The organism is Dactylosporangium sp. NPDC005572 (assembly GCF_040605515.1).
Taxonomy (GTDB): Bacteria; Actinomycetota; Actinomycetes; order Mycobacteriales; family Micromonosporaceae; genus Dactylosporangium.
In genome coordinates, this window is sequence record NZ_JBEXCY010000007.1 from 38,023 (window position 1) to 94,167 (window position 56,145).

The 56,145-nt window shown below is 72.3% G+C and carries 56 protein-coding genes (1 of these 56 only partly in view); 27 read left to right on the plus strand and 29 right to left on the minus strand.

Annotation, left to right across the window (positions count from 1 at the left end):
- Together metE and ABZS66_RS05600 are read left to right on the plus strand one after the other, a co-directional pair.
- A partial coding sequence (metE, locus tag ABZS66_RS05595; protein WP_354755459.1) for a 5-methyltetrahydropteroyltriglutamate--homocysteine S-methyltransferase occupies positions 1 to 1,172 on the plus strand: 1,172 nt, incomplete at its 5' end.
- Between the two features lie 4 nt (positions 1,173 to 1,176).
- Positions 1,177 to 1,656, plus strand: coding sequence for a cupin domain-containing protein (locus tag ABZS66_RS05600; RefSeq protein WP_354755461.1), 480 nt, complete (start codon positions 1,177 to 1,179; stop codon positions 1,654 to 1,656).
- Positions 1,657 to 1,671: 15 nt separating this feature from the next.
- Here the strand turns inward: ABZS66_RS05600 and ABZS66_RS05605 are convergent, their stop codons facing one another.
- From ABZS66_RS05605 to asnB, 4 genes are all read right to left on the minus strand, one after another.
- Positions 1,672 to 2,403 carry a hypothetical protein gene (locus ABZS66_RS05605; protein ID WP_354755463.1) on the minus strand — a complete coding sequence of 244 codons (732 nt, stop codon included), beginning with the start codon at positions 2,401 to 2,403 and terminating at the stop codon, positions 1,672 to 1,674.
- A gap of 82 nt (positions 2,404 to 2,485) precedes the next feature.
- Positions 2,486 to 3,403 (minus strand): carbohydrate kinase, encoded by a 918-nt coding sequence (locus tag ABZS66_RS05610; RefSeq protein WP_354755465.1) that lies wholly within the window; start codon positions 3,401 to 3,403, stop codon positions 2,486 to 2,488.
- Between the two features lie 10 nt (positions 3,404 to 3,413).
- Entirely contained in the window at positions 3,414 to 4,532 is a 1,119-nt protein-coding gene (locus ABZS66_RS05615; protein WP_354755467.1) for an AAA family ATPase, read from the minus strand.
- Between the two features lie 6 nt (positions 4,533 to 4,538).
- Entirely contained in the window at positions 4,539 to 6,482 is a 1,944-nt protein-coding gene (asnB, locus tag ABZS66_RS05620) for an asparagine synthase (glutamine-hydrolyzing) (protein ID WP_354755469.1), read from the minus strand.
- A 71-nt stretch (positions 6,483 to 6,553) separates the two neighbouring features.
- On the opposite strand from asnB, the gene ABZS66_RS05625 reads away from it, so the two are divergent.
- The 6 genes from ABZS66_RS05625 to ABZS66_RS05650 all read left to right on the plus strand — a co-directional run bounded on the left by ABZS66_RS05625 (position 6,554) and on the right by ABZS66_RS05650 (position 14,693).
- Positions 6,554 to 7,990 (plus strand): aminopeptidase P family protein, encoded by a 1,437-nt coding sequence (locus ABZS66_RS05625; protein WP_354755471.1) that lies wholly within the window; start codon positions 6,554 to 6,556, stop codon positions 7,988 to 7,990.
- A 60-nt stretch (positions 7,991 to 8,050) separates the two neighbouring features.
- The gene (locus ABZS66_RS05630) at positions 8,051 to 8,617 is read left to right on the plus strand and encodes a LemA family protein (RefSeq protein ID WP_354755473.1); all 567 of its coding nucleotides are present in this window, start codon (positions 8,051 to 8,053) and stop codon (positions 8,615 to 8,617) included.
- 1 nt (position 8,618) lies between these two features.
- On the plus strand, positions 8,619 to 10,481 hold the full coding sequence (locus tag ABZS66_RS05635) for a hypothetical protein (protein ID WP_354755475.1): 1,863 nt from the start codon (positions 8,619 to 8,621) through the stop codon (positions 10,479 to 10,481).
- Positions 10,482 to 10,575: 94 nt separating this feature from the next.
- Entirely contained in the window at positions 10,576 to 11,103 is a 528-nt protein-coding gene (locus ABZS66_RS05640; protein ID WP_354755477.1) for a YbhB/YbcL family Raf kinase inhibitor-like protein, read from the plus strand.
- A 115-nt stretch (positions 11,104 to 11,218) separates the two neighbouring features.
- On the plus strand, positions 11,219 to 11,611 hold the full coding sequence (locus tag ABZS66_RS05645; protein ID WP_354755479.1) for a hypothetical protein: 393 nt from the start codon (positions 11,219 to 11,221) through the stop codon (positions 11,609 to 11,611).
- A 19-nt stretch (positions 11,612 to 11,630) separates the two neighbouring features.
- The gene (locus ABZS66_RS05650; protein WP_354755481.1) at positions 11,631 to 14,693 is read left to right on the plus strand and encodes a BTAD domain-containing putative transcriptional regulator; all 3,063 of its coding nucleotides are present in this window, start codon (positions 11,631 to 11,633) and stop codon (positions 14,691 to 14,693) included.
- Here the strand turns inward: ABZS66_RS05650 and ABZS66_RS05655 are convergent.
- Complete coding sequence (locus ABZS66_RS05655) at positions 14,680 to 15,030, minus strand: VOC family protein (protein WP_354755483.1); 351 nt, start codon at positions 15,028 to 15,030, stop codon at positions 14,680 to 14,682. The genes ABZS66_RS05650 and ABZS66_RS05655 overlap by 14 nt on opposite strands.
- 141 nt (positions 15,031 to 15,171) lie before the next feature.
- Here ABZS66_RS05655 and acnA point away from each other — a divergent pair, with 141 nt between their 5' ends.
- On the plus strand, positions 15,172 to 17,946 hold the full coding sequence (gene acnA / locus ABZS66_RS05660; RefSeq protein WP_354755485.1) for an aconitate hydratase AcnA: 2,775 nt from the start codon (positions 15,172 to 15,174) through the stop codon (positions 17,944 to 17,946).
- A 54-nt stretch (positions 17,947 to 18,000) separates the two neighbouring features.
- Here acnA and ABZS66_RS05665 read toward each other — a convergent pair whose 3' ends face one another.
- A complete protein-coding gene (locus ABZS66_RS05665; RefSeq protein ID WP_354755487.1) occupies positions 18,001 to 18,432 on the minus strand; it encodes a hypothetical protein in 432 nt (143 codons plus the stop codon).
- An 84-nt stretch (positions 18,433 to 18,516) separates the two neighbouring features.
- The gene (locus ABZS66_RS05670) at positions 18,517 to 21,447 is read right to left on the minus strand and encodes an Hsp70 family protein (RefSeq protein ID WP_354755489.1); all 2,931 of its coding nucleotides are present in this window, start codon (positions 21,445 to 21,447) and stop codon (positions 18,517 to 18,519) included.
- 102 nt (positions 21,448 to 21,549) lie between these two features.
- Here ABZS66_RS05670 and ABZS66_RS05675 point away from each other — a divergent pair, with 102 nt between their 5' ends.
- A complete protein-coding gene (locus ABZS66_RS05675; protein WP_354755491.1) occupies positions 21,550 to 22,509 on the plus strand; it encodes a quinone oxidoreductase in 960 nt (319 codons plus the stop codon).
- A gap of 1 nt (position 22,510) precedes the next feature.
- On the opposite strand, the gene ABZS66_RS05680 is transcribed toward ABZS66_RS05675, so the two are convergent.
- Together ABZS66_RS05680 and ABZS66_RS05685 are read right to left on the minus strand one after the other, a co-directional pair.
- Positions 22,511 to 23,389: an RIO1 family regulatory kinase/ATPase gene (locus ABZS66_RS05680; protein WP_354755493.1), complete on the minus strand. Its 879-nt coding sequence runs from the start codon at positions 23,387 to 23,389 to the stop codon at positions 22,511 to 22,513.
- Between the two features lie 138 nt (positions 23,390 to 23,527).
- Complete coding sequence (locus ABZS66_RS05685) at positions 23,528 to 24,175, minus strand: HAD-IA family hydrolase (RefSeq protein ID WP_354755495.1); 648 nt, start codon at positions 24,173 to 24,175, stop codon at positions 23,528 to 23,530.
- Positions 24,176 to 24,319: 144 nt separating this feature from the next.
- On the opposite strand from ABZS66_RS05685, the gene ABZS66_RS05690 reads away from it, so the two are divergent.
- From ABZS66_RS05690 to ABZS66_RS05720, 7 genes are all read left to right on the plus strand, one after another.
- Positions 24,320 to 24,889: a helix-turn-helix domain-containing protein gene (locus tag ABZS66_RS05690; protein WP_354755497.1), complete on the plus strand. Its 570-nt coding sequence runs from the start codon at positions 24,320 to 24,322 to the stop codon at positions 24,887 to 24,889.
- A 72-nt stretch (positions 24,890 to 24,961) separates the two neighbouring features.
- On the plus strand, positions 24,962 to 25,900 hold the full coding sequence (locus ABZS66_RS05695) for a TIGR04222 domain-containing membrane protein (RefSeq protein WP_354755499.1): 939 nt from the start codon (positions 24,962 to 24,964) through the stop codon (positions 25,898 to 25,900).
- The gene (locus tag ABZS66_RS05700; protein ID WP_354755501.1) at positions 25,897 to 26,718 is read left to right on the plus strand and encodes a DUF692 domain-containing protein; all 822 of its coding nucleotides are present in this window, start codon (positions 25,897 to 25,899) and stop codon (positions 26,716 to 26,718) included. The genes ABZS66_RS05695 and ABZS66_RS05700 overlap by 4 nt, the downstream gene beginning before the upstream one ends.
- A 70-nt stretch (positions 26,719 to 26,788) precedes the next feature.
- Positions 26,789 to 27,199, plus strand: coding sequence for a hypothetical protein (locus ABZS66_RS05705; protein WP_354755503.1), 411 nt, complete (start codon positions 26,789 to 26,791; stop codon positions 27,197 to 27,199).
- Positions 27,180 to 27,935: an SDR family oxidoreductase gene (locus tag ABZS66_RS05710; RefSeq protein ID WP_354755504.1), complete on the plus strand. Its 756-nt coding sequence runs from the start codon at positions 27,180 to 27,182 to the stop codon at positions 27,933 to 27,935. The genes ABZS66_RS05705 and ABZS66_RS05710 overlap by 20 nt, the downstream gene beginning before the upstream one ends.
- Before the next feature lie 87 nt (positions 27,936 to 28,022).
- A complete protein-coding gene (locus ABZS66_RS05715; RefSeq protein ID WP_354755506.1) occupies positions 28,023 to 28,187 on the plus strand; it encodes a hypothetical protein in 165 nt (54 codons plus the stop codon).
- Between the two features lie 47 nt (positions 28,188 to 28,234).
- Entirely contained in the window at positions 28,235 to 28,993 is a 759-nt protein-coding gene (locus ABZS66_RS05720; protein ID WP_354755507.1) for a caspase family protein, read from the plus strand.
- Positions 28,994 to 29,931: 938 nt separating this feature from the next.
- Here ABZS66_RS05720 and ABZS66_RS05725 read toward each other — a convergent pair.
- The 3 genes from ABZS66_RS05725 to ABZS66_RS05735 form a co-directional block, all read right to left on the minus strand.
- Positions 29,932 to 31,884 (minus strand): ABC transporter ATP-binding protein, encoded by a 1,953-nt coding sequence (locus tag ABZS66_RS05725; protein ID WP_354755508.1) that lies wholly within the window; start codon positions 31,882 to 31,884, stop codon positions 29,932 to 29,934.
- 106 nt (positions 31,885 to 31,990) lie between these two features.
- Positions 31,991 to 32,746, minus strand: a complete 756-nt coding sequence (locus ABZS66_RS05730) for an enoyl-CoA hydratase/isomerase family protein (RefSeq protein WP_354755510.1) — start codon at positions 32,744 to 32,746, stop codon at positions 31,991 to 31,993.
- The gene (locus tag ABZS66_RS05735; protein WP_033359767.1) at positions 32,743 to 32,967 is read right to left on the minus strand and encodes a helix-turn-helix domain-containing protein; all 225 of its coding nucleotides are present in this window, start codon (positions 32,965 to 32,967) and stop codon (positions 32,743 to 32,745) included. The genes ABZS66_RS05730 and ABZS66_RS05735 overlap by 4 nt, the downstream gene beginning before the upstream one ends.
- A gap of 714 nt (positions 32,968 to 33,681) precedes the next feature.
- Here ABZS66_RS05735 and ABZS66_RS05740 point away from each other — a divergent pair.
- A complete protein-coding gene (locus tag ABZS66_RS05740; protein WP_354755513.1) occupies positions 33,682 to 34,437 on the plus strand; it encodes a hypothetical protein in 756 nt (251 codons plus the stop codon).
- A 42-nt stretch (positions 34,438 to 34,479) separates the two neighbouring features.
- Here the strand turns inward: ABZS66_RS05740 and ABZS66_RS05745 are convergent, their stop codons facing one another.
- Positions 34,480 to 36,078, minus strand: a complete 1,599-nt coding sequence (locus ABZS66_RS05745; RefSeq protein ID WP_354755514.1) for an ABC-F family ATP-binding cassette domain-containing protein — start codon at positions 36,076 to 36,078, stop codon at positions 34,480 to 34,482.
- A gap of 186 nt (positions 36,079 to 36,264) precedes the next feature.
- Here ABZS66_RS05745 and ABZS66_RS05750 point away from each other — a divergent pair, with 186 nt between their 5' ends.
- A complete protein-coding gene (locus tag ABZS66_RS05750; protein WP_354755516.1) occupies positions 36,265 to 37,194 on the plus strand; it encodes a neutral zinc metallopeptidase in 930 nt (309 codons plus the stop codon).
- Positions 37,191 to 37,850 (plus strand): DNA alkylation repair protein, encoded by a 660-nt coding sequence (locus ABZS66_RS05755; protein ID WP_354755517.1) that lies wholly within the window; start codon positions 37,191 to 37,193, stop codon positions 37,848 to 37,850. The genes ABZS66_RS05750 and ABZS66_RS05755 overlap by 4 nt, the downstream gene beginning before the upstream one ends.
- Here the strand turns inward: ABZS66_RS05755 and ABZS66_RS05760 are convergent.
- Entirely contained in the window at positions 37,837 to 38,565 is a 729-nt protein-coding gene (locus ABZS66_RS05760) for an SDR family oxidoreductase (RefSeq protein ID WP_354755519.1), read from the minus strand. The two genes, ABZS66_RS05755 and ABZS66_RS05760, sit on opposite strands and share 14 nt — an antisense overlap.
- A gap of 238 nt (positions 38,566 to 38,803) precedes the next feature.
- Here ABZS66_RS05760 and ABZS66_RS05765 point away from each other — a divergent pair, with 238 nt between their 5' ends.
- Complete coding sequence (locus ABZS66_RS05765) at positions 38,804 to 39,382, plus strand: LysE family transporter (RefSeq protein ID WP_354755655.1); 579 nt, start codon at positions 38,804 to 38,806, stop codon at positions 39,380 to 39,382.
- A 76-nt stretch (positions 39,383 to 39,458) separates the two neighbouring features.
- On the opposite strand, the gene ABZS66_RS05770 is transcribed toward ABZS66_RS05765, so the two are convergent.
- Genes ABZS66_RS05770 through ABZS66_RS05805 form a run of 8 tightly spaced genes read right to left on the minus strand, consistent with a single transcriptional unit; the run spans position 39,459 to position 45,805 of the window.
- Entirely contained in the window at positions 39,459 to 39,785 is a 327-nt protein-coding gene (locus ABZS66_RS05770; protein WP_238011286.1) for a metal-sulfur cluster assembly factor, read from the minus strand.
- Entirely contained in the window at positions 39,782 to 40,240 is a 459-nt protein-coding gene (gene sufU / locus ABZS66_RS05775; RefSeq protein ID WP_354755521.1) for a Fe-S cluster assembly sulfur transfer protein SufU, read from the minus strand. Before sufU ends, ABZS66_RS05770 begins: the two co-directional genes overlap by 4 nt.
- Entirely contained in the window at positions 40,240 to 41,487 is a 1,248-nt protein-coding gene (locus ABZS66_RS05780) for a cysteine desulfurase (RefSeq protein WP_354755523.1), read from the minus strand. The genes sufU and ABZS66_RS05780 overlap by 1 nt, the downstream gene beginning before the upstream one ends.
- Before the next feature lie 11 nt (positions 41,488 to 41,498).
- Positions 41,499 to 42,275, minus strand: coding sequence for a Fe-S cluster assembly ATPase SufC (gene sufC, locus ABZS66_RS05785; protein WP_354755525.1), 777 nt, complete (start codon positions 42,273 to 42,275; stop codon positions 41,499 to 41,501).
- Entirely contained in the window at positions 42,272 to 42,598 is a 327-nt protein-coding gene (locus ABZS66_RS05790) for a bifunctional 3-phenylpropionate/cinnamic acid dioxygenase ferredoxin subunit (RefSeq protein ID WP_354755527.1), read from the minus strand. The genes sufC and ABZS66_RS05790 overlap by 4 nt, the downstream gene beginning before the upstream one ends.
- On the minus strand, positions 42,595 to 43,737 hold the full coding sequence (sufD, locus tag ABZS66_RS05795) for a Fe-S cluster assembly protein SufD (RefSeq protein ID WP_354755529.1): 1,143 nt from the start codon (positions 43,735 to 43,737) through the stop codon (positions 42,595 to 42,597). The genes ABZS66_RS05790 and sufD overlap by 4 nt, the downstream gene beginning before the upstream one ends.
- Positions 43,734 to 45,140: a Fe-S cluster assembly protein SufB gene (gene sufB / locus ABZS66_RS05800; RefSeq protein WP_354755531.1), complete on the minus strand. Its 1,407-nt coding sequence runs from the start codon at positions 45,138 to 45,140 to the stop codon at positions 43,734 to 43,736. Before sufB ends, sufD begins: the two co-directional genes overlap by 4 nt.
- On the minus strand, positions 45,137 to 45,805 hold the full coding sequence (locus tag ABZS66_RS05805; RefSeq protein WP_354755657.1) for an ArsR family transcriptional regulator: 669 nt from the start codon (positions 45,803 to 45,805) through the stop codon (positions 45,137 to 45,139). Before ABZS66_RS05805 ends, sufB begins: the two co-directional genes overlap by 4 nt.
- Before the next feature lie 495 nt (positions 45,806 to 46,300).
- On the opposite strand from ABZS66_RS05805, the gene ABZS66_RS05810 reads away from it, so the two are divergent.
- Positions 46,301 to 47,269, plus strand: a complete 969-nt coding sequence (locus ABZS66_RS05810) for a COX15/CtaA family protein (protein WP_354755532.1) — start codon at positions 46,301 to 46,303, stop codon at positions 47,267 to 47,269.
- Here ABZS66_RS05810 and ABZS66_RS05815 read toward each other — a convergent pair.
- Both ABZS66_RS05815 and ABZS66_RS05820 read right to left on the minus strand, forming a co-directional pair.
- On the minus strand, positions 47,224 to 47,769 hold the full coding sequence (locus ABZS66_RS05815; RefSeq protein ID WP_354755534.1) for a GNAT family protein: 546 nt from the start codon (positions 47,767 to 47,769) through the stop codon (positions 47,224 to 47,226). The genes ABZS66_RS05810 and ABZS66_RS05815 overlap by 46 nt on opposite strands.
- Positions 47,720 to 48,433, minus strand: coding sequence for a DUF4184 family protein (locus ABZS66_RS05820; protein WP_354755536.1), 714 nt, complete (start codon positions 48,431 to 48,433; stop codon positions 47,720 to 47,722). The genes ABZS66_RS05815 and ABZS66_RS05820 overlap by 50 nt, the downstream gene beginning before the upstream one ends.
- 76 nt (positions 48,434 to 48,509) lie before the next feature.
- Between ABZS66_RS05820 and ABZS66_RS05825 the strand changes: the two genes are divergently transcribed.
- Positions 48,510 to 49,355, plus strand: a complete 846-nt coding sequence (locus ABZS66_RS05825) for a methyltransferase domain-containing protein (RefSeq protein ID WP_354755538.1) — start codon at positions 48,510 to 48,512, stop codon at positions 49,353 to 49,355.
- 70 nt (positions 49,356 to 49,425) lie between these two features.
- Entirely contained in the window at positions 49,426 to 49,740 is a 315-nt protein-coding gene (locus ABZS66_RS05830; protein WP_354755539.1) for a hypothetical protein, read from the plus strand.
- Here the strand turns inward: ABZS66_RS05830 and ABZS66_RS05835 are convergent.
- From ABZS66_RS05835 to ABZS66_RS05855, 5 genes are read right to left on the minus strand one after another with little or no spacing between them, the layout of a single operon-like run.
- Positions 49,724 to 50,860, minus strand: coding sequence for a 4-hydroxybenzoate 3-monooxygenase (locus ABZS66_RS05835; RefSeq protein ID WP_354755541.1), 1,137 nt, complete (start codon positions 50,858 to 50,860; stop codon positions 49,724 to 49,726). The genes ABZS66_RS05830 and ABZS66_RS05835 overlap by 17 nt on opposite strands.
- Positions 50,860 to 51,621, minus strand: a complete 762-nt coding sequence (locus ABZS66_RS05840; RefSeq protein WP_354755543.1) for an ABC transporter ATP-binding protein — start codon at positions 51,619 to 51,621, stop codon at positions 50,860 to 50,862. The genes ABZS66_RS05835 and ABZS66_RS05840 overlap by 1 nt, the downstream gene beginning before the upstream one ends.
- Positions 51,615 to 52,388, minus strand: coding sequence for an ABC transporter permease subunit (locus ABZS66_RS05845; RefSeq protein ID WP_354755545.1), 774 nt, complete (start codon positions 52,386 to 52,388; stop codon positions 51,615 to 51,617). The genes ABZS66_RS05840 and ABZS66_RS05845 overlap by 7 nt, the downstream gene beginning before the upstream one ends.
- Positions 52,385 to 53,143, minus strand: coding sequence for an ABC transporter permease (locus tag ABZS66_RS05850; protein WP_354755547.1), 759 nt, complete (start codon positions 53,141 to 53,143; stop codon positions 52,385 to 52,387). The genes ABZS66_RS05845 and ABZS66_RS05850 overlap by 4 nt, the downstream gene beginning before the upstream one ends.
- Positions 53,140 to 54,114: an ABC transporter substrate-binding protein gene (locus tag ABZS66_RS05855; RefSeq protein ID WP_354755549.1), complete on the minus strand. Its 975-nt coding sequence runs from the start codon at positions 54,112 to 54,114 to the stop codon at positions 53,140 to 53,142. The genes ABZS66_RS05850 and ABZS66_RS05855 overlap by 4 nt, the downstream gene beginning before the upstream one ends.
- A gap of 221 nt (positions 54,115 to 54,335) precedes the next feature.
- Between ABZS66_RS05855 and ABZS66_RS05860 the strand changes: the two genes are divergently transcribed.
- The 3 genes in view from ABZS66_RS05860 to pcaH are tightly spaced (each overlapping or abutting the next) and all read left to right on the plus strand, a layout consistent with a single transcriptional unit that may run on beyond the window.
- Positions 54,336 to 55,118, plus strand: coding sequence for a CoA-transferase (locus tag ABZS66_RS05860; RefSeq protein WP_354755551.1), 783 nt, complete (start codon positions 54,336 to 54,338; stop codon positions 55,116 to 55,118).
- Positions 55,115 to 55,864: a CoA-transferase gene (locus ABZS66_RS05865; RefSeq protein ID WP_354755553.1), complete on the plus strand. Its 750-nt coding sequence runs from the start codon at positions 55,115 to 55,117 to the stop codon at positions 55,862 to 55,864. The genes ABZS66_RS05860 and ABZS66_RS05865 overlap by 4 nt, the downstream gene beginning before the upstream one ends.
- Positions 55,861 to 56,145, plus strand: partial view of a protocatechuate 3,4-dioxygenase subunit beta gene (pcaH, locus tag ABZS66_RS05870; RefSeq protein WP_354755555.1) — the 5' end (the start) only. The gene runs 378 nt beyond the window's last position; 285 of the gene's 663 nt are visible here — the first part of the coding sequence; its start codon is at positions 55,861 to 55,863; its stop codon lies off the right edge, out of view. Before ABZS66_RS05865 ends, pcaH begins: the two co-directional genes overlap by 4 nt.

Below are 56,145 nucleotides of genomic sequence, written 5' to 3' on the forward strand. Positions count from 1 at the left end.
GGACGGCCGCGGAACGGCACGGCTCGGCGGAGGAGCGGGACGCCTCTGGGGAGCGGCGGACGGCCGCGGAACGGCACGGCTCGGCGGAGGAGCGGGACGCCTCTGGGGAGCGGCGGGCGGGCGCGGAGCGGCGGGGGTACGCGGAGCGGAGTGCGTACGAGGTCAGGGCGGCGGCGCAGCGGGACCTGGGGCTGCCCGTGTTGCCGGTGACGACGATCGGCTCGTTTCCGCAGACGGGGGCGTTGCGGGCGGCGCGGCGGGAAGTGGCGGCCGGGGTGCGCGGCGAGGCGGAGTACGAGGAGCTGGTGCGGGCGGAGATCCGGCGGGTCGTCGAGGTGCAGGAGCGGCTCGGGATCGACGTGCTCGTGCACGGGGAGCCGGAGCGCAACGACATGGTGCAGTACTTCGCCGAGCACCTCGACGGGTTCGCGGTGACCCGGAACGGGTGGGTGCAGTCGTACGGGTCGCGGTGCACGCGGCCGCCGATCCTGCACGGCGACGTGCGCAGGAGCGCGCCGATCACGGTGCGGTGGGCGCGGTATGCGCAGTCGCTGACCGGGAAGCCGGTCAAGGGGATGCTGACCGGGCCGGTGACGATCGTGGCCTGGAGCTTCGTGCGCGGCGACCTGCCCCTGCGGGACGTGACGATGCAGGTCGCCGACGCGGTGCGGGCCGAGGTGCAGGATCTGGAGGCGGCCGGCATCCGGGTGATCCAGGTCGACGAGCCTGCCCTGCGGGAGCTGCTGCCGCTGCGCCGAGAGGAGCAGGCGGGCTATCTGGAGTGGGCGGTGGCGGCGTACCGGCGGGCGACCGGGGGCGCCGGTGACGCGACGCAGATCCACACGCACCTCTGCTACAGCAACGCCGACGAGGTGCTGGCCGCGATCGACGGGCTCGACGCCGACGTCACGAGCATCGAGTCGGCGCGGTCGGGGACGGCGGTGCGGGGGTTCGGGCGCGGGCTCGGGCCGGGGGTGTACGACATCCACTCGCCGCGGGTTCCGGACGTCGCCGAGGTGACGGCGCGGCTGCGGAGCGCCCTGCGGCACGTGCCGGCCGAGCGGCTGTGGGTGAACCCGGACTGCGGGCTGAAGACGCGGACGTACGAGCAGGTGGAGGCGGCGCTGGCCAACGTCGTCGCGGCGGCGCGGAAGGTCCGGAGCGTATTGTAAAGATATGTCCTATCCGCCGCCCCGATACCTCGGGGAGTCCGGGGAACACAGCGCCACCTACCGACCGGCCGACGCACCGCCCGAGTGGACCTACGCCAACGGCAACACGGTCCATTACCTGGCGACGGGGGCCACGACCAACGGGCAGTTCGGGCTGTACCGATGGGAGATGGGGCCGCAGCCCAGCGGGCCGGATCCGCACTTCCATCGGTCGATCTCGGAGTCGTTCTACATCTTGCGTGGGACGGTCCGGATCTACGACGGCAAGCAGTGGATCGACACGGTGCCCGGCGACTTCGTGCACGTTCCGGAGGGTGGCGTGCACGCCTTCCGGAACGAGTCCGGCGAGCCGGCGTCGATGCTGCTGCACTTCGCGCCCGGAGCGCCGCGTGAGGCCTACTTCGAGGGGCTGCCCGAGCTGGGCAGGCTGACCGACGAGGAACGCGCGGCGTTCATGCTCGAGCACGACACGTTCTGGCTGTAGCGGGCCCGACGGGGGTCACGGGGTCGTCGGCTGCCCCGTGACCCGGGTGTACTCCTCCGGGGTGCCGATGGCCGGGCGGTTGGCGGGGTGTTCGACGTAGTGCTCGACCACCGTGCCCAGGAAGACGGGCTCGACCGCCAGGAGCTCCAGCGGGACCAGGAGCCAGCCGGGGTCGGGGTGGCCCGGGCGGCGGATGCTGAGGGCGAGCTTCGGCGAGCGCACGGTCAGCGGGAGCGGCGCGGCCGGGACCCGGACCAGCTCGTCCCACGCGACCTGGCGGCGGCCGCCGGCGCGGATGGTCAGGCCCGTCGGGCTGACGACGATGCGCGGGCCGCGCAGGAGCGGGATCGCCGCCGCGGCGATGATCAGGGCCGCGGCCGTGTTGATGCCGATGCGGGCGCCCAGCGGCAGGGACGGGTCGCTCTCCAGGAACAGGGTGCCCAGCAGGGCCCAGCCCATCGCCATCCGGCCCAGCCAGACCGGGGAGCCGGGGACCACGAACGCGTTCTCCCGGATGCGCAGGGCCAGCGGCTGGGTCAGCGGCCGGAAGGCGATGCCGAAGGCGATGAACGCCGAGGCCATCACGACGATCGGCGCCAGCAGCAGGATGACCGCCAGCCAGATCGGGGTGTTCTGCGGGGTGACGGCGAACTCGTAGGTCACCCGGAGGGCCACCAGGACCACGGCGACCGCCCCGGCCGTCAGCTTGCTGGTCAGCAAGCGGCGGTCGAGCTGGCCGGGGGTCACACCAGCCAGTCTACGAACGGGGCTCCACCTCGGCGAGCACGCGAGACGGCCCGGCGCACCGAAAACGGGGCCTAAACGGGACCTAGACGGCCAGGTCGACGAAGCGGGCACGGAGGTCCGACAGGGTCGGCATGGCCACGGCGCCGCCGCGGGACTCGCAGACCAGGCCGGCGACGTGGACGGCGACGCGGGTCAGGACGGCCCAGCTGCCCAGGTCGACGGGGAGGCCCTGGGTCAGGATGCCCCAGGACAGGCCCGCCATCGTGGCGTCGCCGGCGCCGGTGGCGTCGACCGGGGTGATGGGGGCGGGCGGGACACGGACGGTACCGGCGGTGGACGCGACGAGCGCGCCGGCGCTGCCGATCGTCACCACGACCGCGCCGGCGCCCAGGTCCAGGAGGCGGCCGGCCGCGGACTCCGGGGACTCGCCCCACAGGGCCAGCGCGTCGGCCGACGAGAGCTTGACGAGGTCGGCCGTGGCGGCGAACTCGGCGACGACGTCGGGGTTCAGGCCGACGATCGGGCGGACGTTCGGGTCGAAGACGCGGACCGGGCCGGGCACGGACCAGGCGCGGCGGGCGGCGGCCAGGACGGGCGGGGCGAGGAGGGCCATCGAGCCGCAGTAGAGGAGGCCGGCGCGGGCGACGAGCTCGGTGTCGACGTCGGCGGCGGCGTAGCGGGCGTGCGAGTCGCCGTAGAAACGGAACGACGGCTCGTGGCCGTCGAAGGTCGTCACCGCCAGGGTCGTGGCCACCCCGGGGACGGTCACCGTGCCCGAGGTGCCGACGCCGACCGCGGACAGGTGGGCCAGGAGCCGGGCGCCGAACGGGTCGTCGCCGAAGGAGCCCAGGAACTGGGCCGGTGCGCCCAGGCGGGCGATGCCGACGGCGACGTTGAACGGGGCGCCCCCTACGGCGGGGCGGTAGATCACCGAGTCTCCGGACGGCTCTTCGAGCAGATCGACCAACGCCTCACCGAGCACCACCGCGTAACCCGTCACCGGGCCAGTATCACGGTGTCGGTCGCTGCTTGGCCAGCCACAACTCGCGAGCGAGCTCGCCCGGGCTGAGGTTGGGCGGACCGGCCGAGCGGACGAAGGAGGTGGCCCCGTCCTGGCCCTTGACGGTGAACCAGCACTGCGACGGCTCCAGCACCTCGGCGCCCTCGCTGGACGGCGGGACGGCGCGGGCCGTGAACAGCAGCTGCGCGCGGGCCTGGTTCAGGTCGCGGTCGCGGAGCAGGCGCAGGGCCTCGGCGGCCAGGCCGGGGTGCAGGACGGCGTCGAGGTCGTCGACGAGGAGCACGCCACCGGCGTCGAGGGCCGGGAGGAGCTCGGCGAGCAGGTCGAGCCAGGCGATCGTGCCGTCCGACTCGACGTACGAGCCGAGCGGCTGCGGGCCGCACCGGCCGTCGTGGACGAGCCGGACCGTGGAGGCGCTGGTGTCGACGCCGATGATGCCCAGGTCGGCCCGGGTCAGCAGCAGCGTCAGCTGGTCGGACCAGCGGGAGGCCAGGTGGTCGAGGCCGCCGACCAGCCGGGCGCCGGCGGCGATGCGGACCGGGCGGATGCCGGCCAGCCAGCGGGCGACGGGCGCCAGGCCGGGGTCCTCGGCGTCGGCGCCGAGCGCGAGCAGCGTGGTCGTGGGGTCGAGTGCGGTACACAAGGTGTCCAGGCGGGCCTGGGGCAGGCTGCGCACGCCCGTGCGGTCGCGCTCGAACCACACCCGGCGGCGGAGCTGGTCGTGGGCGTGGAGCCACTCCGCCGCGATTTCGCCCGTTTTGTAGGCGCAGCCGTAGACGTAGCGGATGCCGTCCAGGATGAACTCGATCTCGAACCGGGTGGGCAGGATGCGGGCCGCCGGGTCGAGCTGGAACGGCTCGAAGCGCTGGGTGACCTCCCGGGCGTCGCTCCCGGCCGCGGCGAGTGAGCGCAGCGTGGCCAGGGCGCGCAGGACCGTGGACTTGCCGCTGGCGTTCGCGCCGAACACGCCCAGCAGCGGCGATACCCGGATGGCGGCGCCGTGCGCCAGGGACACGGAAAAGCCGGAGTAGCCGCCGTCGGACAGCAGGGTGATCTCCTGGATGTCGCGGACCGAGCGGTAGTTCTGGACGCGGAACTTGAGCAGCATTGCCGCTCACGGTAGGTGCAACTGCTCCCGCCGACGGGCGTCCTGATCATCCTCACCAGCGAAATAACCCGGCCGCATCGTCTGCGTGACGAACACCGCGTGCCACACGCAGAACACCAGCACGGTCCACAGCTTGCGGCTGTGGTCGGCCTCCTTCTTCCGGTGCGCGCGGAGCAGGCCGCGGACGACGTCGAGGTCCAGCAGGTCGCCGGCGCCGGAGGTGTCCAGCAGGCCGTGGGCCCAGTCGTACATCTCCCCCCGCAGCCACGGCCGGATCGGCACGGGGAAGCCGAGCTTCTTGCGGTTGACGATGGCGGCGGGGACCACGCCGGCCAGGGCGCGGCGCAGCGCGGCCTTCGTCTCGTGGGAGCGCGGCGGCACCTTGAGCTCGCTGGGCAGGGTGGCCGCGACCTCGAACACGGCCCGGTCGAGGAACGGGGTGCGCAGCTGCAGCCCGTGGGCCATCGTCATGCGGTCGGCCTTGACCAGGATGTCGCCGCGCAGCCACGTGTAGAGGTCGATGTACTGCATCGTCGTCACGTCGTCGAGGGCGCTCGCCTCCTTGAAGACCGGCCCGGTGACGTCGGTGTGCCGGATGTCCGGCTCGTAGTGGCGCAGCAGCGCCGCCTTCTCCTCGTCGGTGAAGATGCGCGCGTTGCCGTAGTACCGCTCCTCGATCGGCGTCGTGCCGCGCTCCAGGAAGCTCTTGCCCTTCATGCCCTGCGGGATGACCCGCGAGACGGCGCGCAGGCCGCGCTGCATGGACTCGGGCAGGTGGCTGACCGTGGCGAGGGAGAGCGGCTCGCGGTAGATCGGGTAGCCGCCGAACAGTTCGTCGGCGCCGTCGCCGCCGAGGACCACGGTGACGTCCCGGGCGGCCCGCTCGGCCAGGAAGTACAGCGGCACCAGCGCCGGGTCGGCGACCGGGTCGTCGAGGTGCCAGACGATGCGCGGCAGCGCCTGCATGAGGTCGGCGGGCGTGACCACGGTGGCGGTGAGCGGCACGCCCAGCGCGCGGGCGGACTGCTCGGCGACGGCGATCTCGGAGTACTGCTCGTCGTCGTAACCGACCGTGTACGTGCGCAGGCGCGGGTCGACCTCGGCAGCGAGCGCGACGATCGCGGTCGAGTCGATGCCGCTGGACAGGAAGGCGCCGACGGGGGCGTCGGCCTTCAGGCTCGCGTGGACGCTGTCGCGCAGGGCGGCGGTGATCCGCTGTACCAGAGCGTCCTCGTCACCGGCCGGAGCAGGGCGGAACTCCAGCTGGCTGTACCGCCGGTTGGCCAGCGGCCCGCCCGGCGTGTAGACGAACGACTCCCCAGCGCCGAGCCGCCGCAGGTCCCGGTGCATGGTTGCCGGCTCCGGCACGTACTGCATGGTCAGGTAGTGCTGCAGCTGCGCCGTGTCCACCAGCGAGCGGTCCGCGACGAACGGCAGCAGGGCCTTCTTCTCGCTGGCCAGGTACACGCCCTCGGGCCGGCTCAGCTGGTACAGCGGCTTGATGCCGTAGGCGTCGCGCGCCCCGAACGCCCGGCGCGCCGACGAGTCCCAGATCACGAACGCGAACATGCCGCGGAGCCGGTTGACCGCGCTCGGCCCCCAGTGGTGGTAGGCGGCGACGATCACCTCCGCCTCCGACTCGGTGACGAACCGCGCGTCGCGCTGCTCGATGAGCTCGGCCCGCAGTTCGGCGGCGTTGTACACGGCGCCGTCGAAGGCGATGAGGTACCGCCCGGCGCTCACGCCCAGCGGCGGGTAGGACAGCGGCTGGGCGCCGCCGGCGCCGCCGGTCACATCCAGGCGGTGCACGGCGAACACGACCTCGTCGGTCGCCACCACCCGCCGGTCGTCCGGGCCACGGTGGCGCAGCAGCCCCAGGGCGTCCTCGACCGCGTCCCGGTGCGCCGCCGCGTTCCCCCGCGCGCTGACGAACGTGAGCAGTCCCGCCATAGCCTGCATCCTCGCACGCGGTACGGTCGCAGGTGGAGCACGAATCAGCGGCGATGAGGGCAGGTAGCACGATGAACGACGCAGGTCAGCAGTCACACGACCCGGACTTTCCGGAGCGGTTCATCGAGTTCATGCGGACCGGCTGGCGCGACTCGGCGCTCGACGCCACCCCCCGGACCGAGGCCCCCAACCATGCGAAGCGGCGCGCCGACCTGTCGGCCGCGTTCCCCGGTGAGACGCTGGTCATCCCGACGGGCGTGGACAAGGTGCGCAGCAACGACACCCACCACCCGTTCCGGCCCGGATCCGACCACGTGTGGCTCACCGGTGAGCACGATCCGGATGCGGTACTGCTGATGCGCCCGACGGAGGGCGGACACGAGGCCACGCTCTACCTGCGGCCGCGGTCGCCGCGCGACACCGACGAGTTCTTCCGCGACCGCAACTACGGGGAGCTGTGGATCGGGCGCCGCCACACGCTCACGGAGAAGGCCGCCGAGCTCCAGGTGGGCACCGCGCACCTCGACGACCTGGCGGCGGCGCTGGACGACTGCGCGCCCGGCCGCACCCGCGTGCTGCGCGGCTACGACCCGTTCGTCGACGCGCAGGTCCGCCCGGGCGCGCCCGAACGCGACGACGAGCTGGCCCAGGCGCTCTCCGAGCTGCGCCTGGTGAAGGACGCCTGGGAGCTGGAGCAGCTCCAGGACGCGATCGACGCGACCGTGCGCGGCTTCGAGGACGTGGCCCGGGTCCTGCCGGCCGACCGGCCGGTGAGCGAGCGGCTCGCCGAGGGCGTGTTCGGCCTGCGGGCGCGGCACGACGGCAACGCGGTCGGGTACGGCTCGATCGTCGGCAACGGCGCGCACGCGGCGATCCTGCACTGGACGCGCAACGACGGGCGGACCGTCCCGGGCGAGCTGCTGCTGATGGACATGGGCGTCGAGAACCGCAACCTCTACACGGCCGACGTGACCCGCACGGTCCCGGTGTCGGGCACGTTCACGCCGCTGCAGCGCCAGGTGTACGACATCGTCCACCGCTCCCAGCAGGCCGGCATGGACCTGATCCGGCCGGGGGTCGCGTTCGACGACATCCACCAGACGTGCATGCGGGTGCTCGCGGAGGGCCTCAAGGACCTGGGCGTGCTCCCGGTCAGCGTCGACGAGGCGATGGACAAGTCGGCCATCCTGTACCGCCGGTGGAGCCTGCACGGCTTCGGTCACATGCTGGGCCTGGACGTGCACGACTGCGCCTCGGCCCGCAAGGAGCGCTACCGCGAGGGCACCGTCGAGGCGGGCCACGTGCTGACCGTCGAGCCCGGCCTCTACTTCCAGCCGGAGGACGAGCTGGTGCCGGCCGAGCTGCGCGGCATCGGCGTGCGGATCGAGGACGACGTCGTGGTGACCCCGACCGGCGCGCGCAACCTGTCGGACGGCCTGCCCCGCACGGCGGACGACGTCGAAACGTGGCTCGCCGCTCAGCGCGAGGCCGGGCCGCGTTTGCCTTAGGTACCGTCGGATCAAGGACAGTGACCGCGTGATCCAACTCCCACCGGTCACGATGCGGCCATGAGTGCTCTCATCGTGCTCGGCGTCGTCGTCGTGCTGGTCGTCGCGCTGCTGCTCTGGGCCGTGTCGGCCTACAACTCGCTGGTCAAGGCCCGCAACCAGGTCGAGGCGTCCTGGGCGCAGATCGACGTGCAGCTCAAGCGGCGCCACTCGCTGATCCCGAACCTCGTCGAGACCGTCAAGGGCTACGCCGCGCACGAGCGGTCCACGCTGGAGGCGGTCGTGACGGCCCGTAACGTCGCCGTGCAGGCCGCGCCGCAGGGCCCGGGCCGCCAGGCCGAGGCCGAGGGCATGCTGACCCAGGCGCTCGGGCGGCTGTTCGCGCTCGCCGAGGCGTACCCCGACCTCAAGGCCAACCAGGGCTTCCTGCAGCTGCAGGGCGAGCTCGGGGCGACCGAGGAGAAGATCGCGTACGCCCGGCAGTTCTACAACAGCGCCATCCAGACCTACAACCAGCGGGTCCAGACCCTGCCGACGAACCTCGTCGCGGGGATCGGCGGGTTCCGGACGAAGCCGTACTTCGAGGCGACCGGCGCCGAGCGCGCCGACGTCAACGTCCGGTTCTGACGTGTCGCCGGCCCTGCTGGTCGAGCTCGGGATCGTCGCCGCCGGGATCGGGCTGTGGTTCGTCGCGTTCTGGGGCGCGCTGCTGTTCACCAGGCCGCGGCCGATCGCGGCGGCGCCCCCGACGCAGGACTTCGGTGGCGCCGAGCCGCCCGCGGTGGTCAGCCTCGTCACGGGCCGCTGGGAGCTGACCGAGGACGCCGCCGAGTCGACGCTGATCGACCTGGCGGCCCGCCGGATCCTCGAGTTCCGCCAGCCGGGCAACGACCCGCTCCAGACCACGGTGCATGTGCGCGAGAGCCGGCCGAGCGGCCTCAACCGGTACGAAACCATGATCTTCGAACGCGTCCAGCGGCTCGCCGTCGGCGGCACCGTCCCGCTCACCGCGCTCACGTTCCGTGACCCCGCCGAGGCCAAGACCTGGGGGAAGCGGCTCAACGCGGCCATCGTCGCCGACGCGCGGTCGCGGGGCCTGTCGCGGCGGCGCTTCTCCCCCACCGTCGTGGCCGCGCTGACCATCGTCGCGGCCGTGCCGTCGATCGCCGCCGGCCTGACGGTCTACCTGCACTCCCAGCGCGACCCGACCTCCGACGAGGGCGCCTGGGTCGCGCCGATCTTCTTCGTGTGGTTCGCGCTCGGGTTCTTCGCCGCGAAGTCCCGCGGCGAGCGCGACACGCCGCTCGGGCGGGAGGTCGCGGCGCGCTGGCTCGGCCTCAAGCACTACCTGCGCGCGCACGAGAGCTTCGCCGACCTGCCGCCCGCGGCGGTCACGGTGTGGGACCGCTACCTGTCCTACGGTGACGCGGTCGGCGCCACCCGCGTGTGCAGCGCCGTCATCGACCTCGGCATGGGCAACCGGCACAAGGTGTGGTCGTCGTTCGGGGGGGCCTGGCGGCGGGTGCGGGTGCGTTATCCGCAGGTGTTCCCACGGTACGGCCAGAAGGCGCTGCGGCTGACCCTGAAGGCCGCCGGTGCGCTGGTGGTGGTGGCGCTCGTCGTCCGGTACGCGCACGTGGTCAAGGACATGTCGCTGCCGGGCCCCGTGACCCTGATCCTGCAGGTCCTCGTGGCGGTGCCGCTGGCGTACGCCGGCTACACGCTCATCGGCGTCGTCGTCGACCTGGCCACCCCCGTCACCGTGCGGGGCGAGGTGCTGTGGGTGGAGGTGTGGAAGTCGGGCTCGCGGAACGACGAGAGCGTGCCCTGGCTGCACTACGTGGCGGTCGACGAGGGCCGCGAGGACCGCACGGTCGCCTGGGCCTGCCCGTCGGAGCTGGCCGGCCGCACCCGCCCCGGCGACGTGGTCACGCTGACGGCCCGCCGCTGGACCCGCCGGGTGCTGACGCTGCACGTCGAGCAGCACGGCCAGGCCCGCGCGGCGGCCGCGGCCGCCGACGAGGACACCGAGAAGCTGATCCTGCGCGAGATGTCGTCCGGCCTCCAGGGCCTGGCCGTCGCGGCGGCGATGCACGAGCCGGAGGTGTACCCCGGGCGCCTGCTGACGATCGACGAGGTCTCCCGCGCCCTGGGCGGCCCCGCGGCGCTGCAGGACACGGGCCGCGCGATGGCGGTGGGCGCGATGGCGATCGCGGGGTATCAGACCGCCGCCGGGGGGACACTCGTCGTGACGACGGCGAGCGGCACGGCCGCGTCGGAGCTGGCGATCCGCGTCCACCGCGGCGGCCTGCCCGTCCCGGGCGTGGGGGACGAGGCGTACACGTCGGGCACCTGGGCCGTGGCCCGCCGCGGCCGGACGGTGGTCCGCCTGGAGCTGCGCACGCCGGGCCCGGTCAACCAGGCGGCCCTGACCTGGCTGCTGACCCAGGCGATGTCCCGCCTCCCCCAGCCCACGGCCCAACCCCTCTGACCCCACCGGCACGCGAAACGCAGTCCGACTTGTAGCGCACGATCGTTGGGTAAGAGGATTCCGGAGACAGCACAGCACATCGCGAGGAGAACGCATGTCTGACCGTCCGCGCCCGCCGTCACCCTACGACTTCCTGCCCGCGGTGCCGGCGTTCACGCTGACCAGCGAAGACCTGACCGCCGGGGGGACGCTGCCGGACGCCCAGGTGTACGAGCGGGGGAACACCTCGCCCCATCTCGCCTGGTCCGGCTTTCCGGCGGAGACCAAGAGCTTCGCGCTGACGTGCTACGACCCGGACGCCCCCACCGGCGGCGGGTTCTGGCACTGGCTCGTCGTCAACCTGCCGGTCGGCGTCACCGAGCTGCCCACCGGGGCGGGCACCGGCGACAAGGACGGGCTGCCCGACGAGGCCGTCCACCTCAGGAACGACTACGGCAGCCGCGACTTCGGGGGCGCCGCCCCGCCGAGGTCGGACGCCCCGCACCGGTACTTCTTCGCCGTACACGCGCTCGACGTCGAGTCGCTCGACCTGGACCCCGGCTCGAGCCCCAACGTGGTCGGCTTCAACGTGACCGCCCACACGATCGCCCGGGGCCTGCTGGTCTCGGAGTTCGGCTTCTAGCCACGCCGGCGCGCCGCCCACCCCGCGAAGGGTGGGCGGCGTACGCCCGACCGGATGAACTCCAGCAAACGGAGGGTCAAGCCGTTTGCAAGCGGCCCGACGGATGCTGTTCACCGTGAACGCACTGATGCTGATCCGGCGGGTGCCGGCGGGACGGGACGCCGTGACCCGGCGTGTCCTGGCGGAGTGGAAGAACTCGCCGTTGGACGAGCCGGCGCTGGAGTGGTGGGAGCTCGTGGACCCGGCCGGTGAGGACGATCAGCCGCCCGGGGCCCTGGCCGCGGTACACCCGGACGGCGACACCGTCCGCCTGGTCTTCTTCGCGACCCCGCCCGGACGCCGCGACCGCGCCGTTCAGTTGCTGATCGCCCTGGTGGATGCCCTGCGAGCGACCTCGGCCCGTACGCTCGTGGCGACGCCACCGGCATCCGGCCGGGACATTGCCGACATTCTGCACGAAGCGGGATTCCGGCCGCTGGCGAACGGCCTGGAGGCCGTGGACCTGTAGGTGAAGGAGTGGGCGCCGGATGGAGTTCGGCATCCTGGGCCCGCTGGAGGTCGTCACCGGCGACGGCGCCCCGGTCGACCTCGGTACCCCGAAGCAGCGCGCGGTCCTGGCCATGCTGGCCGCGCAGCCCGGCCGCACGGTCTCCGTCCAGCGCCTGGTCGAGGAGCTGTGGGCGGACGAGCCCCCCGAGCGCGCGACGGCGTCGTTGCAGGCCTACGTCTCCCGCCTGCGCCGCGCGCTCGAGCCGGGCCGCACGAGCCGCGACCGCTCGGCGGTCCTGGTGAGCCGGGCTCCGGGTTATTTCCTTTCGGTACCGAACGAGGCCGTCGACGCCGCCCGCTTCGCCGCCGCGGTGGCGGCCGCCCGCAGCGACGGCCCGTCGGAGGCGACCGTCCGGTCGCTGACGGCGGCCCTGCAGCTGTGGCGCGGCGACCCCCTGCCCGAGCTGGGCGACTCCCCGCTCGCCCGAGCCGAGCGCTCCCGCCTGCAGGAGCTGCGCTTCTCGGCGATCGAGGAGCGCAGCGCCGCCCTGCTGGCCCTCGACCGCCCGGCGGAGGTGGTCTTCGCCAGCGAGTCGGTCCTGGCCGAGGCCCCCTACCGGGAACGGGTCTGGGGCCAGCTCATGCTCGGGCTGCACCGCACGGGCCGCCGCGCCGAGGCCCTGGCCACGTACGGCCGCGCCCGCACGCGCCTGCTGGAGGAGCTGGGCATCGAGCCCGGCCCCGCGCTCCAGGACCTGGTCGAGGCCCTGCACCGCGGCCCGTCCCCGGCCGAGCCTCGTGTATCCGCCATTTCGGAAATGTCGGATGAAGGAAGCAGGGAGGACGCGGGTGGTGGAGTCAGCCACGAAGCCGGGCTGGTAGGGCGGGAGCGCGAACTGGCCACCGTCGAGCGACTGCTCGGCGAACCGGCCCGCGGCGCGCTCCTGCTCGTCTCCGGCAGCCCCGGTATCGGCAAGTCCGCGCTCCTCGACCACCTCGCCGAGCGGGCCGCCGGGCAGGGCGCAGCCGTCGGCGCCGGCACCGGAGTGGACGGGGTGCCACCGCCCGTCTTCCTGCCGTGGGCGCAGATCCTCCGCGGGCTCGCCGGCAACGACCGGCAGGGGCTCACCGAGGCGTTCGCCCCGCACGGGAACCTGCCCGCCGTCCTCGACCCCACCCTCGCCGAGCGGCTGCCGCTGCCCGCCCCCGAGCGGCTGGCCGATGCCGAGCTTGCGCGCTCCCGGCTGTACCGGGGGCTGGTCGACGGCCTCCGCCGGCTCGCCGAGCGGCGGCGCGTGGTCATCGTCGTCGACGACGCGCACTGGCTCGACGCGCCGTCGACCGTCCTGCTGACCATGATCGCCGAGCCGGGCAGCCGCGCGCTCGTCGCCGTCGGGTACCGGGAGGCCGAGCTGGCCGCCGGCGCGCCCTTCGCCAAGACGCTCGGCGAACTGGTCGCGCAGCCACATACGGTACAAATGCCGCTTGAAGGATTGAACAGGACCGAGGTCGCCGCGCTCGCGCGCCGGATCGCCGAGGACAGCGTGCCGGACGAGACGGTCGACGTGCTCGTCGACCGGACCGGCGGCAACCCGTTCTTCCTCGTCGAGCTGCTCCAGGTGCTGGCCGCCGAGCACGCGCTCGACCCGGAGGCGGCCCGCGACCGGGTGCCCGTGCGGGTGCAGGAGGTCGTGCGGCGGCGGCTGGCCCGGCTGCCCGAGCAGGCGAACGCGGTGCTCGCCGTCGCCTCCGTCCTCGGTCGCGACTTCGACGTCACGGCACTGCGGGAAATGACCGGCATCGACGAGCTCGACCTCTACGACACGCTGGACACCGCGCTGGTCAGCGGCATCCTGACCGAGGGCGATCCGGGACGGCTGCGGTTCTCGCACGACCTGGTGCGCGAGACGGCGTACCTCGACCAGGGCCCGCTACGCCGCGCCCGCCTGCACGCCCGCGCGGCGAAGGCCCTGGCCGGGCCGACCGAGCAGGCGGCCCACCTGCGCCTCGCGCTGCCCGTGGTCAGCCCCCTGGACGTGGCCCGGGCGATGGCGGCGGCGGCCGGCGAGGCGTACGACCGCACCGCGCACGACACCGCCCGCGCGCTGCTGCACGAGGCCGTCGACACGCTGGGGCGCGCCCCGGTCACCGAGGAGCGCGACGTGCTGGAGCTCGACCTGCGGGTCCGGCTGGCGTACCTGCACCAGACGATCGACGGCTACCTCGAGCCGCCGGTCGCCGAGCAGTTCGCCCGGATGGCCCCGCTGCTGCTCCGCACCCGGCCGACCGTCGCGATCCTGCCCGCACTGTGGGGGTACGCCTCCTTCCACACCGCCTCCGGCAACCACGACCGCGCCGTCGAGGTGGCGCGGTCCGCCGGCGGCGCCGAGCCGTGGGCCCGGATCGTCGCCGACGTGCACGAGGGCCACGCGGCCTGGACCGCGCTCGACCTGCCGGGCGCGCGCCGGCTGTTCGAGCGGGCCGTCGAGGCGCTGCCGGCGGAGGACCTCCCGCTGTTCCCGATCGTGCACTGGGACCCGGTCGCGGGCATCCGGGCGCCGCTGGCCCTCGTCTGCGCGATGCTCGGCGACCACGACGCCGCGCGGGCGCACCTGCGGGCGATCCGCCCCCGGCCGGAGCCGTTCCAGCGGATGTACGTCAGCCACTACGCGGCCATCGTGGCGGTGGAGCGGGCGGACCCCGCGGAGGCGGCCGCGCTGTCGCGGCAGAGCCTGGCGCTCGCCGAGCGCGGGGGCAACCCGGAGTACCGCGCGTTCTCCCAGATCCACCTGGGCTGGGCCGAGGCGGCGGCCGGCGCGCCGGACGGCGTGGCCCGCATCGAGGCGGGCCTGGCCGCGCTGGGCGACAACGCCTGGCGGCGCCCCCGCCTGTTCATGCTGCATGCCGACGCGCTGCTGGCGACCGGCGCCGCGGCCCGGGCGGCTTCGGCGGCCTCCCAGGTGCTGGAGCGGGGGCTGACCGGCGAGGGCCGCTACATGCTGCCCGACCTGCACCGCATCCGCGGCGACGTTCGCGAGGCGGAGCGGCTCGCCCGGGAGATCGGCTACGTCGCCGCGCTTCGCCGGGTCACCGAGGGGTGAGGAACTCGAGCCGGTTGCCGTGCGGGTCGAAGGTGTGGAATCGGCGGTACCCCGGAAGCTCGTCACTCCAGGTGAGCTCGTAACCGGCCGCGGTCAGGCGCGCGGCCAACCCGTCGAGGTCGGGCCAGAGCAGGCCCGGGTGCGCCTTGCGGGCCGGGGCGAACGGCTCCTCGACGCCGAGGTGCAGCTCTACGCCGTGCCCCCCGAACCAGCACCCGCCCCGCTGGGCGAGCACCGGCGGCTTCGCGATCTCGGCGAGCCCCAGCAGCTCGGCGTAGAACCGGCGGGAGACGTCTTCGGAGCCGGCCGGGCAGGCCAGCTGGACATGGTGCAGCATGCCCACAGCTTGGTACAGGACTTGCCTTCAAAACAAGACGGACGTACGGTTTTCTTGAAAATGACGGACCCGCGGCGTGCCAGCTACCGCCGCTGGGGAAGACTTGGCCGTGAGACACCCGCCTGACTTGAGGAGTACGCCGTGGCGAGCCTCGACACGTTCGGAGCAAAGAGCCAGCTGAGCGTCGGCGACGCCAGCTACGAAATTTTCAAGATCGGCAAGGTCGAGGGCGCCGATCGGCTGCCGTACAGCCTGAAGATCCTGCTGGAGAACCTGCTGCGCACCGAGGACGGCGCGAACATCACCGCCGACCACATCCGCGCGCTGGGCGCCTGGGACGCTTCCGCCGAGCCCAGCGTCGAGATCCAGTTCACCCCGGCCCGCGTGCTGATGCAGGACTTCACCGGCGTGCCGTGCGTGGTCGACCTGGCCACCATGCGCGAGGCCGTCGTCGAGCTTGGCGGCGACCCGACCCGGGTCAACCCGCTCGCCCCGGCCGAGCTGGTCATCGACCACTCGGTCATCGCCGACCTCTTCGGCCGGCCGGACGCCTTCGAGCGCAACGTCGAGCTGGAGTACGGCCGCAACAAGGAGCGCTACCAGTTCCTGCGCTGGGGCCAGACCGCGTTCAACGAGTTCAAGGTCGTCCCGCCGGGCACCGGCATCGTGCACCAGGTCAACATCGAGTACCTCGCCCCCGTGGTCATGCCGCGCAAGGGGCAGGCCTACCCGGACACCGTGGTCGGCACCGACTCGCACACCACGATGGTCAACGGCCTGGGCGTCGTGGGCTGGGGCGTCGGCGGCATCGAGGCGGAGGCCGCGATGCTCGGCCAGCCGGTGTCGATGCTCATCCCGCGCGTCGTCGGCTTCAAGCTCTCCGGTGAGCTGCCCGAGGGCACCACCGCGACCGACCTCGTGCTGGTCATCACCGAGATGCTGCGCAAGCACGGCGTGGTCGGCAAGTTCGTCGAGTTCTACGGCCCCGGCGTGAGCGCCGTGCCGCTCGCCAACCGGGCGACCATCGGCAACATGAGCCCGGAGTACGGCTCGACCGTCGCGATCTTCCCGGTCGACGCCGAGACGATCAAGTACCTCAAGCTCACGGGTCGCGACGAGGCGCAGGTCGCGCTGGTCGAGGCCTACGCCAAGGAGCAGGGCCTGTGGCACGACCCGGCCGCCGAGCCCGACTACTCGGAGCGGCTGGAGCTGGACCTGTCCACGATCGAGCCGTCGCTCGCCGGCCCGAAGCGCCCGCAGGACCGCGTGCCGCTGAAGTCGGCGAAGCCGCTGTTCCGCGCGGCGCTCGGCAGCTACGTCGCTTCCGATGACGGCGGCGTCGAGGGCCCGCAGGACGAGGCGAGCATCGAGTCGTTCCCGGCCAGCGACCCGCCCGCCAACGAGGTTTCGGCGAATGGCGACAAGCCGCACGAGCTGGTCTCGGCCGCGCGCGGCGCCAACGGGCGCCCGTCGAAGCCGGTCCGCGTCGAGGACTTCGAAATCGACCACGGCGCCGTCGTGATCGCCGCGATCACGTCGTGCACCAACACCTCCAACCCGCAGGTCATGATCGGCGCGGCCCTGCTGGCCCGCAACGCCGTCGAGAAGGGCCTGTCCCGCAAGCCGTGGGTGAAGTCCACGCTCGCCCCCGGCTCGAAGGTCGTCACCGACTACTACGACCGGGCCGGCCTCACGCCGTACCTCGACAAGCTCGGCTTCAACCTGGTCGGCTACGGCTGCACCACCTGCATCGGCAACTCCGGCCCGCTGCCGGAGGCGATCAGCGCCGCCGTCAACGAGCACGACCTCACCGTCGTCTCGGTGCTGTCCGGCAACCGCAACTTCGAGGGCCGCATCAACCCCGACGTGAAGATGAACTACCTGGCCTCGCCGCCGCTGGTGGTCGCCTACGCGCTCGCGGGCACGATGGACATCGACCTGACCAGCGACCCGCTCGGCACGGGCTCCGACGGCCAGCCGGTGTACCTGCGCGACATCTGGCCGAGCCCGAAGGAGATCGAGGACACCATCGCGACCGCGATCGGCAGCGACCTGTTCTCGACCCGCTACGCCGACGTCTTCGCCGGCGACGACCAGTGGCGCTCGCTGCCGACCCCGACCGGCGACACCTTCGAGTGGGCCGCGGACTCGACCTACGTCCGCAAGCCCCCGTACTTCGAGGGCATGGCCACCGCGCCGTCCCCGGTCAGCGACATCGCCGGCGCCCGCGTGCTGGCCAAGCTCGGCGACTCGGTCACGACCGACCACATCTCGCCGGCCGGCTCGATCAAAGCCGACTCCCCCGCCGGCAGGTACCTGGCGGAGCACGGCGTCGACCGCAAGGACTTCAACTCGTACGGCTCCCGCCGGGGCAACCATGAGGTGATGATCCGCGGCACCTTCGCCAACATCCGCCTGCGTAACCAGCTCGCCCCCGGCACCGAGGGCGGCGTCACGATCAACCACCTCAACGGGGACCAGACCACCATCTACGACGCGTCGGTCGCCTACGCCTCGGCCGGTGTACCGCTGGTGATCCTGGCCGGCAAGGAGTACGGCTCGGGCTCGTCCCGCGACTGGGCCGCCAAGGGCACCGCGCTGCTGGGCGTCCGCACCGTGATCGCCGAGTCGTACGAGCGCATCCACCGCTCGAACCTGATCGGCATGGGCGTGCTCCCGCTGCAGTTCCCGCAGGGCCAGACGGCCGACTCGCTGGGCCTGACCGGCACCGAGACCTTCACGGTCACGGGTGTCGAGCAGCTGAACGAGGGCACCACCCCGCGCACGGTCAAGGTCACGACCGACACGGGCCTCGAGTTCGACGCGGTGGTCCGCATCGACACCCCCGGCGAGGCGGACTACTACCGCCACGGCGGCATCCTGCAGTACGTGCTGCGCAAGATGATCGAGGCGTAGCGCTTCGTCGCGTTGCGGCGGGCCGTCCACTGTGGACGGCCCGCCGCTCCTTTTTCACAGGCGGTAGCAGTCCCAGCTGATGCCGGTCGTGTGGAAGATGCTGTTCGCCGTCACCCAGCCGTAGACACCGTCGGCCGCGACGTCCCACGGCACGCGGGTGTCCTCCAGCTTCTGCACCTGACGCAGGGCCTCCTTGGTGATCGGCCCGAACTGGCCGTCGTCGTCGACCTGGTACGGGAAGCCGATCGAGCGCAGGTAGTCGCCGTAGCAGTACTTCAGCGACATCTGCAGGATCCGGACGCCCCAGCCGGTGTGGCCGGTCTGCATCCAGCAGTGCTCGTTGCCGTTGTACGCCGGCACCTTGATCTGGCCGTCCTGCACGTAGTTGTTGCAGACGGGCACGGCCGCGCTGGCCGGCTCGGCGACCACGAACGTCGCCGCGAGCCCGACGACGATCGCGACCACCACACGCGCGAGTCTCCGCATGAACCGATCCTCCCCATGTTGACATGCGTGACCTTCAATATGTCAACCGTGGGTCGGCGCCGCTGTCCCGCCGGACATGTCGGACTACTTGGGGGCGGGCACCTCGAATCGCCAGATCTTCTTGGTCTTGTCCGGGTCGAACACCACCACGGCGGTGCCGCTGAGCGAGACGTTCTGGACGATGTTGTCGCCGTAGTCGGCCGTGCCGATCACCTTGCCGTCGCCGACGTTGGCCACAGCGACCCGCCAGACCGAGGTGACCCCGCCCCGGATCGTCACCATCGCCACGCGGCCGCCGGAGCCGGCGTAGGCCTGTTTGCTGGACAGGCCCTCGCCGATCGTGTGCTTCGCCTTGCCGGTCGCCGGGTCGACGACGGCCGGGTCGGCGACCGAGGTGAACGCTCCGCTGCCCAGCACGAGCTGCCCGTCGAGCACATACCACCGCGGCTCGTCGCCGGCGGTGGTGGACCACTTCTCCTTGCCGGAAGCGACCTCGACCCCGAACACCTGGTAGTCCAGGTTCTTCTCGCCGACCGCGCAGATCATCGTCTCGCCGCAGGGGCGGAAGTCCTCGATCTCGACGCCGGCCAGCGTCGCGTAGTCCCACGCCTTGCTGAAGTCCGACAGCCGGTAGCCCGTGATCGAGTTGGACTTGTCCGGCGTCTTGGTCACGACGATGCCGTTATACACCAGCCACGGCTGGCGCATCTCGACCTCGATCGACGCCGACCCCTTCGGCTGGCCGGTGGTGAGGTCGACCTTGGTGAGCTTGCCGGCCGGGTCCAGCTGCACGGCGACCGTCGGGTCGGCGGCCACCGACTCCTGGAACGGCATCAGGCCGTTGAAGTCCAGCTCGTACGACGGCACGGGCCCGACGGACGTCTTCCCCGGCCAGGTGAGGGCCGGCCGCACGGTGCGCATGCCGTTGATCGCCATGTCGTTGATGCCGGGCCGCGACCACTTCGACTTGCCGGTGCGCAGATCCACCCGGTGCAGCGCCGGCTTGCTGCCCCGGAACTCGCTGACCGACTCGGTGCCCTGGTAGAACAGGTCGAGCCGGTTGTCCCAGGCCTCGGTCCAGAGGATGTTGCCGCCGTTCTTCAGGTCGAGCACCGAGCGCGCGTCCTGGTCGCCGCGGCTCGCGTCGCCCTCGCCGTCGACGATGAGCAGGTCGCCGACGATCCGCAGGTGGACGTCGGTCGGCGTCATCGGCACCGCCTTCTCCCACTGCTGCCCGCCCGCTGTGGCGTACGCGATGAGGCGGGTGTTCTCCCGCGTCGTCACCGCCGCGTACACCGCGCCGTTGCCGGCCACCGCGGAGATCGTCCCGGCGTCCGGGAACGAGAGCGGCTCGCCCGCCTTGAGGCCCTCGACCTTCGGGTCCTTCAGGTCGCCGTTCTCGTCGGTCGGGTCGGTGCCGGGGAAGGTCACCGAGTCGAACTGGTCACCGATCCAGCCGAAGACCTTCGAGCCGCCCCACAGGCAGCCACCGACGAGCGACAGCACGATGACGAGCGTGACCCAGGGCCACGCCCGCCGCCGCGGCCGCACGATGACCGGCACCGGCGGCGGCGCCAGCTTGGGCCCGCCGAAGGTCGGCGGCACAGGAGCGGGCGGCGCACCGAAGGTCGGCGGCACGTTCACGCCCGGCCGGGGCGCGCCGGCGAACCCCGCCGGCGGGCCGCCGAACTGGCCCACGCCCGGCGATGATGGCGCGGCGGCCGGCGAGCCCGGTGCCGCCGCCGGCGGCCCGGACATCGGCGAGGCCTGTGCGGGCGCCTGCGCGGCGAACGTCTGCGACGACGAGGCCCCGAACGCCCCGGTCCCCGGTGCGCCGGGCATCGACGACACGGGGAAGGGCGTGCCGGGCTGGTAGCCGGGCGAGATCGGCGTCCCCGACACCGGCCCGGACACCGGCGGCGGGTTGTCGTACTGCTTGCCCGTCGCGGCCACCGCGAGCATGCCGCCGTAGGCGACCGGCAGCTCCGGCTGCTCCGGCACCACGGGCGCGACGCCGAAGCGGGCGTGCAGGCGGCTCGCGACGAGGGGGATGCGGCTGGAGCCGCCGACCAGGAACACGCCGGCGAGCTGGCGCACGTCGACGCCGGCCCGCTCCAGGACCCGGCGGGTCTCGTCGACCGCGCGGTCGATGAGCGGGCCGGCGACCCGCTCCAGCTCCTCGCGGGTGAGGTGCAGCGCCTCCTCGGTGCCGGGCACGTGGACCGGGGCCGAGGCCGCGCGCGACAGCATCTCCTTGGCCGCGCGCACCTCGTTCCACAGCGCGCGGCGGTCGCGGTGGGCGGCCGGCGAGTCCGGGTTGGAGAGGCGCTGCCACAGCTCCGGGTGGCGCAGGTTGATCAGCTGGCCGAGGTGGCCGACGAGGGCCGCGTCGATGTCGACGCCGCCGAGGTCGTCGAGGCCGCCGACGCCCAGGACGCGCAGGCCGTCGAACTCGCGCCGGACGACGGAGACGTCGAGCGTGCCGCCGCCGAAGTCGAACACGGCCAGGGACTGCAGCGGGGCGACCTGCTGGCCGAGGACGCGCAGGCAGTAGGTGGCGGCGGCGATCGGCTCGTCGACCAGCACGACCGGGCCCAGGTTGGCCGCGCGGGCCGCCTCCAGCAGCACGTTGCGCCGCTGGCCGCCCCAGTCGGCCGGGCAGGTGAGCACGGTCGAGCCGACCGGGTTGACCCCGGCCTGCAGCGACTCCTCGGCGGCCCGGCGCAGCAGCGAGGCCAGCATCTCCACGACCGTGACCTCGACCTGGCCGAGCAGCACCGAGCCCTCGTCGACCGACCGCTTCGGATAGGGCTCGAACCGCTCCGGGGCGAGCTGGCTCAGCCGCTCCGCGTCGCGCCCGACGGAGAGCCTGCCGTGCTCGTCGGCATAGATGCCGGACGCCATGACGGGCGAGCCGTCGAACAGCAGGGCACGCGGCGCCTCGTCACCGCGGCGCACCACGGCGACCGTGTGGCAGGTGCCAAGATCGATCGCGAGCCGATGGGTCGGCGCCACGCCGCTCACCTCCAAAGACCCCCGGATGCTACGTGAGCCCTCTGACAAAACCGATCGGCGGTTTGGGGTAGACAGGAAGACGACAGACGCGAGGGAGGCCGCATGCGCGCGGTGGTGTTCGAGGAGTACGGCGATCGATCCGTCCTGCACGTGCAGGACCGGCCGGCTCCGGTCCCCGGGCCCGGGCAGGCCCTGGTGCTGGTGGAGGCCAGCGGGGTCAACTTCATGGACGTCTACCAGCGCACCGGCACCTATCAGGTGCCCCTGCCGGCCGTCCTCGGCAGCGAGGGCGCGGGCACCGTGCTGAGCGTCGGCGACGACGTCCAGGGCCTCTCCCCCGGCGACCGGGTGGCCTGGACCGCCATCCCCGGCAGCCACGCCGAGCAGGCGCTGGTCCCGGCCGACCGGCTGGTGCCGGTCCCCGACGGCATCAGCACCGAGCAGGCGGCCGCCGCGATCCTGCAGGGGCTGACCGCGCAGTACCTGACACACGACTCGTTCCCGGTCCGGCCGGGGGACGCCGTCCTCGTGCACGCGGCCGCCGGTGGGATGGGTCAGCTGCTCACCAGGCTGGTCACGCACCTCGGCGGGCGGGTGGTCGCGACCGCCTCGACGCCCGCGAAGCGGGCGGTCGCCCAGGCCAACGGCGCCGTCGCGGCGGTGCCGTACAGCGACGCCGCCGACGCCGTGCGCGACGTCACCGACGGCGCGGGCGTCGACGCCGTCTACGACGGTGTGGGGAAAGACACATTCGATACCAGTCTCGCGGTATTGCGCCCCCGCGGTTCTCTGGTGCTCTTCGGCGCGTCGAGCGGCAAGGTCCCGCCATTCGATCCATTGCGATTGATGGCCGGGTCGTATTTCCTGACCCGGCCAACCCTCGCGCATTTCATCGCGGCCCGGCACGAATTGCTGGATCGCTCCGAAACGCTCTTCCGCTGGATCGCCGACGGTGTCCTTGACATCCCCATCACGGGGCGCTATCCGCTCGACGCCGTGACCGACGCATATGCCGCGCTGGAGAGCCGCGAGTCGACCGGAAAGCTCCTGCTGATTCCCTGAGTTATTGGCGCAGGCCCGCGTCGTGGATCAGCTCGGCGATCAACGGGTCCGGATCGATCTCCAGGCCCTTGCTCACGAACCACCGCGCGACGTTGTGCACGTCGCGGGCCAGGAAGTCCCGGCCGTTCGGGTTGATCACGACGTCGACGATCTGCGGCAGGTCGATGAGGACCAGCCGCTCGCCGTCGACCAGCAGGTTGTACGGCGACAGGTCACCGTGGGCCAGACCCGAGCGGGCCAGCACCCGCAGCGCGGCGACGAGCTGCGCCCACAGGTGCTCCAGGGCGTCCCGGCCGGCCCGGACCTGGGCCAGCCGCGGCGCGCCGGTCCCGTCCGGCTCGCCGATGAACTCCAGCATGAGCTCGGTGCCGAGCAGCTGCACCGGGTACGGCACGGCGACGCCCAGCTCCCAGAGCCCGGCCAGCGCGGCGAACTCGGCCTGGGCCCACTGGCCGGCGATCACCTCGCGGCCGAACGAGGTGCGGCCCTCCATGGCCCGGTTGAGCCGGGACTCCCGGACCCGGCGGCCCTCCAGGTAACCGGCGTCGCGATGGAAGAGCCGGTGCTCGGAGGCCCGATACCGCTTGGCGGCGAGCAGGACCCGCCGGTCGGTGTCCGGCACGGCCCGCTCCACGAGGTGGACGTCGGCTTCCTTGCCGGTCTTGAGCACGCCGAGGTCGGTGTCCTTGGCGGCGAGCTCGGTGACCACCCAGCCGGGGATCGGCGCCGGGCCGTGCTGGACGCCCGGGGCGTCCCAGCTGCTCCAGCCGGTGTCCTCCTCGGCGTCGGGGGCCGGGAGGTGCTGCGGGGTGGCCCGCTTTACGAAGGTTGCGTCGTCGTCATCGAAGCGACGGCGGCGTGAACGGGTGTGGTCGCGCAACGCGAGGTCTCCAAAGTCGCGAGAAGGAAGGAAGAAGGCATGCGGAAGCGCGCCGTGACGGCAGCCATGCGAATCAACCCCCTCTCGCTCAGAAGACAGGGAACACCCTGACGGAGCCCGGACAGGAGCGCAACTGATTTACCGCGACGCCATGACCTGCGCGATCGCCGCGATGACGCCCTCGGCCGTGCGGGTCGGCGCGTAGCGGGGCTCGCTCCAGCGCCGCCCGCGATGCAGCCACACGCTGCGGATTCCGGCCCCGGCCGCCCCACCGATGTCGGCCTCGGGGCTGTCGCCGATCATCCACGAGCCGCCGAGCCGCATCCGGGCCCGCTCCGCGGCGATCGCGAAGATGCGCGGGTTGGGCTTGCGCACGCCGGCCTCCTCCGAGATGACCCAGTCGGCGAGGTACCGATCGAGCCCGGTCTTGCGCAGTTTCTCCTCCTGCTGCCGGGTCTCCCCGTTGGTGATCACCACCGGCACCCAGCCGGAGTCCTCGGCGATGGCCAGCGCGCACGCCGTCAGCGGGTCGAACCGGACCCGGTTGATGATCGCGCCGCGGATCTCCTCGACCAGGTCGATCGCCGCGATGCGCAGCCCGTACCGATCGCGTACCGCCTCGGCGACGTCCCAGGCCGAGGTCATGCCGTCGGCGTCGACGTCGAGCAGCCAGTCGAGGTCGTACTCAGGAGCGCCGATGCGCCCCAGCAGGTCGGCCCCCCAAGCGCGGAACGCCCCAGCCCTGTCCAGCAGGGTGTCGTCCAAACTGAGCAACAACAGGGGCACGCGGGCAGGTTACGTGACCGGATTGATATCGAACAGATCCTCATGTTCACTCTCGGGCGTACAAACCCGTGCAAACCCGGCGCAACTCCACGCAACAAAATGGCGAGATGCCAAACCGTATGTACGGCTTGCATAATCAACCACGTGCCCAGGGTGAGCCAGGTCCAACTCGACGCACGCCGGAAGGAGATCCTCACCGGCGCGCGGACGTGTTTTGCCCGTCATGGCTACGAGGGCGCCACCGTCCGGCGGCTGGAAGAGGAGATCGGGCTGTCCCGCGGCGCGATCTTCCACCACTTCCGGGACAAGGACTCGCTCTTCCTGGCGGTTGCCGAGGACGATGCCGCGACCATGGTAGCGACCGTCGCCCAGCACGGCCTGGTGCAGGTGATGCGCGACCTGCTCGCCCGTACCGAGCCGGACGTCACCGGCTGGCTCGGCAGCCAGCTGGAGGTGTCGCGGCGGCTGCGCACCGATCCGGAGTTCGCCAAGCGCTGGGCGGCCCGCTCCGAGGCGGTGGCCGAGGCGACCCGGGAGCGCCTCCAGCGGCAGCTGGAGGCCGGTGTCCTGCGGGCCGACGTGCCGATCGGCATCCTGGCCCAGTTCCTGGAGCTCGCCTACGACGGCCTCGTGCTGCACCTGGCCACCGGCCGGCCCGTGCAGGACCTGGAGGCGGTCCTCAACCTGGTCGAGGCGGCCGTGCGCAGGCAGTGACGCAGCGCAAGCTTTCCTCAAGTGTCCATCGGACGACATGACCAACTTGGCAGCTGCGCCCACACTGTGCCCATGAGGACATCGATCGTGGCGGGTCCCGGGGACACCTGGGGCATCGCCGGCCCCCAGTTCCTGTGGCTGTACTTCGGACTCGCCGCACTCGCGATCATCGCCGTGCTCATCTGGCGGCGCAGTTACACGGGCGGCCCGTCGCTGCGCCAGGCGCGCGACCTGACGCCCACCCAGGCGGCGCTGATCAACGGTGACCGCCGCCTCGCCGTCTACAGCTCGCTCGCCGCACTGCGGGCCGCGGACTCGATCGAGAGCGACAACCGCGGGTACCTCCATCAGCGCAACCTGCCCCCGACCGGCGCCTCCGAGCTCGACCGCGCGATCTACGCGGCCGCCGGCCGGCAGGTGACCGCCCGCGCCGCGCAGAACGACAAGCTCGTCAACGACGTCCTGGCCCGCACCGAGGCGGAGCTCGGCCGGGACGGCTGGATCCTCACCGACGACACCCGCCACAAGGTCCGCACCGGCGCGCTCGTGGTGTGGCTCGTGGTCGCGCTCGGCATCGCCCGGATCTTCTCCGGCATCGCCAACGACCGGCCGGTCACCAACCTGATCCTGCTGATGATCCCGGTCGTCCTCGTGGCGTTCCTGCTGCTGCGCGTGCCCCGGGTCTCCGCGGCCGGCAAGCGGCTGCTCAGCCGGATGCGGGCCCAGGTGCACCACCTGCACCCGCGTGAGTCGCCGGCCTGGTCGACGTACGGCCCGGCGGGCGCCGCGCTCAGCGTCGGCCTCTTCGGCGTCGGCGCGTTCTGGCTGGCCGACCCGGCCTTCGCGCAGGAGGCCGAGCTCCAGCGCAACGTCGCCCAGTCCGGCGACGGGTACTACAGCAGCGGCGGCTCGGACGGCGGCGGCAGCTCGGACAGCGGCGGCAGCAGCTGCGGCGGGGGCTCCAGCTGTGGCGGCGGTGGCGGCTGCGGCGGCGGGGGCTGTGGGGGATGACCCCGCGGTACGGCGTCGCGATCGGCTGGCGCCCGGAGATCGCCGGCTACGTGGCCGGCCTGCCCGGGCTCCGGTTCACCGAGGTCGTGGCGGAGTCGCTCCACCTGCACGACCCCCTGCCCGACGGGCTGCGCACGCTCGTCGAGCGGGGGGTGGCGGTGATCCCGCACGGGGTCAAGCTCTCCCTCGGCGGCGCCGAGCCGGTCGACGACGCCCGGGCCGCCCACCTCGCCGAGTGCGCGGCCGCGCTCGGCGCCCCGATGGTCAGCGAGCACATCGCGTTCGTGCGGGCGGGCGGCCTGGAGGCCGGTCACCTGCTGCCCGTCCCCCGCACGCGCGAGGCGGTCGACGCGATCGTCGCCAACGTCCGGCGCACGCAGTCCGCCCTCGGCGGCGTGCCGCTGGCCCTGGAGCCGATCGCCGCGCTGTTCGACTGGCCCGACGCGGAGCTCACGGAGGCGGAGTTCCTCACCGAGATCCTCGACCGCACCGGCTGCGAGCTGCTCCTCGACATCGCCAACGTGTACGCCAACGCCCGCAACCGGGGCGAGGACCCGCTGGTGCTCCTCGACGCCCTCCCGCTCGAACGCATCGCCTACGTGCACGTCGCGGGCGGCATGGAGCACGAGGGGTACTACCACGACACCCACACCGACGCGCTCTCCGAGCCCGTCCTCGACCTGGTCAAGGAGCTGTGCGCGCGGACGGCGCCGCCGGCCCTGATGCTCGAGCGCGACGGCGACTACCCGCCGGCCGCCGACCTGACGCGCGAGCTCGACGCCATCGCGACGGCCGCGGGCTGGCCGGCGATCACATGAACGGTTCCGGAGCGCCGCTCATCATGGGCTCAGCTCGGAGATCGTGCGGCCGGAGCGAAGCGGAGGGCGCATGAGCGACCTGGCGGACCGGCAGCGGGCGCTGGTGGCGGCGCTCGTCGCCGGGGAGGACGTTCCCGACGGGTTTGATTCGGCAGCGGTACTGGCAACGACCGCGGCACTGCGCCGGAAGCGCGCGGGCGAGGTCGCCCGCGCGTGGCCGTTCCTGGCCGCGTCCCACGGCGCCGCCTGGCCGCGCGTGTTCGCCGCCTGGGCGGCCGGCCGCCCGCCGAACGGTTCCCTGCGCGACGGCTGGGACTTCGCCCGCTCGCTCGGTGCCGACCTGCCCGAGCTGGCCCGCCCCGAGCTGGCCGCACGGGAGGCCCGCCTCGTCTACGACGGCCGCTCCGCGCCGGTCCCCCGCGGCCGGGTCGGGTCCTGGCTGCGCCGCCTACGATCGGCCCATGGATCTCGGGCTGGCTGACCGCGTCTACGTCCTGACCGGGGCCTCCCGCGGCCTCGGCTTCGCCACCGCCCAGGCGCTCGTCGCCGACGGCGCCCGCGTGGTCGTCTCGGCCCGCACCCCTTCGGCGGTCGAGGCGGCCGTCGCCGCGCTGGGCCCGGCCCACGCGGCCGGCCTGCCCGCCGACCTCGGCGCCCCGGACACCGCCGAGCGCCTGGTCGAGCTGGCCCAGACCCGCTTCGGCCGGCTCGACGGCGCCCTGGTCTCGGTCGGCGGCCCGTCCTTCGGCGGCGTCCTGGAGATGCCCGAGTCGGCCTGGCTCGACTCCTTCCAGACGATCTTCCTCGGCACGCTGCGGCTGTGCCAGGTGGTCGCCGACGCGATCGGGAGCGTCCCCGAGGGCGAGGACGCCGCGCTGGCCCTGGTGCTGTCCAGCTCGGTCCGGGTACCACTGGATCGCCTCGCCATCTCGAACGGTCTTCGTCCCGGGCTGGCCGGCCTGGCCAAGGACCTGTCGAACGAGCTGGGCCCGCGGGGCATCCGCGTGCTCTCCCTGCTGCCGGGCAAGGTGCTCACCGACCGCAACCTGCTCGCCTCGGCCGGCGACCCGGCCGGCGCCGTGCAGTCCATTCCGCTGCGGCGGGGGGCCGACCCGGCCGAGTTCGGCCGCGTCGCCGCGTTCGTGCTGTCGCCGGCCGCGAGCTACCTCACCGGCATCGCGCTCCCGGTCGACGGAGGCGCGATCCGCGCAATCTGAGCGCGGGTGTATCAGGAGCGGGTTTCGCGCTCTCTGGTTGTTGGGCCCAGTCTGGGCTCGCCCTCTCCCGCGCCCGGAGTCACTGGCATGCCTTTCACCGACGAGTACCTGCTGGCGGCCCTGCGGCGGGTCGCGCTGCTCATCGACCCCGTCCCCTCCACCGGCGTCCCGGCCCTCGGCACCCAGCCGTCAACGTCCGAAAAGTCCCAGACGCCGCCTCCGCCGAATGACAACCTTCGTCGCGATCCGTGACGCCTTCTGCACAGAAGGTTCGTTCAACGAGTTGACGGGGGACCACCGTGAAACGAGCACTGTGCATCGGGATCAATGACTATCCGGGCATCGAGAACGATCTGTCGGGCTGCCGCAACGACGCCGAGGACTGGACGGCGGAGCTCACGGCCCGCGGCTTCGAGGTCCGCAAGCTCCTGGACAGCGCCGCGTCGGGCGCCGCGATCCGCGCGGGCATCCGCGAGCTGCTGACGACGGCCGGCCCGGACGACGCCGTGGTGATCACGTACTCCGGCCACGGCACGTGGGTCCCGGACGGCGACGGCGACGAGCCCGACCACCGCGACGAGGCGCTCTGCCCGCACGACATCGCCGAGAACGGCCCGCTGCTGGACGACGAGCTCCACGCCCTGTTCGCCGAGGCGGCGGACGGCGTCCGCACGGTCCTGATCTCGGACTCGTGCCACTCGGGCACGCTGACGAGGTCGACGCCGAAGCCCGGAACCCGCTTCCTCCCGCCGTCGGCGTTCCTGCGCATGCCCCCGACCGAGGCGGCGCCCCCGACGCTCCGCGCGAAGCCACCGTCGAAGGCGCTCCTGCTCTCGGGCTGCAAGGACGCGGAGTACTCCTACGACGCCACCTTCGACGGCCGCCCGAACGGCGCCTTCACGTACGTGGCCCTGGAGTCCCTGCGCGCCCTGCCTGAGGACGCGACGTACCGCGACTGGCTGAGGTCGATCCGCCGCTCCCTCCCGAGCGAGGCCTACCCCCAGTCCCCGGCCCTCCAGGCAACAAGCACCCAAAACCTCTGGCCCCTACTGGGTTAGCGCAGCGCCCACGCACGCCACCCACGAACGCCGCCCAGATCTGCCGGCCGCCGGGATGACACCCCGCGATCTTGGAGCTGTGGTCCCGGATTTGTCCCCTTTATCGGATATTTCCGGGACCCCAACTCCAAGATCGGCAGAGCTCGCGGCGGGCGCGGCGCGGGGCGCGGGGCACGGGGCGCGGCGCGGGGCACGGGGCGGGGTGCGGCGCGGGGCCACACCCGGCCAACGTCATGATCGATGGCGACTTCTGGTAGCTATGGCAGCCAGAACTCTCCATCGATCATGGCCGAGAACCACCAGGACCGCCCGACGCGCCCAGCCCACCGCCGCAGCGAGCCGGTCGCGCGGAGGTCCAGCGACCAGGGCCCCCGAGACGGGGTCAGGCCGGCCACGACCGGAGGGACGACGCCCACCGCAAGCCCCCAAGACGCCGGTCACAGGCCCAGAGCCGCCCGGAGAAGGCAGCCGGACACGGTGCACGGACGGCGTCCGCGCCGCGCTCGCGGAGCGTCGCACGACCAAGCCACAGCCGAGCCGCCGCGGGGGCACGACGAACAGGCCGACACGGCCGCGAACATGGCGTCCGCACCTGTGCCCGCGGCGGCGGAGCGCCGCACAGCCGAGCCGCGGCCGAGCCGCAGCGGGGCACGACGAACAGGCAGGCACAACCGCGAGCACAGTGCTCCGTGCCCACGCCCGCGGAGCGTCGCACCGCCGAGCTGAAGCACGCGGCGTGGCCGCCGTCTACAGCCGCGAGCACAGCGGCCGCGCCCGCCGTCACAGGCGCGCTTCGACGGCAGCGGCGGCGACGTCGACACCACCGGCGCAAAGTGGGGGCGCGAAGTGGGGCCGTGGAGCAGGGGCGTGGAGCAGGGCGGCTTGCCTTGCGACGGGCGTGGCACGCAATGCGACGAAGAGTTCGGCGCGGCCCTTGGTCAGGCGGTTGGGACGGCGGGGCGGGGTGGAAGTGGGGGTGCCGGCGGCGGGGGGATCGTCGTCGGGGGGATGGGGGACGTGGCGAACTGGGTGCGGTACAGGTCGGCGTACAGGCCGTTGGCCTCCACCAAAGCCTCGTGGGTGCCGTGCTCGACCACGCGGCCCTCGTCCAGGACCAGGATCTGGTCGGCCTCGCGGATCGTCGACAGGCGGTGGGCGATCACCAGGGCCGTGCGGCCCTCCAGGGCCTCCGCCAGCGCCCGCTGCACGGCCGCCTCCGACTCCGAGTCCAGGTGGGCCGTGGCCTCGTCCAGGATGACGATCGACGGGGCCTTCAGGAGCAGGCGGGCGATCGCGATGCGCTGCTTCTCGCCGCCCGAGAAGCGGTAGCCGCGCTCGCCCACCACCGTGTCCAGGCCGTCGGGGAGGGACTCGACCAGGTCGCCCACCTGGGCGCGGCGCAGGGCCGTCCACAGCTCGGCGTCGGTGGCGCCGGGCTTGGCGTAGCGGAGGTTCTCGGCGATTGTCTCGTGGAACAGGTGCGAGTCCTGGGTCACGACGCCGATCGTGTCGCGCAGCGACTGCAGGGTCGCGTCGCGGACGTCGACGCCGTCGACCAGGACGGCGCCCTCGGTCACGTCGTAGATGCGCGGCAGGAGCATCGCCGTCGTCGACTTGCCCGCGCCGGACGGGCCCACCAGGGCGATCATCTGGCCCGGCTCGACGATGAACGAGACGCCGCGGAGGACCTCGTCGGTGATCGTGCGGTCGAGCGACGCCACGTCCTCCAGGGACGCCAGCGAGATCTCGGCCGCGCTCGGATAGCGGAAGCGCACGTCGCGGAACTCGACCCGGGCCGCGCCGGGCGGCAGCGGGCGGGCGCCGGGGCGCTCGGCGATGGCCGGGGCCAGGTCGAGGACCTCGAAGACGCGCTCGAACGACACCAGGGCGCTCATCACGTCGACGCGGACGTTGGACAGCGCGGTGAGCGGCCCGTAGAGCCTGGTCAGCAGCAGCGCCAGCGTCACGACGGTGCCGGCCGTGATCTGGCCGTGGACGGCGAACCAGCCGCCCAGCCCGTAGGTGAGGGCCTGGGCCAGCGACGCGACCAGCAGCATGCTCACGAAGAACACGCGGCTGTACATCGCGGTCTGGATGCCGATGTCGCGCACCCGCCCGGCCCGCTCGGCGAACCGGTCGGCCTCGGTCTCGGGCCGGCCGAACAGCTTGACCAGCAGCGCGCCGGCCACGCCGAACCGCTCGGTCATCGTCGCGTTCATGGTGGCGTCGAGCTGATACGCCTCCCGGGTGATCGCGGCCAGCCGCTTGCCGACCCGCCGGGCCGGCAGGATGAAGATCGGCAGCAGGATCAGCGACAGCAGCGTGACCTGCCACGACAGGGTGAGCATCACGGCCGCCGTGAGCACCAGCTGGATGACGTTGCTGACCACGCCGGACAGCGTCGAGGTGAAGGCCCGCTGGGCGCCCTGGACGTCGTTGTTGAGGCGGCTGACCAGCGCGCCGGTCTGCGTGCGGGTGAAGAACTGCAGCGGCATGCGCTGCACGTGGTCATAGACCAGCGTGCGCAGCGACAGGATGATGCCCTCGCCGATCCGTGCCGAATACCACCGCTGGACCAGCGACAGCAGCGCGTCGGCGACGGCCAGCCCGCCGATGAGGAGCGCCACCCGCACCACGGCCGCGCCGGCGTCCGGGCCGCCGGCGTTGATCCGGTTGATGACGTCGCCGGCGAAATAGGGCGTGGCGACGCCGATCGCCGCCCCGAACACCACCGTGACCAGGAAGACGCTGATGTCGCGCCGGTAGGGCCGGGCGAACGCCATGATCCGCCGGGTGGTCTCCCGCCCGAGCCGCTTGCCTCGCAGCTCATCGGCCTTGCGCAGGGAGCGCAGCGTCTCCCACCCCGACATGCTGCTCATCGGCGACGACATCACACGACCCCCGGCAAAAGATGAACCCTGCCGAGCAGTCTGCCCGGCAGGTACGACAACTTTTGCCGACGCCCCCGGCTTCCCGGGAACGACTAGGCCATTGGACCTACTCCCCGAGGCCCGCCAGCGATCGGATGCGCCGCAGCTGGGCGGCCCGCTCAGCGGCCTCCTGCTGCCCGAACGTGTGCGCCGCCGCCTGGGCGAACAGCGCCTTGATCTCGATCACGGCGTCCCGCGCTCCCTGCAGTACCGCTGCGGAAAGATCCGCGACGGCAGCGGACAGGTCCGCGGGTGGCACCACGACGTTGGCCAGGCCGATCGCGGACGCCTCGGGAGCGGCCACGCGACGCCCGGTCACGCACAGCTCGAGCGCGCGGGCGTAGCCGACCAGCTCGAGCAGGCGCTTGGTGCCACCGAGGTCGGGCACGAGGCCCAGCTTGATCTCGGCCATGCTGAAGAGCACGTCGTCGGCGCACACGCGGAAGTCGCAGGCCAGCGCCAACTGGAACCCGGCGCCGATCGCGTGGCCCTGCACCGCCGCGACGGAGATCAGCGACGGCTGCCGCAGCCAGCCGAACGCCTCCTGGAAGGCGGCGATCCGCTCGTCGCCGTCCGGCGCTGTGGCCATCCCGCCCAGCATCGCGGTCGCGGCAGCGGTGTCGAGCCCGGCTGAAAAGGCCCGGCCGTCGCCGCGGACAACGACCACGCGGACGTCACCCGGCAGCGACCGGCCGAACTCCCGCAGGTCGGCCCACAACGCGGGAGTCTGCGCGTTGAGGACCTGGGGCCGGCACAACGTCACCGTCGCGACCGGCCCGTCGAGGTCGAAGCGCGCCTCTCCCGACGAGGGAGCGGCGTTCACGCCTTCTTGCGGCGCCGGGCACCGCCACGCTGACGAAGCTGAACGCCCGATTCGGTCAGCACCCGGTGCACGAATCCATAGGAACGACCAGTCGAAGCGGCGAGCGCACGGATACTCTCACCGTTGGTGTACCGCTTCACGAGGTCCTTCGCCAGCGTCTGCCTTTCGGCCCCGACGATCCGGCGACCCTTCTCGGTGCTGGTGGTGGCGGTGGCTGCCATGCTGATCCCTCACGTCCCAGACAGAGCGGTTGGTGCGGTCTCACCTATTAGACCGCCTCGAACGATCATGCGCTAGATATCGACAGGACGCCAACCGACACGCTGAGCATTGTCGCCTACCCGATACCGTGATGCGCCGTGATGAGCGAACCGCCCACCGATCGACCATGGACTGCGCATCGTGAGCGAGCGGATGCGCTGCGTTGGGTCGCCGTGACCGCGGCCGGGCTCGCGCTCGCCGCCCTCGCGGTGCAGCTCGACGCCCGTCTCGGCACTGCAAGCGCGCCTTTCCTCGGCCGGTACAAGATCAGGATCGGCGTCGGCAGCATTCTGGCCCCGGCGGTGGCCGCCGCGACGCTGTGGCTCACGTCACGCGGCCGGCTGGCCCGGCTCGGCTGGCCGAAAATTCAGCTATTCGGGTACGCCGCCGGCCTCATTTGGGCAATCAGTTTGGCGCTTGTCGATGGCTGGTCAGGCCTTACGAAAGCCCTCGGGTCACCCGAGGAATACCTGGGCGACGTAAGGCAGGTGGGTGCCGATCCGCTCGGATACCTCAGACATTTCACGGACGACGCGGCGTACCACTCGGTAGCTTCCCGGGGCCATCCCCCGGGCCCCGTTCTGTTTCTGTGGGGGCTCGACCGAATCGGGGTCGACAACCACATAATCCTCGGATTCCTGATCACCGCGGTATCGGTACTGACGATTCCGTTGGTGTTGTCGGCGGTGCGCGACTCGGTCGGTGAGGAGGCGGCCCGGCGGTACCTCCCGGTGCTCGTTCTCGCCCCCTACGCCATCTGGGTGGCGGTCAGCCTGGACGGCCTCGTGGCGGTCCTGGGCGCCGCCGCGATCGTCGCCGGGCTGCGGGCCAGCCGGCGGCGGGTGCGCGGCTGGCCGGCGACCGGGTGGGCGCTGCTGGCGGGCCTGCTCATCGGCCTGGCCGCCCTGTTCTCGTACTCCGCGCCCTGGCTGGGCCTGTCGCTCGTCTGCGTGTACTTCGCCCGGCGCCGCGCGTTCCTCAACGTGATGAGCGGCGTGGGCGCCCTCCTGCCGGTCCTGGGCGCCCAACTGCTGGGCTTCGCCTGGGCCGACGGCCTGGTCGCGGCGGAGACCGACTACGCCAGCCGCGTGGCGCCCTACCGCTCGGTGCTGTGGTGGAGCGCGATCAGCGTCGTCGTGCTGCTGCTCGCCACCGGGCCGGCGATCGCCGCCAGCGCGCGGAAGGTGCGCAACACGGCGGCCTGGCCGTTCCTGGTCGGCGCGGGCGCCGCGGTGGTGTTCTCGATCGCGGCCGGCCTGGCCCGGGGCGGCGTCGAGCACGCCTGGCTGCCGTTCTTCCCGTGGCTGACGGTGGCCGCGGTCGCCCCGGAGCGGCCGGCGGGCGAGCTGCCGCCCACGCCCGTCACGCTGGTCACCATGGGCGCGGTGCTGGCCATCGTGATCGAGGCCGTCCTGATCACGCCATGGTGACCCGAGATGACAAGGGCGGTCACGCCAAGGCGACCAGAGTAATCAGGCGAGTTCGACCAGTTCCAGCAGGTCGTCGCTCCACGCGTCCTCGACACCGTCCGGGAGCAGGATCGCCCGGTCCGGCTTGAGCGCGGAGACCGCACCCGGGTCGTGGGTGACCAGGACGATGGCGCCCGGGTACCGCGCGATCGCGTCGAGCACCTGCTCCCGGCTGATCGGGTCGAGGTTGTTCGTCGGCTCGTCGAGCAGCAGCACGTTGGCGCCAGAGCAGACCAGCGTCGCCAGCGCGAGCCGGGTCTTCTCGCCGCCGGACAGCACCCCGGCCGGCTTGTCGACGTCGTCGCCGGTGAACAGGAACGCGCCGAGGATCTTCCGCAGCTCGGTGTCGTTCTGCTCCGGCGCCGCCGAGCGCATGAGCTCCAGGATCGTGCGGTCGACGTCGAGCTGCTCGTGCTCCTGCGCGTAATACCCCAGCTGGAGCCCGTGCCCGGGAACGACCTCACCGGTGTCCGGGACGAGCTCGCCCGCCAGCATCCGCAGCAGCGTCGTCTTGCCGGCGCCGTTGAGGCCCAGGATGGCCACCCGCGAGCCGCGGTCGACGGCGACGTTCACGTCCATGAAGATCTCGAGCGACCCGTACGACTTCGACAGCCCGCGCGCCGTCAGCGGCGTCTTGCCGCAGGACTTCGGCTCCGGGAAGCGCACCTTGGCGACCCTGTCGGCGACGCGGACCTCTTCGAGGCCGCCGAGCATCCGCTCGGCCCGGCGCGCCATGTTCTGCGCGGCGACGGTCTTGGTCGCCTTGGCCCGCATCTTGTCGGCCTGGGCCATCAGGGCGCCGGCCTTCTTCTCGGCGTTGGCCCGCTCGCGGCGGCGGCGCTTCTCGTCGGTCTCGCGCTGCTGCTGGTACAGCTTCCACCCGACGTTGTAGAAGTCGATCGTCGCCCGGTTGGCGTCGAGGTACCACACCTTGTTGACGATCGCGTCCAGCAGGTCGACGTCGTGGGAGATGACGATGAACCCGCCCTTGTGGGTGCCCAGGAACCCGCGCAGCCAGTTGATCGAGTCGGCGTCGAGGTGGTTGGTCGGCTCGTCGAGCAGCAGGATCCCGCCGCCGGTCGCGGCCGCGTCGCGGAACAGGATGCGGGCCAGCTCGATGCGGCGCCGCTGGCCGCCGGAGAGCGTGCCGAGGGTCTGGGCCAGCACCCGGTCGGGCAGGCCCAGGTTGGCGCAGATGCGGGCGGCCTCGGCCTCGGCCGCGTAGCCGCCGAGCCCGGCGAACTGGTCCTCCAGCTGCCCGTAGCGGCGGATGAGGCGCTCGTCGTCGCCGAGGCGCTGCTCCAGCGCCTTCATCTCGGCGTAGATGGTGTCGAGGCCCCGCGCGGACAGCACCCGGTCGCGGGCGGTCACCTCGAGGTCGCCCGTGCGCGGGTCCTGCGGGAGATACCCCACCGGGCCGCGCCGGTCGACCTGGCCGGCGTGCGGCGAGCCCTCGCCGGCGAGCACCTTGAGGGTGGTGGTCTTGCCGGCGCCGTTGCGCCCGACGAGGCCGATGCGGTCGCCGGGCTGCACGCGCAGGTTGATGTCGCTGAGGAGGATGCGCGCGCCCGCACGCAGCTCAAGACCGGTGGTCGTGATCACCGAAGGACTCACTTTCGGACAGCAGGGAAGGACAGGGCGAGAGGACAGCCCTGCTTCACTCCAGCTGCGAGATCACGGCGATATTCTACCGGGCGACCCCCCGAGGTTCGCCACACGATTACGTCACAAGATCATCGGGTACCCGCACGAAGCAGACGCCGGTCGATCCCCAACCCGAGGTGTGCGATGGAGTTCAACGACGATGCGGATCTCGACACCAGCCAGGTCGACGACCGCCGCGGCTCAGGTGGAGGAGGCGGCGGTGGTGGCGGTGGCCTCGGCGGCATCCCGATCCCGATCGGCGGCGGCAAGAGCGGCCTGATCATCACCATCGCCATCCTGGCCATCGTCATCTGCGGCGGCGGCGGGCTCTTCGGCAGCGGCATGCTGGGCGGCGACGAGCAGGGCGACAACACGAACATCAGCAAGTCCTGCGACAAGAGCAACCCGGACCGCTTCAAGAACGCCGACTGCCGCAACGTCCTCTACATCAACTCGGTGCAGGCGTACTGGCAGCAGATGCTCCCGCAGTCGTTCGGCACGACGTACCGGCCGGCCAAGACGGTCTTCTTCAGCAACGCCGTCAACACCGGCTGCGGCCAGGCGGACTCCGGCGTCGGCCCGTTCTACTGCCCCGCGGACGGCCAGGTGTACATCGACCTCACCTTCTACAACGAGCTGTCGAGCCGCTTCGGCGCCTCCGGCGAGTTCGCGGCGCCGTACGTGATCGCCCACGAGTACGGCCACCACATCCAGAACCTGCTCGGCACCAACGCCAAGGCGCAACAGGGCGACCAGCAGGGCGCGAACTCGGCGTCGGTGCGCCTGGAGCTGCAGGCCGACTGCTACGCCGGCACCTGGGCCAACCACGCCACCGAGACGAAGGACCCGCAGGGCGACGCGCTGTTCAAGTCGATCACCGAGGCGGACGTCGGCGAGGCGGTCGAGGCGGCGGAGGCGATCGGCGACGACACGATCCAGAAGCGCTCCGGCAGCCGGGTGAACCCCGACGCCTTCACCCACGGCACGTCGGCGCAGCGCAAGAAGTGGTTCCTCCAGGGCTTCAACACGGGCGACCCGCGCCGGTGCGACACCTTCAGTACGAGCAGCCTGTGATCGAACGGCTCCAGGCGGTCTTCACGGCCGGCGCGGACCCCGACCGCGCCGGCCCCATGAAGGCCTACATGCGCGACCAGTTCGAGTTCCTCGGCCTCACCAGCGAGCCCCGCCGCGCGCTGACCCGCGAGGTCCTGGCCGGCACCGCCAAGCCGACCGAGCGCGAGCTCGTCGAGGTCGCGCTCGCGTGCTGGGCCCTGCCGGAGCGCGAGTACCAGTACTTCGCCTGCGACTACCTGCGCCGCCACGCCAAGGTCCTCACCCCGGCCGCGCTGCCGGCGATCCGCACGCTCATCACCACCAAGTCGTGGTGGGACACGGTCGACATCCTGGCCGCGAACGTGGTCGGGCCGATGGTGGCCGGCCACCCGGCGCTGCGGACCGCGATGGACGAGTGGGCGGTCCGCCCGGGCGAGCTGTGGACGGCGCGCACGGCGATCCTGCATCAGCTCCGGTACGGCGGGCGCACCGACACCGACCGCCTCTTCGCCTACTGCGCGGCCTGGGCGACGGAGCCCGACTTCTTCATCCGCAAGGCGATCGGCTGGGCCCTGCGCGAGTACGCGAAGACCGACCCGGCCGCCGTGCGCGCCTTCGTCGAGGGCCACCCGGCGCTGAGCCCGCTGTCGGTCCGCGAGGCGCTCAGAAGGCGCTGAGGATCCGCCCGCCGTCGACCCGGATCGTGGCGCCGCAGACGTAGTCGGCACCGGTCCCGCACAGGTACGCGACGGCCGCCGCGATCTCCTCCGGCCGCCCGAGCCGCCCCACGTCCGTCTCCGCGGCGGCGGCGTCGAGCTCGGCGCCGAACGGCCGGATCCCCTCGGTGTCGATCGCGCCGGGCGACACCACGTTCGAGGTCACGCCCGAGCCCTTCAGCTCGCGCGCGAGCGACACCGCCAGGTTGTGCCGGGCCGCGAGGGCCGCCTCGTAGTGCGGCGCCATCGCATCCGGCTGGCTGGCCAGTCCCCCGCCGATCTGTACCACGCGACCCCATCCGCGGTCGCGCATCGGCGGCACCATGCGCCGGATCAGCCGTACCGCAGACACCACATTGGTCTCGTAGCTCTCCACCCACCGCTCGGGCGAGGCCTCGCTCCACTGCCGCCGGTCGTAGCGCCCGGCGTTGTTGACCAGGATGTCGACGTCCCCGGCCTGTGCGGCGACCCGCTCGGCGCCCGCCTCGGTGGCCAGGTCGCCGAGGACGTAACGGGCGCCCCCGATCGCCTCGGCGACCGCGGCCGTGCGCCGCTCGTCCCGCCCGTGCACGACCACGGCGGCCCCCTCGGCGGCCAGCGTGTGCGCGATGGCCTCCCCCAGCCCCGACGACGAGCCGGTCACCAGTGCCCGCCGGCCGCTCAGTTCGAGATCCACACTCCGTCACTTCCACGTTCGGACGGAGAAAAACCGGTGGCCACGGTACTTCGGGAGCCGTCAGACTCGGCGCCATGCCGAGCATGAGATGTCGCAGCCGTGTCCTCGCCCCTGCGGGGGAAGGCGCGCGCCGACAGTCCTGCTCCCCGGCGGAGGCGAGCCGCAAGCAGCAGCCGTGAGCGCCGGCGGGCTCGGGGAGGTCGTCCTCTCCGGCCTCCTCGCCGGCTACGGCGTCGCCATGCCGGTCGGCGCGATCGGCGCCCTCATCGCCTCATTGGCCGCCCGCACGTCCTGGCGGGTCGGCGTCTCGGCCGCGCTGGGCGTGGCGACGGCCGACGGCGTGTACGCGGTGATCGCCGTGCTCGGCGGCGCCGCCCTCGCCGGGGTGATCGCGCCGATCGCCACCCCGCTCCGCTGGATCGCGGCGGTCGTCCTGCTGGCCCTGGCGGCCAAGACGGCGGCCGACGCGCTGCGCGCGCGGGGCCGGCCGGCGACCGCCCGGTCCGCCGAGGGCCGGATGAGCCGGCCGCTGGGGGCGTACTTCGCGCTGCTGGGCCTGACCCTGCTCAACCCGGCCACGATCGTGTACTTCGGCGCCCTCGTGATGGGCCGCCGCGCCGACGACGGCCTGTCCGCGGGCGCGGAGACCCTGTGGGTGACGGCGGCGTTCGTGGCGTCGGCGAGCTGGCAGCTGCTGATCGCGGGCAGCGGCTCGCTGCTGGGCCGCCTGCTGACCAGCCCGTCCGGCCGCCTGTGGACGGCCCTGTCCTCAGCGGCGGTCATCGCGGTCCTGGCCCTGCTGCTACTGATCCCCTGACCCGCCCCGCCCGGGAGACGCGCAACGGCCGCGGCGCGCACAATCGCGCGGCGCGGCCGTCCCGGCGGAGGTCGGGTCAGACGTTGAAGCCCAGGGCGCGGAGCTGGTCGCGGCCCTCGTCCGTGATCTTGTCCGGGCCCCACGGCGGCAGCCAGACCCAGTTGATCCGGATGTCCGACACCAGGCCGCCGCCCGGGCCGGTGCACAGGGCCTGGCGGGCCTGGTCCTCGATGACGTCCGTGAGCGGGCAGGCCGCCGACGTGAGCGTCATGTCCAGGGTCGCCACGTTCTCCTCGTCGACGTGGATGCCGTAGACGAGACCCAGGTCGACGACGTTGATCCCGAGCTCCGGGTCGACGACGTCCTTCATCGCCTCTTCGATGTCGGCGAGTACCGCGGTCATGATGGTTCCTCCGTAGACTCCGCAGAAGAAGCCCGGCTGAGCGCGTCCTTGAACGCCATCCAGGGCAGCAGGGCGCACTTGACGCGCGCAGGATACTTCGCGACGCCGGCGAACGCGACGGCGTCCTCCAGCACCGCCTCGTCCGGCTCGACCGCGCCGCGACCGCCCATCAGCTCCGCGAACGCCTCGTGTCGGCGCAGCGACTCGGCGATCGTGCCGCCGGTGAGCAGATCGTGCAGTACGCTCGCCGACGCCTGGCTGATCGAGCAGCCCATGCCCTCGTAGGACACGTCCGCCACCACGTCGCCCTTGATCGTGACGCGGAGCGTGACCTCGTCGCCGCACGTGGGGTTGACGTGGTGCGCCTCGGCGTCGAACGGCGCCCGGAGCCCCCGGCCGTGGGGGCGCTTGTAGTGATCCAGGATGATCTCCTGGTACAGCTGGTCGAGTTGCATCAGGCGAAGACCTTCCGCACCCGCTCCACACCGCGGACGAGCGCGTCGATCTCGTCCGTCGTCGTGTAGAGGTAGAACGAGGCCCGGGTCGTCGCCGGCACGCCGAACCGCACGCAGGTCGGCCGCGCGCAGTGGTGGCCGACGCGCACCTGCACGCCCTCGTCGTCGAGGATCTGGCCGACGTCGTGCGGGTGGACGCCCTCGACGGTGAACGAGATCGTCGCGCCGCGGTCCACAGTGGACTTCGGGCCGATGATGCGCACGTCCGGCACCGACTGCAGCGCGTCCAGCGCGTAGGCAGTGAGCGCCTTCTCGTGCGCCACGACGGCGTCCATGCCGACCGCCGACAGGTAGTCGACGGCCGCGCCGAGGCCGACCGCCTGGGCGATCGGCGGCGTGCCGGCCTCGAACCGGGCCGGCGGGGGCATGAACGTCGTGCCGGTCATCGCCACGGTCTCGATCATCGAACCGCCGCCGAGGAACGGCGGCATCGCGTCGAGCAGCTCGAAGCGGCCCCACAGCGCGCCGATGCCGGTCGGGCCGAGCATCTTGTGGCCGGTGAACGCCACGAAGTCGACGCCCAGCGCCGACACGTCGACGGGGACGTGCGGCACCGACTGCGAGCCGTCGAGCAGCACCAGCGCGCCGACCTCGCGAGCCCGGGCGGCGATCACGTCGACCGGGTTGATCGTGCCGAGGATGTTCGAGTAGTGCACGAACGCGACCAGCTTGGTCCGCGGCGTGATCAGCTCGTCGATCCGGGACAGGTCGAGCCGGCCCTCGTCGGTCATGCCGAACCACTTGAACGTCGCGCCGGTCCGCTGGGCGAGCAGCTGCCAGGGCACGATGTTCGAATGGTGCTCCATCTCGGTCACGACGATCTCGTCGCCGGGGCCGAGCCGGAAGCGCGGGTCGTCGGCATCCGCGGTGAACGCGTGCGCGACCAGGTTGATCGCCTCGGTCGAGTTCTTGGTGAACACGATCTCGGCGGCCGCCGGGGCGCCGACGAACGCGGCGATCTTCTCGCGCGCGCCCTCGAACGCCTCCGTCGACTCGGTGCCGAGCGTGTGCACCGAGCGGGCCACGTTGGCGTTGTGCTGTTCGTAGTGCTCACGCACCGCGTCGATCACCTGGCGCGGCTTCTGCGAGGTGTTTCCCGAGTCGAGGTAGACCAGCGGGTTGCCGTTGATCTGCCGGTCGAGGATCGGGAAGTCCTTGCGGATGGACTCAACGTCGAGTGCGCTCATGTATGGAACCCTTACGCGAGTGGGGCCGGTTCGGCGTCGGCGAGGTAGCGCTTGTAGCCCTCGTCCTCGAGCCGCTCGGCGAGCTCGGGCCCGCCCTCCTCCACGATCCGGCCACCGGCGAAGACGTGGACGAAGTCCGGCTTGATGTAACGAAGAATCCGCGTGTAGTGCGTGATCAGCAGCAGGCCGGTGTCACCCGACGAGCGCACCCGGTTGACGCCCTCGCTCACGATGCGCAGCGCGTCGATGTCCAGGCCGGAGTCGGTCTCGTCGAGCACCGCGATCTTCGGCTTGAGCAGCTCGAGCTGCATGATCTCGTGGCGCTTCTTCTCGCCGCCGGAGAAGCCCTCGTTGACGTTGCGCTGCGCGAAGGCCGGGTCCATCTGCAGCTTCTCCATGGCGCCACGCAGCTCGCCGGCCCAGGTGCGCAGCTTCGGCGCCTCGCCGTCGATCGCCGTCTTGGCGGTGCGCAGGAAGTTCGCGACCGAGACGCCGGGGACCTCCACGGGGTACTGCATGGCGAGGAAGAGCCCGGCGCGGGCCCGCTCGTCGACCGTCATCGCGAGGACGTCCTGGCCGTCGAGGGTGACGGTGCCGCCGGTGACCTCGTACCGCGGGTGGCCCGCGATCGAGTACGCGAGCGTCGACTTGCCGGAGCCGTTGGGACCCATGATGGCGTGGGTCTCGCCCGCCCGGACCGTCAGATCCACACCGGCGAGGATCGGCTTGAGCTCGCCGTCGGGCAGCTTGACCGAGACCTGCAGGTTGCTGATGGAAAGCTCGCTCACTTGGTGACTCCGTTACTCGGGTTCGGGTCGATGTAGACGTCGCCGTCGCGGACCTCGACGGGGTAGACCGGGACCGGCTCGGTGGCGGGCAGCCCGGTGGGCTCGCCGGTGCGCAGGTCGAAGCGCGAGCCGTGCAGCCAGCACTCCAGGGTGCAGCCCTCGACCTCGCCCTCCGAGAGCGCGACCGAGGCGTGCGAGCACTCGTCGTGGACGGCGTAGAAGTTGTCGTCGTCGGCGTGGACCAGCGCGATCTCGGTGCCGTCGACGGTCACCTGGACGGCCTCGCCCTTGGCCACGTCGGTGGCCGCACATACACGGATCATGAGCCGGCCTGCTCCAGACGCGCCTCGATGGCCACGCCGAGCCGGTCGCGGAGCTCCTCGACCGGGATCTTGTGCAGCAGCTCGTGGAAGAAGCCGCGCACGACGAGCTTGCGGGCCTGGTCGTCCGGGATTCCCCGGGACATCAGGTAGAACAGCTGCTCGTCGTCGAAGCGGCCGGTAGCGCTCGCGTGGCCGGCCCCGGCGACCTCGCCGGTCTCGATCTCCAGGTTGGGCACCGAGTCGGCGCGCGCCCCGTCGGTCAGGACCAGGTTCCGGTTGATCTCGTACGTGTCGGTGCCGGTCGCCTCGGCCCGGATCAGCACGTCGCCGACCCAGACGGTGTGCGCGTCGGCGCCCTGCAGCGCCCCACGGTACGCCACGTAGCTGCGGCAGTCGGGCACCGAGTGGTCGACGAGGAGCCGGTGCTCGAAGTGCTGGCCGGCGTCGGCGAAGTAGAGGCCGAACGCGTCGATCTCGCCGCCGCGGCCGGTGTAGTCGACACTGGTGTACTGCCGGACCAGGTCGCCGCCGAGGGTCACCTGCACGTGCTTGACCTTCGCGTCGCGGCCCAGCCGGAAGCGGATGTGCTGTGCCTGCACGGCGTCGCCGTCCCAGTCGGTGACGGTGACGAACGTGAGCCGCGCACCGTCGGCGACCAGCACCTCGACGTTGTCGGCGAGCGTGACCGTGCCGGTCTGCTCCAGCACGACCGTGGCCTCGGCGAGCTGCCCGACCTCGACGATCGTGTGCCCGAACGCGACCTCGGACGTCGAGCCGGCCAGGCGGACCACGGCCGGCGCGTCGAGCACCGCATTGCGCGCGACCGAGACGACGAGCGCCTCGGCGGCCGCACCGGCGGCGAGGGCGCTGATCCGGTCGAACGGGGTCAGCGCCGAGCCGACGCGCGCGTCACCGCGGTCGACCGTGGTGACCGTGACGCCGGCCGGCAGGTCGCCGACCTCGGCCTTCGGGGCGGTCGCACCGGTCGTGTCGGTCGCCGCCGCCAGCCCGCGGAGGCGCTTGAGCGGCGTGAACCGCCACTCCTCCTCGCGGCCGGTGATCGCCGGGAAGTCGGCGACGTCGAACGAGCGGACCTGCTGGGCGCGGGTCTTCGGGGGTACCAGAGCGGGGGCGCTCATCCGACAGCGCCCTCCATCTGCAGCTCGATGAGCCGGTTGAGCTCCAACGCATACTCCATGGGCAGTTCCTTGGCGATCGGCTCGATGAAGCCGCGCACGATCATCGCCATCGCCTCGTCCTCGGTGAGGCCGCGCGACATCAGGTAGAACAGCTGGTCGTCGCTGATCTTCGACACCGTGGCCTCGTGACCCATCGAGACGTCGTCCTCGCGGATGTCGACGTACGGGTACGTGTCCGAGCGGGAGATGGTGTCCACCAGCAGCGCGTCGCACTTGACCGTCGACTTCGAGTGGTGGGAGCCCTCGAGCACCTGGACGAGGCCGCGGTACGAGGTGCGGCCACCGCCGCGCGCGATGGACTTCGACACGATCGTGGACGACGTGTGCGGGGCGGCGTGGACCATCTTGGCGCCGGCGTCCTGGTGCTGGCCCTCGCCGGCCATCGCGACGCTCAGGACCTCGCCCTTGGCGTGCTCGCCGGTCATGAAGACGGCCGGGTACTTCATCGTGACCTTGGAACCGAGGTTGCCGTCGACCCACTCCATGGTCGCGCCCTCGTGGCAGACGGCGCGCTTGGTGACCAGGTTGTAGACGTTGGTCGACCAGTTCTGGATCGTGGTGTAGCGGCAGCGGGCGTTCTTCTTCACGATGATCTCGACGACCGCGGAGTGCAGCGAGTCGGACGAGTAGACCGGCGCGGTGCAGCCCTCGACGTAGTGCACGTAGGCACCCTCGTCGACGATGATCAGGGTCCGCTCGAACTGGCCCATGTTCTCGGTGTTGATCCGGAAGTACGCCTGGAGCGGGATCTCGACGTGCACGCCCTTCGGCACGTAGATGAAGCTGCCGCCGGACCAGACCGAGGTGTTCAGCGAGGCGAACTTGTTGTCCCCGACCGGGATGACGGTCGCGAAGTACTCCTTGAAGAGCTCCTCGTGCTCCTTCAGCGCGGTGTCGGTGTCGAGGAAGACGACGCCCTGCTCCTCGAGGTCCTCGCGGATCTTGTGGTAGACCACCTCGGACTCGTACTGCGCGGCGACGCCCGCGACCAGCCGCTGCTTCTCAGCCTCGGGGATGCCCAGCTTGTCGTACGTGTTCTTGATGTCCTCGGGCAGCTCGTCCCAGCTCGCGGCCTGCTTCTCGGTGGAGCGGACGAAGTACTTGATGTTGTCGAAGTCGATGTGCGACAGGTCAGCGCCCCACGCCGGCATCGGCTTGCGGCCGAACAGCCGCAGGCCCTTGAGACGCAGGTCGAGCATCCACTCCGGCTCGTTCTTCTTGGCGGAGATGTCGCGCACGACGTCCTCGTTGAGGCCGCGGCGCGCCGAGGCCCCCGCCGTGTCGGAGTCGGCCCAGCCGTACTCGTACCGGCCGAGGCCGGCAAGCTGATCGGCAGTCGTCATCTCACGTTCCTTTGCCTATCGGGACGGGCACCGGGAAGCACCGGCGCCGGAATGTGGGTCGTACAGACGCCATCGCCGTTGGCGATGGTCGCGAGCCGCTGGACGTGCGTGCCAACCAGCCGGGAGATCACCTGGGTCTCCGCCTCGCACAGCTGTGAGAACTCGGCGGCGACGTGCGCCACCGGGCAGTGGTGCTGGCAGAGCTGCCCGCCGGTCGCGATCGTGGTCGCGCCCGCGGCGTAGCCCTCCGCGGTCAGCGCCTGGGCGAGCGCCTCGGCCCGCGCGAGCGGGTCGTCGCCCGCCTCGGCCATGGCCGAGCGGCAGCGCTCCTCAAGCGCAGCGACCTGCTCGGCGGCGAACTCGGACACCGCCTTCGCCCCGCCGTGCGCGGCGATCCAGCGCAGCGCGGCGGTCGCCAGCCCGTCATACGTGTGCGGCAGCGCCTCGCGCGCGGCCGCGGTCAGCGTGAACGTCCGCGCCGGGCGCCCGCGTCCGCGCCGCCCGCGCTCGGCCCGCTCGCGGCTCTCGACGAGCCCCTCGGCGAGCATGGCGTCGAGGTGCCGCCGGATGCCCGCGGGGCTCAGCCCGAGGGCGAGCGACAACTCGGAGGCGGTGGCGGACCCTTGCTGGAGCAGCAGCTCGGTGACCCGGTCCCGGGTCCGCACGTCGAGCGCGGCGCCGGGCGGGCACGCGTCAGCGACCTGCGGCCGGACCGCAGGAGAGGTCGCCTCGGCGTTTTTCACAACACCAACGTTACGTAATTCGCCGATGGCCAGCAAACCACCCCTCGGGTGATCCACGGCACGGAAGGTAACCCTAACCAAACCTACCCACAGCGGGCCGTCACCCATGATCGCAGAGCACGGGCGGCGGCAGCACAGGGCCTGGGGACGGATATGTCCGGCACTGGCGCGCCGCCGCGGGCGCCATGCCCATGATCAAGGGAAACTTCTGGTCGCCATGACAGCCAGATGTTTTCCTTGATCATGGAGCGCGGCGGTCGGCCCCCGCCCCGACCTCGCCCGACCCGCGAGCCACAACCGGAACATAACCGAAATGTCGGAAATGTCGGGTGCGAAGCGCCCGACATTTCCGCGCTCCACCACCGCGGCCACGTGGGGCGACGCGGGGTGATATGTAGCCTCGCGTAGTATCGGCGCGTGCTGCGCTTCCTGTCCCGGGTGCTCGGCAGCGTGCTGCGATTCCTGCTGCGACTCCTCGACAGCAGGGCCACGCTGCGGCGGGCCGCCCTTGCCACCCTGGTCGCCAACATTGGCATCGTCGTCACCGGCGGGCTGGTCAGGCTCACCGGGTCCGGGCTCGGGTGCCCGACCTGGCCGCGGTGCACCGACGACTCCTATGTGACGACGCGGGAGATGGGCTTCCACGGGGTCATCGAGTTCGGCAACCGGACGCTGACCTTCCTCATCGGGTTCATCTCCGCGGTCGCGCTGATCGCGGCCTGGCGGCAGCGCAAGCGGGTGCCGGGCGTGCTGGCCGGGGCGATCTGGGTGCTGCTCGGCATCGGCATGCAGGGGGTCATCGGCGGCATCACGGTGCACATGGAGCTCAACCCGTGGATCGTGGCGACCCACTTCCTCGCCTCCATGGTGCTCATCGCGATCGCCTACGTGTTCTGGTACCGCACCAGGGAGATCCCGCCCGCCTGGACCGCGCCGAAGGCGATCCGCACCGGCGGCGTGCTCATCACGGTCGTGAGCGCGGCCGTGCTCGTGCTCGGCACCATCGTCACGGGGAGCGGGCCGCACTCCGGCGACACGCGGGCCAGCCGGACCGGGTTCGACCCGGCGGCCATGTCGCAGCTGCACGGCGACGCCGTGTTCGTGATGGTCGGGCTCACGGTGGCGATGTGGCTCGGGCTGCGCGCGCTCGGGGCGCCGCTGCGGGTCACGCGGGCCGCGGCCACGCTGCTGGCCGTGGAGCTGGCGCAGGGCGTGGTGGGCTTCGTGCAGTACTTCACCGGACTCCCCTGGCCCGTGGTCATCCTGCACATGCTGGGCGCCTGCCTGGTCTGGACGTCGACGCTCAGCGTCCTGCTGTCGCTGACGCCACGGGCAACGGGTCAGGCCGTCGAGGAGCGCGACCACTCGCTGGCCAGCACCGCGTAGAGCAGGTCGTCGGTCCACTCGCCCTTCCACCAGCTGGCCTGCACGCTCAGGCCCTCGCGGCGGAAGCCGAGCCGCTCGAGCAGCCGGGCGGACGGCGCGTTGCGCGCGTCGAGCGACGCGCGCACCCGGTGCAGGCCCTCCTCGACCAGCAGGAACTCCACGACCCGGCGGACGGCCTCGGTGGCGTAGCCGCGGCCCTGGAACGCCGGCGCGAGCGTGAACCCGATCTCGGCCTGGCGGCCGCCGTCGCCCCGGTTCACGCCGACGTCGCCGACGAGCGCGCCGCCGTCGCGGGCCTCGACCGCGTACTGGAACCAGCCCTCCCGCTCGGGGTCGAGGTGCGCGGTCTCGGTGACGAACGCGATCGCGTCGCCGAGCGGGAACGGCGCGTCCCAGGACTGGTACCGGGCCACGTCGGGGTCGGACCGGTAGGCGGCCAGGGCGGGGGCGTCAGCCGGGCGGAACCGGCGCAGGACGAGACGGTCGGTCTCCAGCAGCACGCGCCCACTGTAGTGCCGCCGACGCGCAGAGCAACCCGACCGCCGCCGACGTCATGAGCCGCACGCCGAGGACGTGGACGCCGTGGTACCCCAGGAGCCAGGTCGCCACGAACCCGAGCGCGGTGACGCCGACCGCCACGCCCCAGAACGCCAGCGGCGCCCGCGGCACCTCCGGCGCCGGCCCGTGCCAGTCCCGCAGCAGGCGGCGGCGCCCGATGTACCACAGGAACAGCGGCGTCAGCAGCACCGCCCATCCGTCGCTGGCCCGGCGGATCTGGTACCACGCGGCCACCGGCCCCGGATGCGTCACCAGGTCGAACAGCAGGTGACTGGCCACGCCGATCAGGGCCGACCACACCGTGACGAACCACCGGTGCCGCACCCGGCCGAGCACCCCGAAGTCCCGCAGCAGGCTCGGCAGGTGCGCGGCGACGACGGGCGCGCCGAGCCGGGCCAGCCAGGCGGCGAGGACCGCCGTCGGCAGTCCCCACCAGAACATGGCCGGGACCGTGTGGCTGCGGATGGTGACCCCGAACCCGTCGAGGGCGTAGGCGAAGTCGGGCGCGCAGGCCCCGGTGGCGAGGGCGACCCCGTCGAACCACCGGGGCCGCCACAGCTTCAGCGGCAGCACGGCGAGCGGATGCGTCGGCAACGTCGAAGGCACGCCCCGATGCTGCCCACGAAGGCCGCGAAAACGCCCGGCGTGCACGAAACCCGCACAACACCTCTACCGTTGAGCGGTGACCTACACGCTGGACTGGGACGAGCAGGCGCCGCGGCTGGCGGCGGCCGCGACCGACGAGGCCGGGTGGTACGCGGCGGTCGCCGCCGAGCTGGTGCGGGACACCGACCGGGTGGCGATCGACGTCGGCTGCGGCGGCGCCGGGATGACGGTCGCCCTGGCCCGTCGCATCGACCGGGTCATCGCCGCCGACCACAACGAGAAGGTCCTCGACGCCGCGCGGACGGTGGTCGCGGACGCCGGAGCGACCGCCGAGTTCGCCGTCGTGGACCTGGACAAGCCCCTGGACCTGCCCGAGGCCGACCTGGTGTGGTCGTCGGCGGCCGTGCACCACGCCGGCGACCAGCAGGCCACGCTCGACAAGCTGGCCCGGCTCGTGCGGCCCGGCGGGCGGCTGGCGATCGCCGAGGGCGGGCTGCGGCCGCGGCACCTCCCGTGGGACGTCGGCGTCGGCGAGCCCGGGCTGGAGGTCCGCCTCGACGCGGCCCAGGACCGCTTCTTCGCCCGGATGCGGGCCGAGCTGCCCGGCAGCGTCCCGATGCCGTACGGCTGGCCCGAGGCGCTGCGCCGCGCCGGGCTGGAGGACGTCACCACCCGGACGTTCCTGCTGGAGCGGCCGGTGCCGCTGTCCGCCGCCGACCGGGAGCGGGTCGTGGCACAGCTCGGCCGGCGCCTGGAGTGGCTGCGGGACACCGACCTGCTCGCCGGCGAGGACCGGCGGACCTGGGAGCGGCTGCTCGACCCGGACGGTCCGGACTGGCTCGGCCACCGCGACGACCTGCACTCGATCGAGGCGCGCAGTGTGCAACTGGGCACCCGGAAAAGGAAAACCCGCGAACCATAATTCGTTGCCAGGCTGTAAATTCATCTGCACGTTCTAGGGTCCCCGATCTTTGCTGTGCCACCCTTTTGCAATGGGGCACACGGAACCGCTCATCATGCAGATCTACTGCCGCCTGGAAGTTGCGGTGACCGATCCGGAGCTGATCGGGAAGCTGGCCGGCCAGCAGCTCCGCGAGGCAGAAATCGACTGGTCGCGGCGGGAGGAGGACCTTGAGGAGGCGATCCACCAGCTCGAGTCCGACCTCACGCAGGCATTGTCGTGCGTCGTTGAGCATGATCGGATGATCGAGCACCTGCCCGGCGTGGAGTCGCGGGGCGGGCTGGTGTTCACCGCGTTCGGCAAGCCGGACGACCGATTCCGGCCGGGGTTCACGGACTTCCTGTGAGGCCCACGTAGTTCTCGGCGAGTGTCGTCGCCGCGGCCTCCGACCCGACCACGTAGCGCAGCTGGGACCGCTGCAGTTCCCGCGTGAACGGGTCGGCGTCGGGGGCCAGGTGCAGCATCGAGGTCATCCACCAGGAGAAGTGCTGCACCCGCCAGACCCGGCGCAGGCAGGTGTCGCTGTAGGCGGCGAGCCCGCCCTCGTCGCCGCTCGCGTACCAGCGGCGCAGCCCGTCGGCGAGCACCTTCACGTCGTGTACGGCCAGGTTGAGGCCCTTGGCGCCGGTCGGCGGCACGATGTGGGCGGCGTCCCCGGCCAGGAACAGCCGGCCGTGGCGCATCGGGGCGACCACGAAGCTGCGCATCGCGGTGATGCCCTTCTCCAGGATCGGGCCCTCGGTCAGGCTGAACCCGTCGTGGGCCAGGCGCCGCTGCAGCGCGGCCCAGATCCGCTCGTCGGGCCACTCCTCCAGCCGCTCCTCCGGCGCGACCTGGAGGTACAGCCGGGTGATCGTCGGCGACCGCATGCTGTGCAGCGCGAAGCCCTCGTCGCTGAGGGCGTAGATCAGCTCCTCGGCGCTCGGCGGGGTCGCGGCCAGCACGCCGAGCCAGGCGAAGGGGTACTCCCGCTCGTAGACCCGCAGCGACGCCTCCACGAAGGGGCGGCTCACGCCGTGGAAGCCGTCGCAGCCGGCCACGAAGTCGCCCTCGACCACGCCCTCGGCGGTCTCCACCGCCCGGTCGGACCGCAGCCGCAGGGCGCCCTGCTCGAAGCGGATCGGGAACTCGGCCTGGGCGATGAGGTCCTTGACCACCTCGTGCTGCCCGTACACCGTGATCGCGCGCCCGGTCAGCTCGCGCAGCGGGATCCGGTGGGCGACGCCGTCGAACAGCAGCTCGACCCCGGTGTGGACGAGGCCCTCGCGGTGCAGCCGGTCGGCCACGCCCAGCTCGGTGAGCAGCTCGACCGTGCCGTGCTCCAGGACGCCGGCCCGGATCCGCTGCTCGACGCGGGCCCGGCTGTGCCGCTCCAGCACGACGCACTCGATGCCGGCCCGGTGCAGCAGGTGGCCGAGCACCAGCCCGGCCGGGCCCGCCCCGATGATCACGACTCCGGTGCGCATCAGTTGCCTCGCTTCGCCAGCTGGATCTGCTCGTAGACGTGCCCGCGCAGCTCGGTGAAGCGCGCCGCCGAGCGGGTGGTGAGCTGGTCGCGCCCGGGCGGCAGGTCGACGTCGAGGGTGTCGATGACGCGCGTCGGCGACTTCGACAGCACGATGACGCGCTGGCCGAGGTACACCGCCTCGTCGATGTCGTGGGTGACGAACAGCAGCGTCACGCGCAGCCGCTGCCACACCTCGCGGATGAGGTCCTCCAGCTCGGCGCGGGTCTGCGCGTCGACCGCGGCGAACGGCTCGTCCATGAGCAGCACCCGCGGCTCGAAGGCGATCGCGCGGGCGATGGCCACCCGCTGCTGCATGCCGCCGGAGAGCTGCCACGGGTAGGCGTCGTGCGCGTCCTCCAGCCCGACGGCGGCCAGCGCCTCGTCCACCAGCTGCCGCTTGTTCGGCGAGCGCAGCGGCAGGCCCACGTTGTCGCGGACGCGCATCCACGGGAAGAGGCTCCGGCCGTACTCCTGGAACACCACCGCCAGCCCGTCCGGCGGCCCGTCGACGACCCGGTCGCCGACGCGCACCTCCCCGGAGGTGGGCGCGAGCAGCCCGGCGACGCAGCGCAGGAGGGTCGTCTTGCCGCACCCCGACGGCCCGACGAGGCAGGCGAACTCCCCGTCGGCGAGCTTGAACGTCAGGTCGCCGATCGCCTCGACCCGCCGCCCGTGCCCCTCGTAGACCTTCTTCAGGCCGGTGACCTCCAGCATCACCATTCCCTCTCCGCGGCGCGCTGGCCGTGGTACCACGCCAGGCTCCACCGCTCGAACACCCGGAACAGCAGGGCGAGCAGGACGCCGATGAGGCCCAGCAGCAGCACGCCGCTGTACATCTCCGGGACCTGGAAACCGCGCTGGAACTGCACGACGGTGAAGCCGAGGCCGCTCTGGGCCGCGAACATCTCGCTGATGACCATGAGGATGATGCCGATCGACAGGGCCTGGCGCGCACCGGTGACGATCTGCGGCGAGGCGGAGCGCAGCACCAGATGGGTCAGCCGCCGGCCGCCGCGGATCCGGTACGTCCGGCAGGTGTCCGACAGGACGCCGTCCACGGCCCGCACGCCCTCGACGGTGTTGAGCAGCACCGGCCAGAGGCACCCGGAGACGATGACCAGCACCTTCATCAGGTCGCCGATGCCGGCCACGAGGATGAGGATCGGCACCAGGACCGGCGGCGGGATGGCCCGCACGAACTCCAGCACCGGCTCGACGGTCGCCCGCACGCGGGCGTGCTGCCCGATCACCACGCCGAGGCCGACCCCGGCGACGAGCGCCACCAGGTAGCCGACGGCCAGCCGGGCCAGGCTGGGCAGCACGTCGTCGACGATCCGCGGGCCGATCCAGGTCTCCGGGAAGACGGCCAGGATCTCCCTGAGCGGCGGGCGGTAGAAGTCGGTGGAGCCGGCGGAGTAGAACCACCAGCCGGCCAGGATCAGCGCCGGGAGCAGCAGGATCTTGAGGGCTCTCAGGCCGGCGCTCATCCTGAGGCCGCCCGCTGGGCGGGATGCCAGGCCAGGACCCGCCGCTCGCCGGCCCGGGTCAGCAGGTTGGCCAGGACGCCGAGCACGCCGGTGACGACCACCAGCGCGTACATCGCGGCGACGGCGCCGCTCGACTGGGCCACGGCGATCTCCTTGCCGATGCCCGGGGTACCGATGATGAGCTCGCCGGTGATGGTGAGGATCAGCGCGACCGCGGTGGCCAGCCGCAGCCCGGTCACCGTGTAGGGCAGCGCGGTCGGCCAGGTGAGCCGCCACAGCTTCTGCCACGCGGTGAGGTGGAAGCTGCGGGCGGTGTCCCGGGCGATCGGGTCGACGTCGGCCACGCCGTGCAGCACCTGCACGAGGATCTGCCAGACCGAGGCGTAGACGACCAGCAGCAGCGTGGCGGTGCGCGCGGTGCCGTAGAGCAGCACCGCGAGCGGGATGAGCGCGACCGACGGGATCGGCCGGAGGAACTCGATGGTCGACGCCGTGTACTCGCGCAGGATCGGCACCGAGCCGATCACCACGCCCGCGACGAAGCCGGCGACGGCCGCGATGGCCAGGCCGGTGAACCAGGTCTGGAGGGTGTCGAGCAGCGCCTGCCAGAACGCCCCGTGCCGGGCCTCCTCGCCGAGGGCGGCGGCGATGCGGCTGGCGGGCGGCAGGTATTCGGCCGGCACGAGGCCGAGCCGTGGCACCGCTTCGAGCAGCGCCACGAACCCGGCCACGCCGATCAGTCCATAGGCTTTCACGGGATGAGGTCGTCCAATGCGGGAGCCTTGTCCAGCAGCTTGTCCTGCACCGCGAGGTCGGTCAAGGTCTGCACCGACGCCCTGTTCACCTCGGCCGGCCAGGCCGGCAGCGTGATCTTCGCGGTGACGTCCGCGGTGATCTGCGTGTAGGTGGTGATGATCTGCCGCACCTCGTCAGGATGCGCGTTCGCGTAGGCGAGCGACTCGGCCATCGCCTCTTTGAACCGCTTGACCAGGTCGGGGTTCTTGGCGATGAGGTCCTGCGAGGTGAAGTAGGTCGCCACGGTGAGGTCCGCGGCGGCGTCGACGTAGTTGGAGGCCACGACCCGGGCGCCCTGCCCCTTGGCCGCGGTCACGAACGGCTCGACGACCCAGATCGCGTCGACCCGGCCCGCAGCGAGCGCGGCCGGCTGGTCGGGGAAGCCCAGCTCCACGAACTGGATCCCGGACGGGTCGCCGCCGGCCTTGCGCACGGACGCGCGCACGGTGGTGTCGCCGATGTTCTTGAGCGTGTTGACCGCGACCTTCTTGCCGGCCAGGTCCTTCGCGCTCTGGATCGGGCTGTCGCCCTTCACCAGCACGGCGCTGAAGTCCGCGCCGGCCTTGCCGGTGGACGCGACGCCGTTGGCGACGACCTTGATCGGCAGGCCGCGGGACCTGGCCAGGATCAGCGACGTCATGTTGCTGAAGCCGAACTGGAACTGGCCGCTGACGACGCCGGGCACGATGGCGGCGCCGCCCTGGCTGGTCTCCAGGGTCAGGTCGATGTTGCGGGAGCTGAAGAAGCCCTTCTGCTTGCCGAGGTAGATGGGTGCGACGTCGACGATGGCGATCACGCCGGCGGCGACCTTGTCGGGCTGCCCGGGGGCGGCCTGGGTGGGTGACGTGTTGTTGCTGGAGTTGCCGCCGCAGGCGGTGGCGGCGAGGAGCGTGGTGGCGGTGAGGAGCGCGGTGACGGCTAGGCGGCGCATCTGGGACTCCATCCGGCAATCTGGGGGTGTTCGGATAGCGAACTTGTGTTCGTCAGATAGCGGCTCGAACCGACCGTAGAGCCGTTGACGGTCCGTCGCAAGCTCTCTAGGGTTTCGCCTGGAGAACAGATGTTCGCCATACGAACAACCAGCGTGACTGAGCGCGGCGGCTGCCCGGGACGTCGCCTGAGAGCAACAGGGGGTCGGCGTTGGCGGAGCTGATGACCCTGTCCGAGGCCGTCGCGGCCCTCGTGCACGACGGCGACACGGTCGCCCTGGAGGGGTTCACGCACCTCATCCCGGTCGCCGCCGGGCACGAGATCATCCGGCAGCGCCGCCGCGGGCTCACGCTCGTGCGGATGACCCCCGACATCGTCTACGACCAGCTCATCGGCGCCGGCTGCGCGGCGAAGCTGATCTTCTCGTGGGGCGGCAACCCCGGGGTCGGCTCGCTGCACCGCTTCCGCGACGCCGTCGAGCGGCAGTGGCCCGGCCCGCTGGAGCTGGAGGAGCACAGCCACGCCGGGATGGCCAACCGCTACGTGGCCGGGGCGTCCGGGCTGCCGTTCGCGGTCCTCCGGGGGTACCGGGGCACCGACCTCCCCGCCCAGACCGACACGATCAAGCCGATCGAGTGCCCGTTCACCGGCGAGGTGCTCACCGCGGTGCCGGCCCTCAACCCGGACGTCGCGATCGTCCACGCCCAGCGCGCCGACCGGCACGGCAACGTGCAGCTGTGGGGCATCACCGGGGTGCAGAAGGAGGCGGTCCTCGCCGCCACCCGCAGCCTGGTGACGGTCGAGGAGGTCGTCGACGGGCTCGACCCGCGGCCGGGCGCCGTGGTGCTGCCGTCCTGGGTGGTGACCGCGGTCGCCGAGGTCCCCGGCGGCGCGCGTCCTTCCTACGCCCAGGGGTATTACGACCGCGACAACGACCACTACCGCGCGTGGGACGCGATCAGCCGCGACCGCGCCGCCTTCACCGCCTGGCTGGACGCATTATGACCTTCACCGCCGACGAGATGATGACGGTCGCCGCGGCGCGGGCCCTCCAGGGGCACACCGCGTGCTTCGTCGGCATCGGCCTGCCCAGCGTCGCGGCCAACCTGGCCCGCCGCACCGGCAACCCCGGCCTGGTGCTCGTGTACGAGTCGGGCACGATCGGCGCCCGGCCGACCCGTCCCCCGCTGTCGATCGGCGACGGCGAGCTCGCCGAGACCGCCGACACGGTGGTCAGCGTGCCGGAGATGTTCAACTACTGGCTCCAGCCCGGCCGCATCGACGTGGGCTTCCTCGGCGCCGCCCAGATCGACAAGTTCGCGAACATCAACACGACCGTCGTCGGCGACTCGTACCGCGAACCGAAGGCGCGCCTGCCCGGCGCCGGTGGCGCGCCCGAGATCGCCGCCTCCTGCCGCGAGGTCTTCGTGGTACTCCGGCAGGGGCCCCGGGCGTTCGTGCCGCGGGTCGACTTCCGCACCTCGGTCGGCCACGGCGACGGCCCCGGCTCGCGCGAGCGCCTCGGCCTGCGCGGGCGCGGCCCGGTGCTGGTCATCACCGACCTCGGGATCCTCTCCCCCGACCCGGACACCTGCGCGCTGACGCTGACCCACCTGCACCCGGGCGTGACCATTGAGCAGGCCCGGACCGCCACCGGCTGGGACCTCGCGGTCTCCCCCGCGCTCGACCGCACGCCGCCGCCGTCCGCCGTGGAGCTCGCCGAGCTGCGCGCCCTCCTGGGGTCGTCATGAGCGGTTTCCTCGACTGGCCGGCGTACCGGTCGACCGTCCTGCGGGCGCCGAAGCGGCCCTTCGTGGCGCTGCCGCTGCGGCTGGCCGACACCGGCGGCCCGGTCCTCGGCGAGTCGCGGGTCGGCCCGCTCGACAACGACCTGACCCGCCAGCACGACGGCGAGCCGCTCGGCGAGCGCATCATCGTCCACGGGCGGGTGCTCGACACCGGCGGCCGCCCGATCCCCCACACGCTCGTGGAGGTCTGGCAGGCCAACGCCGCCGGCCGCTACGCGCACCAC

Coding starts and splice junctions, on each gene's coding strand:
- ABZS66_RS05835 (WP_354755541.1), bottom strand. CDS start 50,860: ATGCGCACCGGAGTCGTGATCATCGGGGCGGGCCCGGCCGGGCTGGTG.
- ABZS66_RS05695 (WP_354755499.1), top strand. CDS start 24,962: ATGAGGACATCGATCGTGGCGGGTCCCGGGGACACCTGGGGCATCGCC.
- sufB (WP_354755531.1), bottom strand. CDS start 45,140: ATGACGACTGCCGATCAGCTTGCCGGCCTCGGCCGGTACGAGTACGGC.
- ABZS66_RS05650 (WP_354755481.1), top strand. CDS start 11,631: ATGGAGTTCGGCATCCTGGGCCCGCTGGAGGTCGTCACCGGCGACGGC.
- ABZS66_RS05715 (WP_354755506.1), top strand. CDS start 28,023: ATGCCTTTCACCGACGAGTACCTGCTGGCGGCCCTGCGGCGGGTCGCG.
- ABZS66_RS05840 (WP_354755543.1), bottom strand. CDS start 51,621: ATGGTGATGCTGGAGGTCACCGGCCTGAAGAAGGTCTACGAGGGGCAC.
- ABZS66_RS05600 (WP_354755461.1), top strand. CDS start 1,177: ATGTCCTATCCGCCGCCCCGATACCTCGGGGAGTCCGGGGAACACAGC.
- ABZS66_RS05655 (WP_354755483.1), bottom strand. CDS start 15,030: ATGCTGCACCATGTCCAGCTGGCCTGCCCGGCCGGCTCCGAAGACGTC.
- asnB (WP_354755469.1), bottom strand. CDS start 6,482: ATGGCGGGACTGCTCACGTTCGTCAGCGCGCGGGGGAACGCGGCGGCG.
- ABZS66_RS05615 (WP_354755467.1), bottom strand. CDS start 4,532: ATGCTGCTCAAGTTCCGCGTCCAGAACTACCGCTCGGTCCGCGACATC.
- ABZS66_RS05735 (WP_033359767.1), bottom strand. CDS start 32,967: ATGGCAGCCACCGCCACCACCAGCACCGAGAAGGGTCGCCGGATCGTC.
- ABZS66_RS05710 (WP_354755504.1), top strand. CDS start 27,180: ATGGATCTCGGGCTGGCTGACCGCGTCTACGTCCTGACCGGGGCCTCC.
- ABZS66_RS05675 (WP_354755491.1), top strand. CDS start 21,550: ATGCGCGCGGTGGTGTTCGAGGAGTACGGCGATCGATCCGTCCTGCAC.
- ABZS66_RS05765 (WP_354755655.1), top strand. CDS start 38,804: ATGCCGGTCGGCGCGATCGGCGCCCTCATCGCCTCATTGGCCGCCCGC.
- ABZS66_RS05665 (WP_354755487.1), bottom strand. CDS start 18,432: ATGCGGAGACTCGCGCGTGTGGTGGTCGCGATCGTCGTCGGGCTCGCG.
- ABZS66_RS05625 (WP_354755471.1), top strand. CDS start 6,554: ATGAACGACGCAGGTCAGCAGTCACACGACCCGGACTTTCCGGAGCGG.
- ABZS66_RS05780 (WP_354755523.1), bottom strand. CDS start 41,487: ATGAGCGCACTCGACGTTGAGTCCATCCGCAAGGACTTCCCGATCCTC.
- ABZS66_RS05770 (WP_238011286.1), bottom strand. CDS start 39,785: ATGACCGCGGTACTCGCCGACATCGAAGAGGCGATGAAGGACGTCGTC.
- ABZS66_RS05830 (WP_354755539.1), top strand. CDS start 49,426: ATGGGGCACACGGAACCGCTCATCATGCAGATCTACTGCCGCCTGGAA.
- ABZS66_RS05860 (WP_354755551.1), top strand. CDS start 54,336: ATGACCCTGTCCGAGGCCGTCGCGGCCCTCGTGCACGACGGCGACACG.
- ABZS66_RS05705 (WP_354755503.1), top strand. CDS start 26,789: ATGAGCGACCTGGCGGACCGGCAGCGGGCGCTGGTGGCGGCGCTCGTC.
- ABZS66_RS05630 (WP_354755473.1), top strand. CDS start 8,051: ATGAGTGCTCTCATCGTGCTCGGCGTCGTCGTCGTGCTGGTCGTCGCG.
- sufD (WP_354755529.1), bottom strand. CDS start 43,737: ATGAGCGCCCCCGCTCTGGTACCCCCGAAGACCCGCGCCCAGCAGGTC.
- ABZS66_RS05725 (WP_354755508.1), bottom strand. CDS start 31,884: ATGTCGTCGCCGATGAGCAGCATGTCGGGGTGGGAGACGCTGCGCTCC.
- sufU (WP_354755521.1), bottom strand. CDS start 40,240: ATGCAACTCGACCAGCTGTACCAGGAGATCATCCTGGATCACTACAAG.
- ABZS66_RS05790 (WP_354755527.1), bottom strand. CDS start 42,598: ATGATCCGTGTATGTGCGGCCACCGACGTGGCCAAGGGCGAGGCCGTC.
- ABZS66_RS05845 (WP_354755545.1), bottom strand. CDS start 52,388: ATGAGCGCCGGCCTGAGAGCCCTCAAGATCCTGCTGCTCCCGGCGCTG.
- ABZS66_RS05750 (WP_354755516.1), top strand. CDS start 36,265: ATGGAGTTCAACGACGATGCGGATCTCGACACCAGCCAGGTCGACGAC.
- ABZS66_RS05865 (WP_354755553.1), top strand. CDS start 55,115: ATGACCTTCACCGCCGACGAGATGATGACGGTCGCCGCGGCGCGGGCC.
- ABZS66_RS05640 (WP_354755477.1), top strand. CDS start 10,576: ATGTCTGACCGTCCGCGCCCGCCGTCACCCTACGACTTCCTGCCCGCG.
- ABZS66_RS05700 (WP_354755501.1), top strand. CDS start 25,897: ATGACCCCGCGGTACGGCGTCGCGATCGGCTGGCGCCCGGAGATCGCC.
- ABZS66_RS05855 (WP_354755549.1), bottom strand. CDS start 54,114: ATGCGCCGCCTAGCCGTCACCGCGCTCCTCACCGCCACCACGCTCCTC.